The sequence below is a fragment of the Nocardia sp. NPDC057353 genome (assembly GCF_042667085.1).
Classification (GTDB): Bacteria; Actinomycetota; Actinomycetes; order Mycobacteriales; family Mycobacteriaceae; genus Nocardia.
Genome location: NZ_JBHVAK010000011.1, coordinates 1 through 55129 on the forward strand (window position 1 = coordinate 1; position 55129 = coordinate 55129).

At 71.7% G+C, this 55129-nt stretch carries 55 protein-coding genes, 1 tRNA gene and 1 pseudogene (1 of these 57 cut by a window edge); 37 read left to right on the forward strand and 20 right to left on the reverse strand.

Going from position 1 to position 55129, the window contains the following annotated elements; all coding sequences use genetic code 11:
• Positions 1-28: 28 nt before the first annotated feature.
• Complete coding sequence (locus ACFUUZ_RS07800; protein ID WP_378693682.1) at positions 29-883, forward strand: acyl-CoA thioesterase domain-containing protein; 855 nt, start codon at positions 29-31, stop codon at positions 881-883.
• Positions 884-887: 4 nt separating this feature from the next.
• Here ACFUUZ_RS07800 and ACFUUZ_RS07805 read toward each other — a convergent pair whose 3' ends face one another.
• Positions 888-1991 (reverse strand): acyl-CoA dehydrogenase family protein, encoded by a 1104-nt coding sequence (locus ACFUUZ_RS07805; protein WP_378693684.1) that lies wholly within the window; start codon positions 1989-1991, stop codon positions 888-890.
• A gap of 25 nt (positions 1992-2016) precedes the next feature.
• Positions 2017-3210: an acyl-CoA dehydrogenase family protein gene (locus ACFUUZ_RS07810; protein WP_378693685.1), complete on the reverse strand. Its 1194-nt coding sequence runs from the start codon at positions 3208-3210 to the stop codon at positions 2017-2019.
• Positions 3211-3376: 166 nt separating this feature from the next.
• On the opposite strand from ACFUUZ_RS07810, the gene ACFUUZ_RS07815 reads away from it, so the two are divergent.
• The 12 genes from ACFUUZ_RS07815 (at position 3377) to ACFUUZ_RS07870 (ending at position 15078) form a co-directional block, all read left to right on the forward strand.
• Positions 3377-3565 carry a ferredoxin gene (locus tag ACFUUZ_RS07815; protein WP_378693687.1) on the forward strand — a complete coding sequence of 63 codons (189 nt, stop codon included), beginning with the start codon at positions 3377-3379 and terminating at the stop codon, positions 3563-3565.
• A gap of 43 nt (positions 3566-3608) precedes the next feature.
• A complete protein-coding gene (locus ACFUUZ_RS07820) occupies positions 3609-4514 on the forward strand; it encodes a 3-oxoacyl-ACP reductase (protein WP_378693689.1) in 906 nt (301 codons plus the stop codon).
• Positions 4515-4765: 251 nt separating this feature from the next.
• Positions 4766-5530, forward strand: coding sequence for an MlaE family ABC transporter permease (locus ACFUUZ_RS07825; RefSeq protein ID WP_378693691.1), 765 nt, complete (start codon positions 4766-4768; stop codon positions 5528-5530).
• 4 nt (positions 5531-5534) lie between these two features.
• Entirely contained in the window at positions 5535-6386 is an 852-nt protein-coding gene (locus ACFUUZ_RS07830; RefSeq protein WP_378693693.1) for an MlaE family ABC transporter permease, read from the forward strand.
• Between the two features lie 92 nt (positions 6387-6478).
• Positions 6479-7612: an MCE family protein gene (locus ACFUUZ_RS07835; protein WP_378693920.1), complete on the forward strand. Its 1134-nt coding sequence runs from the start codon at positions 6479-6481 to the stop codon at positions 7610-7612.
• Complete coding sequence (locus tag ACFUUZ_RS07840) at positions 7609-8640, forward strand: MCE family protein (RefSeq protein ID WP_378693695.1); 1032 nt, start codon at positions 7609-7611, stop codon at positions 8638-8640. Before ACFUUZ_RS07835 ends, ACFUUZ_RS07840 begins: the two co-directional genes overlap by 4 nt.
• Positions 8637-9701 carry an MCE family protein gene (locus ACFUUZ_RS07845; protein ID WP_378693697.1) on the forward strand — a complete coding sequence of 355 codons (1065 nt, stop codon included), beginning with the start codon at positions 8637-8639 and terminating at the stop codon, positions 9699-9701. The genes ACFUUZ_RS07840 and ACFUUZ_RS07845 overlap by 4 nt, the downstream gene beginning before the upstream one ends.
• Complete coding sequence (locus ACFUUZ_RS07850; RefSeq protein WP_378693698.1) at positions 9698-10972, forward strand: MCE family protein; 1275 nt, start codon at positions 9698-9700, stop codon at positions 10970-10972. Before ACFUUZ_RS07845 ends, ACFUUZ_RS07850 begins: the two co-directional genes overlap by 4 nt.
• The gene (locus ACFUUZ_RS07855) at positions 10969-12195 is read left to right on the forward strand and encodes an MCE family protein (protein WP_378693700.1); all 1227 of its coding nucleotides are present in this window, start codon (positions 10969-10971) and stop codon (positions 12193-12195) included. Before ACFUUZ_RS07850 ends, ACFUUZ_RS07855 begins: the two co-directional genes overlap by 4 nt.
• The gene (locus tag ACFUUZ_RS07860) at positions 12192-13598 is read left to right on the forward strand and encodes an MCE family protein (RefSeq protein WP_378693702.1); all 1407 of its coding nucleotides are present in this window, start codon (positions 12192-12194) and stop codon (positions 13596-13598) included. Before ACFUUZ_RS07855 ends, ACFUUZ_RS07860 begins: the two co-directional genes overlap by 4 nt.
• 299 nt (positions 13599-13897) lie before the next feature.
• Positions 13898-14593, forward strand: a complete 696-nt coding sequence (locus ACFUUZ_RS07865; RefSeq protein WP_378693704.1) for a hypothetical protein — start codon at positions 13898-13900, stop codon at positions 14591-14593.
• A complete protein-coding gene (locus ACFUUZ_RS07870) occupies positions 14590-15078 on the forward strand; it encodes a h domain protein (RefSeq protein WP_378693706.1) in 489 nt (162 codons plus the stop codon). The genes ACFUUZ_RS07865 and ACFUUZ_RS07870 overlap by 4 nt, the downstream gene beginning before the upstream one ends.
• Here the strand turns inward: ACFUUZ_RS07870 and ACFUUZ_RS07875 are convergent.
• From ACFUUZ_RS07875 to ACFUUZ_RS07890, 4 genes are all read right to left on the reverse strand, one after another.
• On the reverse strand, positions 15065-16453 hold the full coding sequence (locus tag ACFUUZ_RS07875; RefSeq protein ID WP_378693922.1) for a sensor histidine kinase: 1389 nt from the start codon (positions 16451-16453) through the stop codon (positions 15065-15067). The genes ACFUUZ_RS07870 and ACFUUZ_RS07875 overlap by 14 nt on opposite strands.
• Before the next feature lie 59 nt (positions 16454-16512).
• Positions 16513-17235 (reverse strand): response regulator transcription factor, encoded by a 723-nt coding sequence (locus tag ACFUUZ_RS07880; RefSeq protein ID WP_378693707.1) that lies wholly within the window; start codon positions 17233-17235, stop codon positions 16513-16515.
• A gap of 69 nt (positions 17236-17304) precedes the next feature.
• Positions 17305-18888, reverse strand: coding sequence for a trehalose-6-phosphate synthase (locus tag ACFUUZ_RS07885; protein ID WP_378693924.1), 1584 nt, complete (start codon positions 18886-18888; stop codon positions 17305-17307).
• A 122-nt stretch (positions 18889-19010) separates the two neighbouring features.
• Positions 19011-19181, reverse strand: a complete 171-nt coding sequence (locus tag ACFUUZ_RS07890) for a hypothetical protein (RefSeq protein WP_378693709.1) — start codon at positions 19179-19181, stop codon at positions 19011-19013.
• A 216-nt stretch (positions 19182-19397) separates the two neighbouring features.
• Here ACFUUZ_RS07890 and ACFUUZ_RS07895 point away from each other — a divergent pair, with 216 nt between their 5' ends.
• The 3 genes from ACFUUZ_RS07895 to ACFUUZ_RS07905 all read left to right on the forward strand — a co-directional run bounded on the left by ACFUUZ_RS07895 (position 19398) and on the right by ACFUUZ_RS07905 (position 20764).
• Positions 19398-20231: an alpha/beta fold hydrolase gene (locus tag ACFUUZ_RS07895; protein WP_378693711.1), complete on the forward strand. Its 834-nt coding sequence runs from the start codon at positions 19398-19400 to the stop codon at positions 20229-20231.
• A gap of 115 nt (positions 20232-20346) precedes the next feature.
• Complete coding sequence (locus ACFUUZ_RS07900; protein WP_011207082.1) at positions 20347-20589, forward strand: MbtH family protein; 243 nt, start codon at positions 20347-20349, stop codon at positions 20587-20589.
• 103 nt (positions 20590-20692) lie between these two features.
• Positions 20693-20764, forward strand: a tRNA-Thr gene (locus ACFUUZ_RS07905).
• A 6-nt stretch (positions 20765-20770) separates the two neighbouring features.
• Here ACFUUZ_RS07905 and ACFUUZ_RS07910 read toward each other — a convergent pair.
• The 3 genes from ACFUUZ_RS07910 to ACFUUZ_RS07920 form a co-directional block, all read right to left on the reverse strand.
• Complete coding sequence (locus tag ACFUUZ_RS07910; protein WP_378693714.1) at positions 20771-20947, reverse strand: VOC family protein; 177 nt, start codon at positions 20945-20947, stop codon at positions 20771-20773.
• 118 nt (positions 20948-21065) lie between these two features.
• Complete coding sequence (locus tag ACFUUZ_RS07915; RefSeq protein ID WP_378693715.1) at positions 21066-21350, reverse strand: hypothetical protein; 285 nt, start codon at positions 21348-21350, stop codon at positions 21066-21068.
• A 41-nt stretch (positions 21351-21391) separates the two neighbouring features.
• Positions 21392-22003, reverse strand: a complete 612-nt coding sequence (locus ACFUUZ_RS07920; RefSeq protein ID WP_378693717.1) for a TetR/AcrR family transcriptional regulator — start codon at positions 22001-22003, stop codon at positions 21392-21394.
• 98 nt (positions 22004-22101) lie between these two features.
• On the opposite strand from ACFUUZ_RS07920, the gene ACFUUZ_RS07925 reads away from it, so the two are divergent.
• Genes ACFUUZ_RS07925 through ACFUUZ_RS07940 form a run of 4 tightly spaced genes read left to right on the forward strand, consistent with a single transcriptional unit; the run spans position 22102 to position 26345 of the window.
• Positions 22102-22995, forward strand: coding sequence for a metal-dependent hydrolase (locus ACFUUZ_RS07925; protein WP_378693719.1), 894 nt, complete (start codon positions 22102-22104; stop codon positions 22993-22995).
• Positions 22992-24017 carry a PDR/VanB family oxidoreductase gene (locus ACFUUZ_RS07930; RefSeq protein WP_378693721.1) on the forward strand — a complete coding sequence of 342 codons (1026 nt, stop codon included), beginning with the start codon at positions 22992-22994 and terminating at the stop codon, positions 24015-24017. Before ACFUUZ_RS07925 ends, ACFUUZ_RS07930 begins: the two co-directional genes overlap by 4 nt.
• A gap of 10 nt (positions 24018-24027) precedes the next feature.
• A complete protein-coding gene (locus ACFUUZ_RS07935; protein ID WP_378693724.1) occupies positions 24028-25479 on the forward strand; it encodes a flavin-containing monooxygenase in 1452 nt (483 codons plus the stop codon).
• Positions 25476-26345 carry a short-chain dehydrogenase/reductase gene (locus ACFUUZ_RS07940; protein ID WP_378693726.1) on the forward strand — a complete coding sequence of 290 codons (870 nt, stop codon included), beginning with the start codon at positions 25476-25478 and terminating at the stop codon, positions 26343-26345. The genes ACFUUZ_RS07935 and ACFUUZ_RS07940 overlap by 4 nt, the downstream gene beginning before the upstream one ends.
• Positions 26346-26348: 3 nt before the next feature.
• Here the strand turns inward: ACFUUZ_RS07940 and ACFUUZ_RS07945 are convergent, their stop codons facing one another.
• Together ACFUUZ_RS07945 and ACFUUZ_RS07950 are read right to left on the reverse strand one after the other, a co-directional pair.
• Positions 26349-26774: an HIT family protein gene (locus ACFUUZ_RS07945; protein WP_378693728.1), complete on the reverse strand. Its 426-nt coding sequence runs from the start codon at positions 26772-26774 to the stop codon at positions 26349-26351.
• A gap of 13 nt (positions 26775-26787) precedes the next feature.
• Positions 26788-27165, reverse strand: coding sequence for a PH domain-containing protein (locus ACFUUZ_RS07950; protein ID WP_378693730.1), 378 nt, complete (start codon positions 27163-27165; stop codon positions 26788-26790).
• Between the two features lie 105 nt (positions 27166-27270).
• Here ACFUUZ_RS07950 and purD point away from each other — a divergent pair, with 105 nt between their 5' ends.
• Positions 27271-28545, forward strand: coding sequence for a phosphoribosylamine--glycine ligase (gene purD, locus ACFUUZ_RS07955; RefSeq protein ID WP_378693732.1), 1275 nt, complete (start codon positions 27271-27273; stop codon positions 28543-28545).
• On the opposite strand, the gene ACFUUZ_RS07960 is transcribed toward purD, so the two are convergent.
• Positions 28532-29860, reverse strand: a complete 1329-nt coding sequence (locus tag ACFUUZ_RS07960; RefSeq protein ID WP_378693734.1) for a M23 family metallopeptidase — start codon at positions 29858-29860, stop codon at positions 28532-28534. The genes purD and ACFUUZ_RS07960 overlap by 14 nt on opposite strands.
• 53 nt (positions 29861-29913) lie before the next feature.
• Here ACFUUZ_RS07960 and ACFUUZ_RS07965 point away from each other — a divergent pair, with 53 nt between their 5' ends.
• The 4 genes from ACFUUZ_RS07965 (at position 29914) to ACFUUZ_RS07980 (ending at position 33875) form a co-directional block, all read left to right on the forward strand.
• On the forward strand, positions 29914-31077 hold the full coding sequence (locus ACFUUZ_RS07965; RefSeq protein ID WP_378693736.1) for a pyridoxal phosphate-dependent aminotransferase: 1164 nt from the start codon (positions 29914-29916) through the stop codon (positions 31075-31077).
• A 159-nt stretch (positions 31078-31236) separates the two neighbouring features.
• A complete protein-coding gene (locus ACFUUZ_RS07970) occupies positions 31237-31875 on the forward strand; it encodes a TetR/AcrR family transcriptional regulator (protein ID WP_378693738.1) in 639 nt (212 codons plus the stop codon).
• Positions 31876-31881: 6 nt separating this feature from the next.
• Positions 31882-33345, forward strand: coding sequence for an adenylosuccinate lyase (purB, locus tag ACFUUZ_RS07975; RefSeq protein ID WP_378693740.1), 1464 nt, complete (start codon positions 31882-31884; stop codon positions 33343-33345).
• 104 nt (positions 33346-33449) lie between these two features.
• A complete protein-coding gene (locus ACFUUZ_RS07980) occupies positions 33450-33875 on the forward strand; it encodes an HIT family protein (RefSeq protein WP_378693742.1) in 426 nt (141 codons plus the stop codon).
• Here the strand turns inward: ACFUUZ_RS07980 and ACFUUZ_RS07985 are convergent.
• Entirely contained in the window at positions 33872-34921 is a 1050-nt protein-coding gene (locus tag ACFUUZ_RS07985) for a DUF2330 domain-containing protein (protein WP_378693744.1), read from the reverse strand. The two genes, ACFUUZ_RS07980 and ACFUUZ_RS07985, sit on opposite strands and share 4 nt — an antisense overlap.
• Before the next feature lie 113 nt (positions 34922-35034).
• Between ACFUUZ_RS07985 and ACFUUZ_RS07990 the strand changes: the two genes are divergently transcribed.
• Together ACFUUZ_RS07990 and ACFUUZ_RS07995 are read left to right on the forward strand one after the other, a co-directional pair.
• Positions 35035-37191 (forward strand): S9 family peptidase, encoded by a 2157-nt coding sequence (locus ACFUUZ_RS07990; RefSeq protein WP_378693746.1) that lies wholly within the window; start codon positions 35035-35037, stop codon positions 37189-37191.
• A 60-nt stretch (positions 37192-37251) separates the two neighbouring features.
• Positions 37252-37956, forward strand: a complete 705-nt coding sequence (locus ACFUUZ_RS07995; protein ID WP_378693748.1) for a DUF2334 domain-containing protein — start codon at positions 37252-37254, stop codon at positions 37954-37956.
• A gap of 579 nt (positions 37957-38535) precedes the next feature.
• Here ACFUUZ_RS07995 and ACFUUZ_RS08000 read toward each other — a convergent pair.
• The gene (locus ACFUUZ_RS08000; protein ID WP_378693750.1) at positions 38536-39186 is read right to left on the reverse strand and encodes an MBL fold metallo-hydrolase; all 651 of its coding nucleotides are present in this window, start codon (positions 39184-39186) and stop codon (positions 38536-38538) included.
• Positions 39187-39313: 127 nt separating this feature from the next.
• Between ACFUUZ_RS08000 and purS the strand changes: the two genes are divergently transcribed.
• The 4 genes from purS to ACFUUZ_RS08020 all read left to right on the forward strand — a co-directional run bounded on the left by purS (position 39314) and on the right by ACFUUZ_RS08020 (position 42361).
• Positions 39314-39550, forward strand: coding sequence for a phosphoribosylformylglycinamidine synthase subunit PurS (gene purS / locus ACFUUZ_RS08005; protein ID WP_378693752.1), 237 nt, complete (start codon positions 39314-39316; stop codon positions 39548-39550).
• The gene (purQ, locus tag ACFUUZ_RS08010; RefSeq protein WP_378693754.1) at positions 39547-40224 is read left to right on the forward strand and encodes a phosphoribosylformylglycinamidine synthase subunit PurQ; all 678 of its coding nucleotides are present in this window, start codon (positions 39547-39549) and stop codon (positions 40222-40224) included. Before purS ends, purQ begins: the two co-directional genes overlap by 4 nt.
• A gap of 271 nt (positions 40225-40495) precedes the next feature.
• Positions 40496-40918, forward strand: a complete 423-nt coding sequence (locus tag ACFUUZ_RS08015; protein ID WP_233021127.1) for a MarR family winged helix-turn-helix transcriptional regulator — start codon at positions 40496-40498, stop codon at positions 40916-40918.
• A 147-nt stretch (positions 40919-41065) separates the two neighbouring features.
• Complete coding sequence (locus ACFUUZ_RS08020) at positions 41066-42361, forward strand: M18 family aminopeptidase (protein WP_378693756.1); 1296 nt, start codon at positions 41066-41068, stop codon at positions 42359-42361.
• Here ACFUUZ_RS08020 and ACFUUZ_RS08025 read toward each other — a convergent pair.
• Positions 42319-43542 carry a glycosyltransferase 87 family protein gene (locus ACFUUZ_RS08025; protein WP_378693758.1) on the reverse strand — a complete coding sequence of 408 codons (1224 nt, stop codon included), beginning with the start codon at positions 43540-43542 and terminating at the stop codon, positions 42319-42321. The two genes, ACFUUZ_RS08020 and ACFUUZ_RS08025, sit on opposite strands and share 43 nt — an antisense overlap.
• Before the next feature lie 102 nt (positions 43543-43644).
• On the opposite strand from ACFUUZ_RS08025, the gene purL reads away from it, so the two are divergent.
• Positions 43645-45936, forward strand: a complete 2292-nt coding sequence (purL, locus tag ACFUUZ_RS08030) for a phosphoribosylformylglycinamidine synthase subunit PurL (protein WP_378693760.1) — start codon at positions 43645-43647, stop codon at positions 45934-45936.
• 6 nt (positions 45937-45942) lie between these two features.
• On the opposite strand, the pseudogene ACFUUZ_RS08035 reads toward purL, so the two are convergent.
• Positions 45943-46152 (reverse strand): annotated as a pseudogene (locus tag ACFUUZ_RS08035) (YiaA/YiaB family inner membrane protein); the annotation flags it as partial.
• 238 nt (positions 46153-46390) lie between these two features.
• Here ACFUUZ_RS08035 and ACFUUZ_RS08040 point away from each other — a divergent pair.
• From ACFUUZ_RS08040 to ACFUUZ_RS08050, 3 genes are all read left to right on the forward strand, one after another.
• Complete coding sequence (locus ACFUUZ_RS08040) at positions 46391-48130, forward strand: alpha/beta hydrolase (RefSeq protein ID WP_378693762.1); 1740 nt, start codon at positions 46391-46393, stop codon at positions 48128-48130.
• A gap of 113 nt (positions 48131-48243) precedes the next feature.
• Positions 48244-48789, forward strand: a complete 546-nt coding sequence (locus ACFUUZ_RS08045; RefSeq protein ID WP_378693764.1) for a CPBP family intramembrane glutamic endopeptidase — start codon at positions 48244-48246, stop codon at positions 48787-48789.
• A 9-nt stretch (positions 48790-48798) separates the two neighbouring features.
• A complete protein-coding gene (locus ACFUUZ_RS08050) occupies positions 48799-49185 on the forward strand; it encodes a sterol carrier family protein (RefSeq protein WP_378693766.1) in 387 nt (128 codons plus the stop codon).
• A gap of 1 nt (position 49186) precedes the next feature.
• On the opposite strand, the gene ACFUUZ_RS08055 is transcribed toward ACFUUZ_RS08050, so the two are convergent.
• The gene (locus tag ACFUUZ_RS08055; RefSeq protein ID WP_378693926.1) at positions 49187-50458 is read right to left on the reverse strand and encodes a YhgE/Pip domain-containing protein; all 1272 of its coding nucleotides are present in this window, start codon (positions 50456-50458) and stop codon (positions 49187-49189) included.
• Positions 50459-50723: 265 nt separating this feature from the next.
• On the opposite strand from ACFUUZ_RS08055, the gene purF reads away from it, so the two are divergent.
• Both purF and purM read left to right on the forward strand, forming a co-directional pair.
• Complete coding sequence (gene purF / locus ACFUUZ_RS08060; RefSeq protein ID WP_378693768.1) at positions 50724-52370, forward strand: amidophosphoribosyltransferase; 1647 nt, start codon at positions 50724-50726, stop codon at positions 52368-52370.
• A gap of 123 nt (positions 52371-52493) precedes the next feature.
• Positions 52494-53573, forward strand: a complete 1080-nt coding sequence (gene purM, locus ACFUUZ_RS08065; protein WP_378693770.1) for a phosphoribosylformylglycinamidine cyclo-ligase — start codon at positions 52494-52496, stop codon at positions 53571-53573.
• Positions 53574-53718: 145 nt separating this feature from the next.
• On the opposite strand, the gene ACFUUZ_RS08070 is transcribed toward purM, so the two are convergent.
• From ACFUUZ_RS08070 to ACFUUZ_RS08080, 3 genes are all read right to left on the reverse strand, one after another.
• A complete protein-coding gene (locus ACFUUZ_RS08070; RefSeq protein WP_378693772.1) occupies positions 53719-53946 on the reverse strand; it encodes a DUF3073 domain-containing protein in 228 nt (75 codons plus the stop codon).
• Positions 53947-54121: 175 nt separating this feature from the next.
• Positions 54122-55075, reverse strand: a complete 954-nt coding sequence (locus ACFUUZ_RS08075; RefSeq protein WP_378693774.1) for an asparaginase — start codon at positions 55073-55075, stop codon at positions 54122-54124.
• A protein-coding gene (locus ACFUUZ_RS08080) for an MOSC domain-containing protein (RefSeq protein WP_378693776.1) crosses the window boundary here: on the reverse strand, positions 55072-55129 show its end. Its footprint extends 686 nt past the window's final position; only the last 58 of its 744 coding nucleotides appear in the window; its start codon lies off the right edge, out of view — the gene reads right to left on this strand; its stop codon occupies positions 55072-55074. Before ACFUUZ_RS08080 ends, ACFUUZ_RS08075 begins: the two co-directional genes overlap by 4 nt.

Consider the following 55129-nt stretch of genomic DNA (forward strand, 5'->3'; position numbering starts at 1 on the left):
GGCCCGTCGTCTGTGTGTGGAGGGTGAGATGAGTCTTCCGTGGGCGTTCTTCGAGCGCACCGCCGAGCAGGGGTTCACGCCGCTGGCCATGGCGGCCAGCGCGTGGTCGCCGGACATGGTGAACGGGCCCGCGCTCTGCGGGCTGCTCGCCGAGTGTCTGGACCGGGAGTACGGCTCGCCGGAGTTCGTGCCCGCCCGGCTCACCGTCGACCTCTTCCGCCCGACCCTGCGCAAGCCGCTCGAGGTCGCGACCGAGGCGGCGCGCACCGGGCGGCGGATCGTGGTCGCCGACGCCGAGCTGCGGCAGGACGGGAACGTCGTCGCCAGGGCGAGCGCGGTCTTCCTGCGCCGCTCCGAGCAGCCGCCGGGCGCGCTCTGGACCCGCGCCGAGCAGCCCGCGCCGCCGCCCGCCGCGCTGCGCTCCGGGACCGCGACGCACATCTGGGGCAGCGACGCGCACCCCGCCGGGTGGAGCTCGCAGCTCGGCGACCACCAGAACGACAGCCGCAAGCGCTGCTGGCAGGAGCCGGTCCCGGTGCTGCTCGACGAGCCCACCGGGCCGTTCGCGGCCGCCGCGGTGATCGGCGAGTCCACCAGCCTCATGACGAACTGGGGGAGCGAAGGGGTCGGGTTCATCAACGGTGACCTGACGCTCGCGCTCGCCCGCCTGCCGCGCGGGACCTCGCTCGGGGTCGAGGCGGACAATCACATCGCGGTCGATGGAGTCTCGGTCGGCACCGCCACGCTCTTCGACGCCGACGGCGTCTTCGGCAGCTGCATCGTCACCGCCGTCGCCAACCCCGCCGCGCAGGTCGACTTCTCCCGCGACAACGAGGCCGTCGACGCCCGGCGCCGGGCCGCCGCCGAGCGCAGGGGAGCGTGATCTCCTAGACCGGGGCGATGTCCGCTCGGTCGGCGTAGAGCGCGCCGATGGCGCGGAGGTGGTCGGTGGCGCCGCCGAGGGCGAACTCGTTGTGCTTGGCGGCGATGAAGTAGCTCTGCACGATGTGGTCGCGGTCGATGCCGACGCCGCCGTGCACGTGCACCACGGTGTGCGCGACGCGGTGCCCGGCCTCGGCGGCCCAGAACTTGGCGGTGTGCACCGCGCCTGCCGCGTCCAGCCCCTCGGCGAGCTGCCAGGCCGCCTGGGTGACGGCGAGGCGCAGCCCCTGGACGTCGATGTAGGCGTCGGCGAGGCGCTGCGCGACGGCCTGGAAGCTGCCGACCGGCTTGCCGAACTGCTCGCGCTCGCGGGCGTACCCGGCGACCAGCTCCAGCGCCCGCTCCAGGGTGCCGAGCTGCAGCGCGGAGAGCCCCAGCCAGGCGCGCAGCCGCAGCCAGTCGAGCACCTGAGCGCCGTTCTCGACGGTCCCGACCAGCTCGGCGGGGGCGTCGGCCAGCGCGACCAGGTACTCGGGGCTGCGGTCGACCACCAGCTGCTCGGTGACGGTGACGCCGGGCCCGGCGGGGTCGACCAGCGCGACGGCGACCGCATCGCCGACGGCCACCGGCACCAGGATCCGCTCGGCCTGCGCCGCGAACGGCACCGTGATCAGCTCGCCGGTGACCGTCAGCGCGTCGCCGTCGGCGACCCCGGTGGCCGCGGGAACGCCACCCCAGTTCCGCTCCTCGGCCAGCGCGACGGTGAGCAGCGCCCGCCCGGCCAGCTCGCGCTGCGCCTCGGTGCCGAACTCGGCGAGCGCACCGGCCCCGAGCACCGCGGACCACAGGTAGGGCACCGCCGCCACGTGCTTGCCGAGCTCGCGCAGCACCGCGGTCTGCTCCAGCACGCCGAAGCCGTTGCCGCCCGCCGCCTCGGGCAGCGTCGCCGCCGGGACCCCGGCCTCGGTCAGCGCCGCCCAGAGCGGCTCGTCGAAGCGGACGGCGGCGGTGTCGAGCTCGCGCAGCCGGTCGGAGGTGACGAGCTTGCCGCACACCTCCGCGGTGAGCTTGCCCAGGTCCTGCTGCGCCTCGGTGGGGGTGAAATCCATGGTTTATCGACCTCTTCGGTGAAGTTCAGCGGGCGGCCGCGGGCTGGCGCAGCGCGGTCATGGCGATGATGTCGCGCTGGATCTCGTTGGTTCCGCCGCCGAAGGTGAGGATGAGCGCGGCCCGGTGCATCCGCTCCAGCCGCCCGCGCAGCACCGCGCCGGGGGAGTCCTGGCGCAGGTACGCCTGCGGGCCGAGCACCTCCATGAGCAGCCGGTACGCCTCGGTGGAGAGCTCGGTGCCGTACACCTTGCAGGCGGAGGCGTCCCACGGCCGCGGCGCGGCGTCGCCACCGGCGTCGGCCCGGCTGGAGATCTCCCAGTTCAGCAGCTTGAGGTGCTCGACCTTGGCGTGCACCCTGGCCAGGTTGAGCTGCACCCACTCCTGGTCGATCACCCGGCTGCCGTCCCGCGCCGTGGTCTCGCGCGCCCACTCGACGGTCTGCCGCAGCGCGAGCTGCAGCGCCGCGGCGGAGGTCAGCGCGACCCGCTCGTGGTTGAGCTGGTTGGTGACCAGCGACCAGCCGCCGTTCTCCGCGCCGACCAGGGAGGTCACCGGAACGCGGACGTCCTGGTAGTAGGTGGCGCTGGTGTCCGGGCCCGCCATGGTGTGCACCGGCGTCCAGGAGAAGCCCTCCGCGGTCGTCGGCACGATGAGCATCGAGATGCCCTTGTGCTTGCGGGCAGTCGGGTCGGTGCGCACGGCCAGCCAGATGTAGTCGGCGTAGGCGATCAGGCTGGTCCACATCTTCTGGCCGTTGATCACGTAGTCGTCGCCGTCGCGCACCGCGCTGGTGCGCAGCGAGGCCAGGTCGGTGCCTGCCCCCGGCTCGGAGTAGCCGATGGCGAAGTGCAGCTCGCCCGCGGCGATCTTGGGCAGGAAGAACTTCTTCTGCTCGTCGGTGCCGTAGTGCATGATCGTCGGCGCGACCGAGTTGATGGTCAGGAAGGGCACCGGTGCGCCCGCGATGGCGGCCTCGTCGGTGAAGATGAGCTGGTCCAGGATCGGCCGGTTCTGGCCGCCGAACTCCTCCGGCCAGCCGAGCGCGAGCCAGCCGTCCCTGCCCATCTCGGCGACGACCTCGCGGTAGACATTGCCCTGGCCGTACTCGCCGGTCTGCGCGCTCAGCGCCGCCCGGCGCTCGGGGGTGATCAGCTTCGCGAAGTAGGCGCGGAGCTCGGCGCGGAGTTGTTCCTGTTGCGGCGTGTACGCGATGCGCATCGGCAGAACCTCATACTCGGATCGGTCGAGGAGAGCCACTCGAGGGGCTTCGACGGGAATGGATTGTCCCGATCATTGCATATCGGCTGAAACATGTTCCAGTATTGGTCTACGACCCGGATCGGATCCGGCGCGTCGGCCTGCAGCCCCGGCAGAGGAGAACTCGATGAAGATCAATTTGGATACCGACCAGTGTGAAGCCAACGGTGTCTGCGTCGGAATCGCCCCCGACGTGTTCGAACTCGACGACGACGACTACCTGCACATCCACGGCGACGAGGTGGCCGATGGCGACCGGGCCGCCGTGCAGGAGGCGGTGGCGCAGTGCCCCAAGGCCGCGCTGCGGCTGTCGTGAGAATTGCTTGCGGTGAACTGGAACACGTTCTAAAGTCGGCGCCGTGAGCGAAGCAGAACCGATCCTGGCGGGGCGAGTTGCCATCGTGACCGGCGCGGGCGCCGGGCTCGGCAGGGCCGAGGCACTGGCCCTCGCCGCCGCGGGCGCTTCGGTCGTGGTCAACGACCTGAGCGAGAACGAGGCGGTCGCCGAGACGCTGGATGCCATCCGGGCGCTCGGCGTGAAGGCCGAGTTCGTGGCGGGCAGCATCGCCGAGCGGGACACCGCCGACGCGCTGATCGCCATTGCCGACGAGGCATTCGGCGGGCTGGACATCGTGGTCAACAATGCGGGGATCACCCGGGACCGCATGCTGTTCAACATGTCCGACGAGGAGTGGGACGCGGTGCTCGCGGTGCACCTGCGCGGGCACTTCCTGCTCACCCGCAACGCGGGCGCCTACTGGCGCGGCAAGTCCAAGGCGGCGGGCGCTCCGGTCTACGGCCGGATCGTGAACACCTCCTCCGAGGCCGGGCTGCTCGGCCCGGAGGGGCAGGCGAACTACGCCGCCGCCAAGGCGGGCATCACCGCGCTGACGCTCTCGGCATCGCGCGGCTTCGCCCGATTCGGGGTGCGCGCCAACGCCATCTGTCCGCGCGCCCGCACCGCCATGACCGCGGCGGTCTTCAGCGACGCGCCCGCCGACGGCGTGGATCCGCTGGCGCCGGAGCACGTGGCCCGGCTGGTGACCTACCTGGCCTCGCCCGCCGCGGAAGCGGTGAGCGGGCAGGTCTTCGTGGTGTACGGCCCGATGGTTGCGCTCATGGCGGCGCCCGAGGTCGAGCAGCGCTTCGACGCGGACGGCGCGGAGTGGTCCGACGCCGGACTGGCCGAGACACTCGGCGCCTACTTCGCCGACCGGCCTGCGGGGCGTACCTTCTCCGCCAAGTCACTGAACGACCTGGGCTGATAGCCGTACCTACATCGAACCGCGATCTGATCGGCCGTCCAGGACTGTTGATCGTCGCGGCCACGCAGGGTAGACATGGGGTTGCGCTGTGGGGTGCCTCACAGACACCTGTCCAACTCTGAATAGACACTCGTTACAATTCCAGTCCGGAAATAGAAGGAAATCAGCACTTCAAAGTGCTTAAATCCACATTATTCCGGGGTGAACATGTTCTAATCATGCGAAGCAGGGTCGAGCAAGGAGGATCGCCGATGAACCCCGTCCTTGCTGTGCCCCTCAGGGCCGTCGGGGGATTCTTCGAACTCACCGCGGACGTCGGGCGCGCAATGTTCCGCCGCCCGTTCCAGGCGCGCGAGTTCATCGACCAGTCCTGGTTCATCGCCAGGGTGTCGCTGGTGCCGACGCTGCTGGTCGCCATCCCGTTCACGGTGCTGGTCAGCTTCACGCTGAACATCCTGCTGCGCGAGATCGGCGCCGCCGACCTGAGTGGGGCCGGGGCCGCTTTCGGCTCGGTGACCCAGGTCGGGCCGATCGTCACGGTGCTCATCGTGGCGGGCGCGGGCGCCACCGCGATCTGCGCCGACCTCGGCGCCCGCACCATCCGCGAGGAGATCGACGCCATGCGGGTGCTCGGCATCGATCCGATTCAGCGCCTTGTGGTTCCGCGCGTGCTGGCCTCGATGTTCGTGGCGCTCATGCTGAACAGCCTGGTCTGCACGATCGGCATCGCGGGCGGCTTCCTCTTCTCGGTCTTCCTGCAGGACGTGAACCCCGGCGCCTTCGTCAACGGGATCACGCTCCTCACCCACCTGCCTGAGCTGATCATCTCGGAGATCAAGGCCGGGCTCTTCGGGCTGATCGCCGGGCTGGTCGCCTGCTACCTCGGGCTGAACGTCAAGGGCGGGCCGAAGAGCGTGGGCGACGCGGTGAATCAGACGGTGGTCTTCGCCTTCATGGCGCTGTTCGTGGTGAACGTGGTCGTGACCGCCGCAGGCATCAAGTTCACGGTGCGGTGACGCCATGGCCTTCGTGATCCAGTCCCGCTTCCCCCGCGCGGTCCGCAGGCTGCGCCGCAGCTCGGATTCGCTCGACGCGATCGGCAAGCAGGCCGTCTTCTACATGCAGGCGCTCGCCTCGGTGCCGCGCGCACTGGTGCACTACCGCACCGAGACCATCCGGCTGATCGCCGAGATCAGCATGGGCACCGGCGCGCTCGCGGTGATCGGCGGCACGGTGGTGATCGTCGGGTTCCTGACGCTCTTCGCGGGCGGCACCATCGCGGTGCAGGGTTACAGCTCGCTCGGCAATATCGGCGTCGAGGCGCTGACCGGCTTCTTCGCCGCCTTCATCAATGTGCGGATCGCGGCGCCGGTGATCTCCGGCATCGGCCTGGCCGCCACCATCGGGGCGGGCTCGACCGCGCAGCTCGGCGCCATGCGGGTGGCCGAGGAGATCGACGCGCTGGAATCCATGGCGATCCGGCCGGTGCCGTACCTGATCGGCACCAGGGTGCTGGCCGGGATGATCGCGATCATCCCGCTCTACGCGCTCGCGGTGATCGCCTCCTTCGTGGCCAGCCGCTTCGCCACCGTGGTCATCTACGGGCAGTCGGCGGGCGTCTACGACCACTACTTCTCCACGTTCCTGATCCCCAGCGACATTCTGTGGTCCTTCGCGCAGGCCATCTTCATGGCGCTCGCGATCATGCTGATCCACACCTACTACGGCTATACCGCGGCGGGCGGCCCGGTCGGCGTCGGCATCGCGGTCGGCAATGCCGTGCGCACCTCGCTGGTCGCGGTGGTCTCGGTGACGCTGCTGATCTCGCTGGCGATCTACGGAACCTCCGGCAACTTCCATCTCTCGGGGTGACGCGGACCATGACGACGCAGCAACGCGCGGCCGGGACGGGCCGTGGCGCCCGGTTCCGGGAGCGGTTCGGGCTCAAACTGGCCGGGCTGGCGATGGTGCTTGTGCTGGTGGCGGTGGCCGCGGTGGCGCTGACCATGTTCGTGGGCGGGTTCACCCCGGTCGCGGCGGTCACCGTCGAGGCGCCGCGCAGCGGGCTCGTGCTCGACCCGGACGCCAAGGTGCGGGTGCGCGGGGTGGAGATCGGCCGGGTCACCGGCGTCGACACCACCGGCGATGACGCCAGGATCGCGCTGGCGCTCGACCCGGACCAGCTGCACCTGGTGCCGTCGAACGCCCGCGTCGACATCCGCTCGACCACCGTCTTCGGTGCCAAGTACATCAACTTCGTGATCCCGGACGACCCGTCCAGCACCCCGCTGCGGGCGGGCGCGACGGTCTCCGCGGAGTCGGTGACGGTCGAGTTCGACACCATCTTCCAGCACCTCTCCCAGGTGCTGAACGACCTGCAGCCGGAGAAGCTGAACGCCACGCTGGCCGCGGTCGGCTCGGCGCTGGACGGCCGCGGCGAGGAGCTCGGCGAGCTGCTCAGCACCAGCGACGCCTACCTGCGCGAGATGAACCCGTACCTGCCGACGCTGCAGCGCGACCTCGACGCCACCGGCCAGGTCACGAACATCTACGCCGACGCCGCCCCCGACCTGCTCCGCACGATCGACAACCTGACCGTCACCAGCGGCACCATCGTCGAGCGGCAGCAGGACTTCGACGGGCTGCTGCTGAACCTGATCGGCATGGCCGACACCACCGGCGCGGTGCTGCGCGAGAACGAGACCCAGGTGATCACCGCCCTCGACCTGCTCGCACCGACCACCGGCCTGCTGAACGAGTACGCACCCGCGCTGTACTGCCTGGTCAACGGCTTGGCCACCGCGCTGCCGCTGGGCGAGGCGGTCTTCGGCGGCGGCCAGGAGGGAGTCGCGCTGAACACCAACTTCATGTACGGCGCCGAGCCGTACACCTACCCGCGCGACCTGCCCAAGGTGAACGCCACCGGTGGCCCGAGCTGCCGCGGCATCTCCGACCGCTACCCGGGCATGCACTCGGACTACACCGTCACCGACACCAGCGAGGGCTCGCCGTACACCCCGAGCACCACGCTCAGGCTGAACGGCCCCAAGGTGTTCGAGATCCTCTTCGCGGGGATGCCGGGGGTGGGACAGCCGTGAAACGCAGCAATGCCACCGCGATCAAACTCGGCATCTTCACCGTGGTGATGACGCTGATCTTCGCCGGGCTGGTCGTGGTCTTCAGCCAGATGCGGTTCTCCCGGGAGGACGGCTACCACGCCGTCTTCACCAGCTCGTCCGGCATGCTGCCGGGCGCCAAGGTGCGGATCGCAGGCGTCCCGGTCGGCTCGGTGACCTCGGTGGAGGTCGGCGACGACCACCGCGCGCACGTCGAGTTCGACGTCGACCGCCGGTTCCCGCTCTTCACCGGGACCAGGGCCGCCATCCGGTACGAGAACCTGGTCGGCGACCGCTACCTGGAGCTGCTGGAGGGGCCGGGCGCGGCCGAGGAGCTGCCGCCGGGCGGCACCATCCCGCTGGAGCGCACCGCCCCCGCGCTCGACCTGGACATGCTGCTCGGCGGCTTCAAGCCGCTGCTCCGCGGGCTGGACCCGGGCCAGGTGAACGACCTGACCAACGCGCTGCTGCAGATCTTCCAGGGCCAGGGCGGCACGCTGGTCTCGCTGCTGAACAGCGGCGGCTCGTTCTCCCGCACCCTGGCCGACCGGGACGCCCTGATCGGCAGCGTGATCACCAACCTGAACACCGTGCTCGCCACCATCGATGAGCGCGGCGACCAGTTCGAGACCACCATCGCCGAGCTGCAGCGGCTGGTCAGCGGGCTGGCCGCGGACCGCGACCCGATCGGCGCCGCGCTGCCCAGGATCGCGGGCGCCACCGGCGACCTCACCGACCTGCTCGCCCAGGCCCGCCCCGACCTGCGCGCCACCATCGCGCAGACCGACCGGCTGGCGACCAATCTGAACGCGGGCGAGGACACCGTGCAGTGGGTGCTGGACAAGCTGCCGGAGACCTACCGCAAGCTCATCCGGATCGGCTCCTACGGCTCCTTCCTGCAGCTCTACGTCTGCGAGACGAACATCGTGATGGACGGCCCGGACGGGCAGCCGATCCAGGTCAACCTGCCCGGTCCGCAGTCGAGTGGAAGGTGCGCTGACACCGAATGAGCGACCAGCGTTCCCCCACCATGACCATCGGCATCGTCGGCCTCGTACTCGCGGTCGCCGTCGCCCTGTCGGCGCTGCAGTTCGACCGGCTGCCCTTCATCCGCTCCGGCGCCACCTACACCGCCTTCTTCGGCGATGCGGGCGGGCTGGTCCCCGGCGACCCGGTGCAGGTGGCCGGGGTGCGGTCGGGCCGGGTCGAGGACGTGCGGCTGGACGGCGCCAAGGTGCTCGTCACCTTCAGCCTGAACGAGACGATCGTGCTCGGCGAGAAGACCGGCGCGGCGATCAAGACCAACACCGTGCTCGGCCGCAAGTCGCTCGAGGTGGTGCCGGACGGGCCGGGCACGCTGCGCGCCACCGATACCATCCCGCTGGAGCGGACCAACTCGCCGTACTCGCTGAACGAGGCGCTCGGCGACCTGGCGGGCACCGTGCAGGGGCTGGACATGCAGCGGGTGGACGAGACGCTGGACGCGCTCTCGGTCAGCTTCGCCGACACCCCAGCCCCGCTGCGCTCCGCGCTGGACGGCATCACCGCGCTCTCGCGCAGCATCAACACCCGCGACCAGGCGCTCACCGACCTGCTGGCCAGGGCGCAGCGGGTCACCGAGATCCTGGCCGAGCGCGGCACCCAGATCAACGCGCTGCTGCTGGACGGCAACGAGCTCCTCGGCGAGCTGGACCGCAGGCGCGCCGCGCTCAGCCAGCTCATCGTCTACGTGAACGGCCTGGCCGAGCAGCTGCGCGGGGTGATCGCCGACAACGAGGCCCAGCTGAACCCGGCGCTGCAGAAGCTGGACCAGGTGCTCGACCTGCTGACCAGGAACCGGGAGAACATCTCGCTGGCGCTGGACCGGCTCGGCCCGTTCTCCGCCGCGCTCGGCGAGCAGGTCGGCAGCGGCCCGTACTTCCAGGCGTACGTGGTGAACGCGACCAGCACCGGGCTGCAGATCCTGGTCGACTCGCTGGTCTGGCCGCAGCACCTGCCCGACTCGCTGCGCCAGTACCTCGCCGACCCACCGCCCTCGATCGGGCCCGCCGTTCAGGAGCCGCCGCGATGACCGTGCGGAACACCGTCAGCAGAATCCCGCGCCGGAGCCTCGCCATCGGGGCCGCGGTGCTGGTCGTCGCGTTGCTCGCGGTCGCAGGGTACTTCGGCCTGCGCAATATCGGCACCACGACGGTGACCGCCGAGTTCCCCTCCACCGCCGGGCTCTACGAGGGCGACGACATCCGAATCCTCGGGGTCAAGGTCGGGCGGATCGACGACATCGAGCCCGGCGACGACAAGGTCGCGGTGACCATGACGCTGAACCGCGGCGTCGACGTCCCGGCCGACGCGCGCGCCGTGCTCATCGCCCCCTCGCTGGTCTCCGCGCGCTTCATCCAGCTCGCCCCCGCCTACACCGGCGGCGCGAAGCTGGCCGACGGCGCCACCATCGGCATGGAGCGCACCGCGGTCCCGGTCGAGTGGGACGACATCAAGACCGAGCTCTCCAACCTGGCGACCGCGCTCGGCCCGGTCGGCGACGACGAGCAGGGCTCCTTCGGCCGCTTCGTGAACGTGGCCGCGGACAACCTGGACGGCAACGGCGACCGCTTCCGGGACACCCTGCGCGAACTCTCCGCCACCCTGACCACGCTCTCCGACGGCCGCACCGACCTCTTCGGCACCATTCGCAACCTGCAGAAGTTCGTCGAGGTGCTGAGCGCGAGCAACGAGCAGATCGTGCAGTTCGGCGGCAGGCTGGCCTCGGTCTCCTCGGTGCTGGCCGGGGTATCGGCCGAGCTCGGCGCCGGGCTGGACAACCTGGACCTCGCCATCGCGGACGTCAGCCGCTTCCTGAACGACAGCGGCACCCAGCTCACCGACAGCGTGCAGAAGCTGGCCCAGGCCACCCAGATCCTCGCCGACAAGCGGCCGGAGCTGGAGCAGGCGCTGCACTCCGGCCCCACCGCGCTGGTGAACTTCTACCAGCTCTACAAGCCCGCCCAGGGCACGCTGACCGGCGCCATCGCGCTCGCCAACCCGGGCAACCCGATGAGCTTCCTCTGCGGCTCGGTGCGCGCGCTGGAGAAGAACCAGTCCGACCGCAGCGCCGACCTCTGCAACGAGTTCCTCGCCCCGGTCATCCAGTCGCTCGGCATGAACTACCTGCCGATCATGACCAACCCGGCGACCGGCGTCACCGCCTTCCCGGACCAGCTCGTCTACAGCCCGCCGAGCCTGGCCGCCGAGGGGCCGCGGGATCAGCCGCCCGCGCCCGCGCAGGCACCGATCTCGGTGCCGCAGGGGCTGGCCGGGCTCGCCATTCCGGGAGGTGGGCGATGAACCGCCGATGTCTAGCCGTGCTCGCCACGGCCGCCGCCGTCGCGCTCGGCACCACCGGCTGCGAGTGGGACGGGCTGAACTCGCTGCCCATGCCCGGCGCCGAGGGCACCGACGCGGGCGCCTACGAGGTGCGCATCCAGATGCCGAATGTCACCACGCTGACCCGCAACTCGCCGGTCCGGGTGAACGACGTGACGGTCGGGACCGTCGCCGACATCGACGTCGAGGGGTGGCACGCGCTGGTCACCGTCTCGCTGGAGCAGGGCGTCCGGCTGCCTGCCAACGCCACCGCCGCCATCGGCCAGACCAGCCTGCTCGGCAGCAACCACGTCGAGCTGGCGCCGCCGAAGAACGTCGCCCCCGAGGGCGAGCTGCGCGACGGCGACACCATCCCACTGGACCGGGCCTCGGTGTACCCGACCACCGAGCAGGTGCTCTCCTCGCTCTCGGTGGTGCTCAACGGCGGCGGCATCTCCCAGCTGGAGAACATCACCCGCGAGCTGAACACCGCGCTCACCGGCCGCGAGGACGACGTCCGCGACCTGATCGTCCAGCTCAACGACCTCACCATCGGCCTGAACGGGCAGACCCAGAGCATCATCGACGCCATGGGCGGGCTGGACCGGCTCGGCGGGCAGCTGGTGGCGCAGCGCGACGTGCTCGCCGCCGCCATCACCGACATCCACCCCGCGCTCACCGTGCTCGCCGACCGGCAGGCCGAGATCACCAGGGCGATCACCGCGCTCGGCGAACTCAGCGACGTCACCGAGCGGATCATCGACGCCAGCGGCGACGACCTGAAGGCCAACCTCGCCGCGCTGCACCCGGTGCTGCAGACGCTCGCCGACACCGGGCACAACCTCACCGAGTCGCTCAAGATCATCGCGACCTTCCCGTTCCCGATGAAGAACCTGGACCGGGCGATCAAGGGCGACTACCTCAACCTCTTCATGACGCTCGACCTGCGTGCCGCGCGGCTGGACTCGAACTGGCTCACCGGCACCCCGCTCGGCGGCCGGTTCGGCGGGATCGAGGGCGTGCTCGGCACCATCGCGCCGGAGACCGCGAGCCAGCCGGGCAACCCCGCGCTCGGCCCGCTCGCCACCCCCGAGCAGGCGCCGGGCCCGAGCCCGACCATTCCCGGGCTGCCGCCGATCCCGGGGCTGCCCGCCATTCCCGGCCTCACCGTGCCGCTGCCCGGAGCAGGAGGTGCCGGGCAATGACGCTCACCCGCTTCGTCCGCATCCAGCTGGTCATCTTCGCGATCCTGACCGCGGTCGGGCTGATCATCATGGGCGGCACCTACGTCGGTGTGCCCGCCATGCTCGGCATCGGCCGCTACCAGGTCACCGTGGAGCTCGCCGCCACCGGCGGGCTCTACCCGAACGCCAATGTCGCCTACCGCGGCACCAATGTCGGGAAGGTCGAGGAGGTGAAGCTGACGCCCGCCGGGGTGGACGCCGTCATCTCCATCGACAGCGACCACAAGATCCCCGAGGACGTGGACGCCTGGGTGCGCAGCGTCTCCGCCATCGGCGAGCAGTACGTCGACCTCATCCCGGCCGAGAACCGCAGCGGCGACGGCGATCTGCGCGACGGCGACGTCATCCCGGTGGAGCGCACGAAGCTGCCGCAGGATGTCGGGTCGCTGCTCGACCAGACCGACCGGCTGCTCTCCAGCGTCGCCGACACCAGGCTGCGCCAGGTGATCGACGAGGCGTTCCGCGCCTTCAACGGCGCCGGGCCCGACCTGCAGCGCTTCATCGACTCGGCCGCGCTGCTGGTGCAGGAGGCGCAGGACAGCGTCGAGCCGACCAAGCAGCTGCTGGACCAGATCGGCCCCCTGCTCGACACCCAGGTGCAGTCGGACGCCAATATCCGCAGCTGGACCGCCGACCTCGCCACCGTCACCGACCAGCTGCGGGCGCACGACCCCGCGCTGCGCAATATCCTGAGCCAGGGCCCCGGCGCGATGCAGCAGGTCAGCGACCTGTTCGCGACGCTGCGGCCGACGCTGCCGCTGCTGCTCGCCAACCTGGTGAGCGTCGGGCAGGTCGGCACCATCTACCACGCCGGGCTGGAGCAGATCCTGGTCGTCTACCCGCCGCTGGTGGCGGCGCTGCTCACCGCGGTGCGCGGGCCGCTGGAGTACGGCGCGATGGTCGACTTCATGGTGACCGTCAACGACCCGCCGCCGTGCACCACCGGCTTCCTGCCCCCCGAGCAGCGGCGCGACCCCACCCTGCTCGACATCCCGGACACCCCGTCCGGGCTGTACTGCAAGGTGCCGCAGGACGCGGCCGAGGCGGTGCGCGGGATCAGGAACACGCCCTGCGCGGAGTTCCCGGACCGGCGCGCCCCCACCCCGGAGCTCTGCCGCACCGGCGACTACACCCCGCTCGGCAACAACCCGCCGTTCGGGCCGCCGCAGCCGGTCGCGCCCGCCGGGTACACCGGTGGCGGCGACGCCCCGACGGTCACCCCAGCCTCGGCCAGGGCCTACGACCCCGGGTCGGGGGTCTACCTGGGCCCCGACGGGCGTTCGTATCGGCAAGCCGACGTGGTCGACGGGTCGGGCACGGTACCGTCGAGCTGGCAGGCGATGCTGGAGGAGCAGCAACGATGAGCGAGATCAACGACGACAAGCCGCGTGCTCGTCGCCGGGCCATGCGCTCGGCGGGGCCGCCGCCCGCCGACGGCGGGGATATGTCGGGTGCCGCACCCGAAGGTGCCGGTTCCGCTGACGCGGTAGGGTCCGGCTCCGCCGCGGAGGTGAGTTCGCCCGCCGTCGACGCGGCGGCCAAGCCGGCTGCGGCTGCGTCCGATCCTGCGCCCGCGAAGGCACCTGCGGCCGCGTCGGGCACCGCGCCCGCCGAGGCGAAGTCCGCGGCTGCGACGGAAGCCGCGCCCGCCGAGGCGAAGCCTGTGGCTGGGGCTGAGAGCGCTTCCTCGGAGGCGAAGTCCGCCGGCGGGTCGAAGATCGCGCCGGTCGAGGCGAAGTCCGCGGCTGCGTCCGCCACCGCTGCGGAGTCCCCGCTCTCGGAGGCGAAGCCGAAGGCGGCGCCCGCGGCGGCGAAGGTCGCGCTCGACAAGGAGGGCGACGAGCTGCCCGCCGAGGAGCAGGCGGAGTCGGGGCGCTCGTGGAAGCGCGTCGCACTCTCCGCCGCCGCGGCGGTCGCCGCCATCGCCATCGTGGTGAGCGCGGTCCTCTCCACCCTCGCGGTCCGCGCCGACGACGCCAGGGACGAGCGCCGCAACGAGTACCTGCAAACCGCCCGCCAGACGGTCCTGAACCTGACCACGATCCGCGCCGACTCCGCCAAGGAGGACATCGACCGGATCCTCTCGGTGGCCTCCGGCGACTTCAAGACCGAGTTCGACGGCCGCGTCGACCCCTTCACCGACATCGTGCAGCAGGCCAAGGTCGTCTCCACCGGCGACATCGTCGAAGCCGCCCTCGAGCGCGACGACGAGAACTCCGCCCAGGTCCTGGTCGCCGCCAAGCAGACCCTGACCAACGCGGGCCAGGCCGAGCCGCAGACCCGCTACTACCGGTTCCGCGTCACCGTCACCCGCGGCGACGAGGGCCTCACCGCGTCGAAAGTGGAGTTCGTGGCATGAAGCTATCGCGAACCAAGATCCTCGCCGGTGCAGCGGCCGTCCTGCTGCTCGCCGCCGCCGTCCTGGCGGGCGTGAACGGCTACCGCCTGTGGGACGACAACCGCACCGAACAGGCCCGCACCGACGCCACCAGCACCGCGAGCCGCACCGTCGCCGCCATGTTCAGCTACGACTTCAACACCGTCGACACCGAGCTGCCCAAAGCCGCCGACAACCTCACCCCCGACTTCCGCGCCGACTACCTCACCCTGATCCAGGACGCCATCGCCCCCGGCGCCAAGGAGAAGCAGCTCAGCGTGCAGGCCGACACCCAGGCCGCAGGCATCGTCTCCGCCGACGCGAACAACGCCGTGGTCATGCTCTTCCTGAACCAGATCACCACCAGCAAGGACAGCCCCGACGGCACCACCAGCGGCAGCCGCGTCTCGGTCGAGCTGAACCGCGACGGCGACCGCTGGCTGGTCGCCGCCGTCACCCCGGTGTGACCTCCCGTGGCAGCCGCACGGTGAACGTGGTGCCCTGCCCCGGCGCACTCGCCACCCGCACCGCACCCCCGTGCGCCGTCACCAGCGCCCGCACGATCGACAGCCCGAGCCCGGTCCCGCCGCTGGCCCTGGCCCGCGAGGTGTCGGTGCGGTAGAAGCGCTCGAAGATCCGCTCCGCCTCCTCGGCTGGCAGCCCCGGCCCGGTGTCGGCCACCTCCAGCACGACCTCGTCCGCCGCGGGGGTGAGCCGCACGGTGACCGCGGTGCCCGCCGGGGTGTGCACGACGGCGTTGCTCAGCAGGTTGCTCAGCACCTGCCGCAGCCGGGTGTCGTCCCCGAGCACCTCCAGCGTCCCGGTGCCCGGCCGCACCTCCAGCTCGATGGTGTGCCCCGCCCCCGCGAGCACCCGCGCGCTGTGCACGGCATCGCTGGCCAGCGCGAGCAGGTCGACCGGCGCCAGGTCGAGCGGGCGGTCGGCGTCCATCCGAGCCAGCATGAGCAGGTCCTCGACCAGCAGCCCCATCCGCTGCGCCTCGCGCTCGATCCGGTCCATGAAGAGCGCGGGGTCGCTCGTCGCCCCCTGCCGGAACAGCTCGGCGAAGCCGCGGATGGTGGTGAGCGGGGTGCGCAGCTCGTGGCTTGCGTCGGCGACGAAGCGGCGCATCCGCTCCTCGGAGTGCCGCGCCGCCTCCTCGGACGCCGTGCGCGCCTCGAACGCGCGCTGGATCTGCGCCAGCATGCCGTTCAGCGAGCGCGAGAGCCTGCCCACCTCGGTCCTCGTGCTCTGCTGCGGCACCCGGCGGTGCAGGTCGCCCGCGGCGATGGCGGCGGCGGTGCGCTCGACGACGCGCAGCGGCCGCAGACTCCGGTTGATCACGAAGTACGCGGCGACCGCGAGCGCGACCAGCACCAGCACCCCGACCACCACCAGCAGCATGACCAGCTGGTCAACGGTGTCCCGGTTCTGGGTGAGCGGCGCGGCCACCGTGGTGGCGCCGTCGGGGGTGCGCAGGCTCAGCACCCGCCACTGCACATCGGGGTTGTCGGTGGAGTCGACGGTGACCGGCCGCCCGATCGGCGGCTCCGGCAGCGCGGGGGTGGCGTCGACGTTGAACGGGCGCAGTACCAGCCGCCCCGGGTCGTCGGGGCGCTCCACTTCGACGAAGAACGGGCTCGGCGGCTGCCTGCCGTCCGCGGGCAGCGGCCCGACCAGCCGGTCCGGCCTGGCCCACGACAGCGCGGCCTCGCGCAGCTGCTGGTCGGTGCGGTTCAGCAGCGAGCGCTCCAGCGCGGAGGTGACCAGCATGCCGGAGGCGATCAGCCCGGCGGCGCAGAGCAGCACCAGCGCCAACACCAGCCCGACGCGCAGCGGGATCGCCGACAGCCTGGCACCGAGCGCACCCCGGGCCTTCGCCACCGGTGCGGCGACCCGGTTCACCGCCCCGACCGGGCGCGCTGCGGTTCGCGCATCACATACCCCACCCCGCGCAGCGTGTGGATCAGCCGCTCACTGCCGGTGTCCACCTTCTTCCGCAGGTACGACACGTAGGTCTCGACCACCCCGACCTCGCCGCCGAAGTCGTAGCGCCACACGTGGTCCAGGATCCGCGGCTTCGAGAGCACCGTGCCCGCGTTGACCATGAAGTAGCGCAGCAGGGTGAACTCGGTGGGGGAGAGCGCGACCGGCTCGCCCGCCTTCCACACCTCGTGCGTGTCGTCGTCGAGCTCGATATCGGCGAAGCGCAGCCGCGAGCTCTCCTTCGGCGGCTCGCCGTGGCCGGTCCGGCGCAGCACGACGCGCAGCCGGGCCACCACCTCCTCCAGCGAGAACGGCTTGGTGATGTAGTCGTCGGCGCCGAGCGTGAGCCCGGCGACCTTGTCCTGCACCTCGTCGCGCGCGGTCAGGAAGAGCACCGGCGCGTCGATGCCGTCGGCCCTGAGCCTGCGGAGCAGTCCGAAACCGTCCATGCCCGGCATCATGACGTCGACGATCAGCGCCTGCGGCCGGAAGCTGCGGGCGCGGTCGAGCGCCTGCGCGCCGTCCGCGGCCGTCGCCACCGCGAAGCCCTGGAAGCGCAGGCTCACCGCCAGCAACTCCACGATCATGGGCTCGTCGTCCACGACGAGCACCCGCGCTTCGGCCGGTTCACCAGTCATGGACACCATCGTCGGACACCGTCCTCCGAACTGCCTGGACCTTTCCTGTGAAGTCGCTGTGCGGGCCGCTCAGTCCTCCGGGTCGCGGTCCACCTCGTCGTCCTCGTCGTCCACGCTGACCAGCGCGCTGCCCGCCACCTGGTCCTGCGCGAGCGCCTCGAGGAAGGCCCTGGCCCAGCGGTCGACGTCGTGCGCGAGTACCTGCCTGCGCAGCGCCCGCATCCGGCGGCGCCTGGTGTCCCGGTCGTCGTCCACCGCGGCGACGATGGCGTCCTTCACGCTGTCCAGGTCGTGCGGGTTGCACAGGTAGGACTGACGCAGCTCGGCCGCCGCGCCGGTGAACTCGCTGAGCACCAGCGTGCCGTTCAGCCCGCTGTGGCAGGCCACGTACTCCTTGGCCACCAGGTTCATGCCGTCGCGCAGCGGCGTCACCAGCATGACGTCGGCCGCGACGAAGAAGGCCAGCAGCTCGTCGCGCGGGATCGGCCGGTGCAGGTAGTGCACCACCGGGTAGCCGACCCTGGCGAACTCGCCGTTGATCCGGCCCACTTGGCGCTCGATGTCGCCGCGCATCTGGATGTAGCTGTCCACCCGCTCCCGGCTCGGCGTGGCGAGCTGCACCATGACCGTGTGCGTCGGGTCCACCCGGCCGTCGACCAGCAGCTCCTCCAGCGCGTTCAGCCGGATGTCGATGCCCTTGGTGTAATCCAGCCGGTCGACGCCGAGCAGGATGGTCTTCGGGCTGCCCAGCTCGGCCCGGATCTTGGCGGCCCGCTCGCGCACCGACCGGCGCCGGGAGAGCTCGTCCAGCTCGGCGGAGTTGATCGAGATCGGGAAGGCGCCGACCCGGACCGTCCGGAACCCGACCTGCACCACGCCGAGCTTGGAGCGCACGCCGATAGTGCCGCGCGAGGTGGGCTGCCCGGCGAGCCTGCGGGCCAGGTAGAGGAAGTTCTGCGCGCCGCCGGGCAGGTGGAAGCCGATCAGGTCGGCGCCGAGCAGCCCCTCCACGATCTCGGTGCGCCACGGCATCTGCATGAACAGCTCGACCGGCGGGAACGGGATGTGCAGGAAGAAGCCGATGGTCAGGTCCGGCCGGAGCATGCGCAGCATCTTCGGCACCAGCTGCAGCTGGTAGTCCTGCACCCAGACGGTCGCGTTCTCCGCCGCGACCTTGGCCGTCGCCTCCGCGAACCGGCGGTTGACCTCGACGTACGCGGCCCACCACGCCCGGTCGTACACCGGGCGGACGATGACGTCGTGGTAGAGCGGCCACAGCGTGGCGTTGGAGAAGCCCTCGTAGTAGTCGGCGACCTCGTCGGCGGAGAGCGGCACCGGGTGCAGCTCGAGGCCGTCCTCGATGATCGGGTCGAGCTCCACGTCCGGGATGCCCGCCCAGCCGACCCAGGCGCCCTTGTTGCTGCGCAGCACCGGCTCCAGCGCGGTGACCAGCCCGCCGGGGCTGCGCTTCCAGCGGCGGGTGCCGTCGGGCAGCCGCTCCAGGTCCACCGGCAACCGGTTGGCGACCACCACGAAGCCGGAGCCGCTGCCCTGCTCGGGCGCGTAGTCGGCGGCGGAGCCCGCGCGGCCGGATGGCTCCGGCCCTGACCCGGGCGAGACGGTGTCGGAGTCGTCGGACTGGTGGTCGTTCATGTGATCCACTCACGCATCCTTTGCGCGTCGAGGCCGCTGACGAGCGTCTGCCGCTGTGTGCTGTTGTGTCGTGTCGGTCCGGCCGGTCGACGGCGCCCTCGGCGTCGACCGCACCGGCGGGGCTACTCGGCGCGGACGCTCGGGCCGATGCCGAGCATCGACAGCAGCATCCGGCACTCGTCGGCGTCCGCGGCGTATGCCGCGACCACCCGCTGCGCCTGACGCGCGGTCTCGTCGGCCAATGGCTCGAGATCGTCGTCCGCGATGTCGTTCGCGCTGCCCTTCGCGGCCATCTGTCAGTCCTCCCGGCTAATACGCTGGTCTCTGCGAATAGTCAATGATATCCGGCGCCGGTGAGCGGGTACCCCGCGCCCGCGCTCCGCATGCCCCCCGGGCAGTACTAGTGCACACCCCCCGAGTTGTCCACAGCCCGGCCGGTGCCGTGCACACCGCCGCCCCGCTCCCTATACCGTGGACCACGAAGCACTCCCACGAAAGGACCGACGACGATGCCGCTGGCGACGGTGAACGGAATTTCGCTCAACTACCAGGTCAAGGGCGACCGCACCAGGGGCACCGAGGTCAAGGGCTCCGCGCCGCTGGTCGTCATGATCATGGGCACCGGCAGCCCCGGCCGGGTCTGGGAGCTGCACCAGGTGCCCGCCCTTGTCGCCGCGGGCTACCGCGTCTGCACCTTCGACAACCGCGGCATCGCCCCGTCCTCCGAGTCCGCGTCCGGCATCACCATCGAGCAGTTGGTCGCCGACACCGCCGGGCTGATCGAGCTGCTGGACGAGGGCCCCGCCCTCGTCGTCGGCACCTCCATGGGCGCCAGGGTCGCCCAGGAGCTGGCCCTCGCCCGCCCGGAGCTGGTCCGCAAGGCCGTGTTCATGGCGGGCCACGGCAGGCTCGACCAGTTCCAGAAGACGCTCTCGGCGGGCGAGCACGAGCTCGACGCGGGCGGCATCCGGCTCCCGGCCAAGTACGAGGCCGCGCTCACCGCCGTCATGAACCTCTCGCCCGCCACCATGGCCGACACCAACGCCGCCCGCGACTGGCTCGACCTCTTCGAGTTCACCGGCGGCCCGGTCACCCCCGGCATCAGGGCGCAGCGCAAGATGGACCACGACTTCGACCGGGTGCAGGCCTACCGGGGCATCACCGTCCCGTGCCTCGCGGTCGGTTTCGCCGACGACCGGATGATCCCGCCCTACCTGTCCCGCGAGGTCGCCGACGTCATCCCGAACGCCCGCTACCAGGAGGTTCCGGACGCCGGGCACTACGGTTACCTGGAGCGCCCGGAAGCGGTGAACAAGATCCTGCTGGATTTCTTCGCTGCCTGAGGTAACGCCCCGGCCGTAACATCCGGCTTGCTAGGGTCGAAACTACGCTCGGGGGCCATCGTGGTCGTTCCCGAGCCCGATCTCTGACCAACGCGCCAGTATCCAGTGAGGTGAAATGAGCACCAACCCCTTCGACGACGAAGACGGCCGCTTCTTCGTTCTGGTCAACGACGAGGAACAGCACTCCCTGTGGCCCGCCTTCGCGGAGGTCCCGGCCGGATGGCGAGTCGTTTTCGGCGAGGACAGCCGCGCCGCGTGCGTCGAGTACGTGGAGAAGAACTGGACCGACATGCGGCCCAAGAGCCTGCGTGACGCGATGGCCGCCGACGACGCGGCCCGCCAGGGCGCCCAGTCCTGACCCTCGTTCCGATACTGCGCCGGGACGATCGAACCCCTCACCGGGTGGCATGAAACGCTCGTGCCACCCGGTGCGGTGCCGTATATGATGGCACCGTTTTTCCGCCTCCTTAGCTCAGTGGTAGAGCACTCGCCTTGTAAGCGAAAGGTCGTCAGTTCAATCCTGACAGGGGGCTCTGTGGCTACTCGAACTGTTCGAAGGTGATTTCGTAGCCGTCCGGGTCGAGGCCGGAGAAGATGCGCGCCCAGACGACGTTCTCCCGCTCGCTGATGATCGGCAACCCTTCCGCCTGCCACAATTCGTAGGCGGCGTCCAGGTCGCGGACGCGGAGGCCGATCTCGAGCTGTTTGGCACCCATCACCCGGATGAGTCTGGCAGAAGGGGTCAGCCGAGGGCGACGGTGAGCGTGGTGGCGGCGAGGACCACGCAGGCGGGTGTCATGACGGCGCGTTCGGCTCGGCTTCGGGAGATGCCGTTCATCGCGGTGCCGAGCACGAAGTACGCGACCGGATCCAGGTCGCGACCTCGACGAACGGCGTCGTGCCGCCGGGGAGCACCCCGGCGCGGCTGAACAGCAGCGCGGCGAAACCCGCGTAGAGCACGATCGACAGCGCGCTGCCGATTCGCAGGTTGGGCGGGAGCACCTCGTGCTGCCCGCCCCAGACGAATCGGCCGACGGGGCGACCGGCGGCGGCGAGCGCCTGGAGCACCGCGATCCCGGCCAGTGTCAGCGCCGCGACGACCGCGGCGACGGTGCTCATCGCGCAGCCTCCGCGACGTACATCGTGATCGTCACTCCAGGTCAGCCCGCGATGATCGGGACCAGGTAGCGGCGGGCGAACTCCTCGAGGTCCGCCTGGGTCGAGAGGTCCCGGCTCCCGTGCGGGGCGAGGATCAGGGAATGCACGATGCGGCAGACGATTTCGGCGCGGGTGACGAGGTCGTCCGGCGAACTCAACAATCCGCGGTCGGCGGCGCGCTGGAGGGCGGCGGCGGTGGCGGCGATGGACATGGCGAAAGTCGTCGCGCCCTCGGAGGTCAGCTTCAGGACCACGCGCTCGGGTTCCAGGGAGAGCATGCGCTGGGCGAGGGGGTTGGTGCGCCAGCGGTCGATGACGGTGACGAAGATGTCGACGACCAGGTCGTCGACGGTGTCGTGGCGCTCGGCGATGTCGGCGATATCGGCCAGGACCGTGCCGACCTCGCGGCTGACGACGGCCTGGACCAGGTCGTCGCGGGAGCCCATGCGGCGGTAGACGGTGACCCGGTCGACCCCGGCTTCCCTGGCGACGTCCTCGATCGTCGTCTTCTTCACGCCGACGGCCTGGAAGCGGGTGAGCGCGGCATCGAGGATCCGTGCTTCGACGGTGTCGGAATCGGCACGGGTCACGGCGTTCTCGAGGGAGGCGGACACCCCTTCGACGCTAGCAGAACCGAACGGTGGTGCAACATTCTCCGTTGAATTGTTGCCGCAACATTGAAATGTACTTTGTTGCACTGTACGGTCGGACCATGGCTGACAACGCTGCTCCCGCGACGACGCGGACGCATGGTGCCGAGGCGCACGCGATCGAGGCCCGCGATGTGCGGTTCGACTTCGATTCGGTTCCACTGCACTACATCCCGGGTGAGGTCCTGGCCACCCACATCGTGAACGTCATGCACCTGGTGCTCCCGGAGGGGGAGCGGGCGATGGCGCAGGCGCTGAGCGAGGCCCTTCCCTACATCCGCGACCCGCGGCTGCGCGAGGAGGTGCAGGGCTTCGTCGGGCAGGAGACGACGCACGCCAACAGCCACGAGGCGGCGCGCAAGCACCTGCAGTCCATCGGGCTGGACGTGGAGTCCTACATCGGCAAGATCGCCTGGCTGGTCGACCGGCTGCTCGGCGACCACGGGCTGGACGGGCGCGCGAAAGAGGAGTGGCTCAAGGAGCGGCTCGGGCTCTTCGCCGGGATGGAGCACTACACCGCGGTGATCGGGGAGTGGCTGCTGAACGCCGACGTGCTGGCCGAGAAGGGGATGCACCCTGCCATGCTGGACCTTGTGCGCTGGCACGGCGCCGAGGAGGTCGAGCACCGCAGCGTGGTCTACGACGCGTACATGTACCTGGACGGCGGGTACGCCCGCAAGGCGCGCACCGCGGTGCTGGCCAGCGCGACGCTGCTGCCGCTCTTCATCGTCTCCACGGCGTACCTGTACCGGAAGGACCCGTCCAAGGACAAGGGCCGGTTCTGGGGGTCGCAGTTCATCGACGCGACGCTGCGCGGCGTGGTGCCGAGCTGGACCGTCTTCTTCTCCGAGCTGCCGCGCTACCTGCGCCCCGGTTTCCACCCGTCGCAGCTCGGGCCGATGGACAAGGCGCTGCGCTACCTGGCGCACTCGCCCGCGGCCAGGGCGCATTCATGACCGCCCCCGGCGCGCTGCGGCTGCTCGGCACCGCGATGGACCTCTACAAGCAGGTGTTCGTCGCGGGCGCGGTGGCACCGCTGCTCTCCAACCCGCAGCCGGTGCGGAACAGCGGTTTCGACCGGGACGTCGTGGTCGAGGCGGTGGAGCAGGTCGCGGTCGACGTGGTCGCGCTGACGCTGCGCGCCCCGGACGGCGGCGTGCTCCCGGCCTGGAAGCCGGGCGCGCACCTGGAGCTCTTCCTGCCGTCGGGCAGGCAGCGCCGCTACTCGCTCTGCGGCAACCCGCGCGACCGCTTCCGCTACCGGATCGCGGTGCGGCGCATCGCCGAGGGCGACGGTGGCTCGCGCGAGGTGCACGAGGTGCTGCGGGCGGGTGCGGCGGTGCGTATTCGTGGCCCGCGCAATGCCTTCGGGTTCGTCGAGGCGCCGTCGTACCTGTTCCTGGCGGGCGGGATCGGGATCACGCCGATCCTGCCCATGGTGCGGGCGGCCGGTGCCCGCGGGCAGCTGATCTACCTGGGCAGCAGCCGGGATCGGATGCCGTTCCTGGACGAGCTGCCCGGGGCCGAGGTCCGGCCGGACGACGAATACGGCCCGCCGGACCTGGCCGAGCTGCTGAAAAAGGCCGAGCCGGGCGCGGCGGTGTACGTCTGCGGGCCGCCCGGCATGCTGGCCGCCGCCCAGCGGCTGGCCTTCGACATCAACCCCACCGGCTCGCTGCACGCGGAGCGGTTCGCCCCGGCACCGGTCGAGGGCGGGCGGGAGTTCGACCTCACGCTGGCGCGCTCCGGCCGTACGGTGCGGGTGGGTGCCACCGAGACCGCGCTGGCCGCGATCCAGCGGGTGGCGCCGCAGGTGCCGTACTCGTGCAGGCAGGGCTTCTGCGGCAGCTGCGAGACCAGGGTGGTGGCCGGTGCCGTCGAGCACCGCGACCGGGTGCCCGCCGCGCTGGCCAGGCCCGACCGAATGCGCCCCTGTGTCTCGCGCGCCGCGGGCGACACCTTGGTGCTCGACTGCTGAGAGGAAACCGATGGAACACAACCACGTGCTGATCGTCGGTGCGGGCTTCGGCGGCATCGGCCTCGCGATCAAGCTGCGCGAGGCGGGCTTCGACGACCTCGCCGTCCTGGAGCGCGCCGCCGAGCTCGGCGGGACCTGGCAGGCCAACACCTACCCGGGTGCCGCCTGCGACGTGCCCTCGCACCTGTACAGCTACTCCTTCGCGCCGAACCCGGACTGGTCGCGCACCTACGGCAGGCAGCCGGAGATCCTGGCCTACCTGCGCCGGGTCGCGGAGCAGCACGACGTGCTGCGGCACATCGAGTTCCGCACCGAGCTGCGGGACGCGCGCTGGGACGAGGAGGCCGCGCTCTGGCGGGTGGAGACCTCGCGCGGGCAGCGCACCGCCGACTTCCTGATCTCCGCGGCGGGCGTCTTCGCCGAGGCCAAGTACCCGAACCTGCCGGGGCTGGAGACCTTCGAGGGCAAGGCCTTCCACTCGCTGCACTGGGACCACGACCACGACCTCACCGGCGAGCGGGTGGCGGTGATCGGCACCGGCGCCTCCGCGGTGCAGTTCGTGCCGGAGATCCAGCCGAAGGTGGCCAAGCTGACGGTGTTCCAGCGCTCGGCGCCGTGGATCGTCCCGCGCATGGACCGCCCGACGCTCGGCGCCGAGCGGCTGCTGCTGCGCAAGGTGCCGCTGGTGCGGCAGGCGATCCGCGCGGGCTGGTACACCGCCATCGAGGGGTTCGGGCTGGTCTCCCTGGTGGACAAGCGGTTCCGGCACCTCTACGAGGCGCTCGGCCGGTTCCAGCTGCGCAGGCAGATCGCCGACCCGGAGCTGCGCGCCAGGGTGACGCCGGACTACATGATCGGCTGCAAGCGCGCCATCTTCTCCGACGCCTACTTCCCGGCGCTCGCCGCGCCGAACGTCGAGGTGGTGACCGCGGGCATCGCCGAGGTGCGGTCGCGCTCGATCCTGCTGCGCGACGGCACCGAGCGACCCATCGACACCATCGTCTACGGCACCGGCTTCACTCCGACGCCCAGCGTGTACAGCAGGTACATCGGCCGGGACGGGCGCAGTATCGCCGAGCTCTACCTGGAGGAGCCGCAGAGCTACCTCGGGATCGCGGTCGCCGGGTTCCCGAACTTCTTCAGCACGCTCGGGCCGTTCGGGGCGGCGGGCAACCAGTCCGCGGTCTTCATGATCGAGTCGCAGATCGGCTACATCGTCGACGCGCTGCGCACCGCGCGGCGCGAGGGCGCGCGCCGGGTGGAGCTGCGGCCCGAGGTGCAGACCGAGTTCCTGGCCGAGATGCGCAAGCGCAGCGCCGACACGGTCTGGCTGACCGGCGGCTGCGACAGCTACTACACCACCGCGGACGGCGCGAACTCCGGGCTCTACCCGAACTGGAGCTTCGAATACCGCCGCCGCACCAGCCGTTTCGACATCGACTCCTACGAGGTGAGCGCATGATCCGCGCACTGTTCCGGGTCACCGAGCCCGATTACCGGGTTCGCGACCGGGTCGTCCTGATCACCGGTGCGGCGCAGGGCATCGGGCGCGAGCTGGCCACGGTGCTGCACCGGCGCGGCGCGGTCGTCGCGCTGGCCGACGTGGACGAGGTCGGGGCCAAGGCCGCGGCCGCCGCGCTCGGCAGCAGGGCCGCCGCCTTCGGCGCCGACGTCACCGACCGGGCGGCCATGGCCGACGTGGTCGAGCGGGTGGTGGAGCGGTTCGGCGGGCTGGATGTGGTGGTCGCGAACGCGGGCATCGTGCCGAAGCCGGCGACGCTGCGCACCATGGACCCGGCGGTCTTCGACACCGTGCTCGGGGTGAACCTGACCGGCGCGTTCAACACCGTCAAGCCCGCGCTGGACGCCATCGTGGCGAGCCGCGGGCACGTGGTGGTCGTTTCCTCCTGCGCGGCCTTCGCGCCGGGCATGGCCGGGTCGCCGTACATGATCAGCAAGGCGGCCGTTGAGCAGCTGGGCCGGGCGCTGCGGGTCGAGCTGGCCGCGCACGGCGCCACCGCGGGCGTCGCCTACTTCGGCATCGTCGAGACCGCCATGACGCACGAGACGCTGGACAACGACGACCTGGGCCGCCGGGTGGAGGCGCTGCTTCCCTGGCCGCTGAACGTCAGGATCAGCGGCGAAGCGGCGGCGCGCGTGATCGCGGACGGCATCGAGCGGCGGGCGCCGCGCACCATCGCGCCCGCGGGCTGGGAGCCGTACGCGCTGTTCCGCGGGGCGATCAACGTGGCGCTGGACGCCAAGCTGACCCGCGACCGCTCGCTGCACTCGCTGCTGCACGCGGTGGAGCAGCGAGTGCGCGGGTAGCGGTCAGTCCGGGACGTTGTCGGAGAAGCCGAGGTCGCGCAGCGCGGCCTTGATCTTCGCCTGCGCCTCGTCCAGCGACTCGGCGCTCGGGCTCGGGTCGGCGCCGGAGATGTCGAAGTTGCCCATCTCGTAGGCCGGGAAGACGTGCACGTGCAGGTGCGGCACCTCCAGCCCGGCGATCAGCAGGCCCGCGCGCGGCGCGTCGAACGCCGCGCGCACGGCCTTGCCGACGGTCTGCGCGACCCCGGTGAGCCGGGCGAAGACGTCGGCCTCGACGTCCTGCCACTGGTCGATCTCCTTGCGCGGCACCACCAGGACGTGGCCCTGGGTGACCGGCGCGATGGTCAGGAAACCGACGAACTCGTCGTCCTCCCAGACGAAGCGTCCCGGCAGGTCGCCCGCGATGATCGCGCTGAATACGGAAGCCATGTCCGCAGCGTAGTCAGACCCCGACGAAGTGCGACAGGACGCCCTGCACCTCGTAGATGTCGACCTGGCGGTTGAACTTCTTCTGCAGCGGCTCGTGCGCGCCGGAGATCCAGATCACCAGTTCGGCGTCGAGATCGAAGGTGCCCGCGGTCTCCACGGCGAAGTGCGTGATCGAGCGGTACGGCACGCTGTGGTAGCTCACCTTGCGGCCGGAGAGCCCCTGCTTGTCGACCAGGATCAGCCTGCGGTTGGTGAAGAGCATGGCGTCCCGCACCAGGATGTAGGCCGAGTAGATCTGCTCGCCGTTGCCGAGCAGCCGCCCGTACTCCTGTTGTGCGCGCGCGGGATCCACGCTGCCCGCGTTGCCCATGATTCCGTCGATCAAGCCCATCGGATCTCCCCGTCCCGGTCGTACCGCGGCGCGGTGGCGCCGCCCCTCCACTATGCCTGCGCAGCCGCGGCGGGCAGGACACCTTCGTCCTCTACTCTGTTGCGCGTGCGCGCACTCGTCATCGGTTCCGGAGCCCGTGAACACGCCCTCGTCCTCGCCCTGCGCCGGGACCCCTCGGTGACGGCGGTCGTCGCCGCGCCAGGCAACGCGGGCATCGCCCAGCACGCCGAGCTGCGGCCGGTCGACCCGACATCCGGGGAGGCGGTCGCGGCGCTGGCCCGCGAGGTCGGCGCCGACCTGGTGGTGATCGGCCCCGAGGTGCCGCTGGTACTCGGCGTCGCCGACGCGGTGCGGGCGGCCGGGATCGCCTGCTTCGGCCCATCGGCCGCGGCCGCGCGGATCGAGGGCTCCAAGGCCTTCGCCAAGGACGTCATGGCAGCCGCGGGGGTGCGCACCGCGCACAGCGAGGTGGTGGACAACCCCGCCGACCTGGACGCCGCGCTGGACCGCTTCGGCCCCACCTGGGTGGTCAAGGACGACGGGCTGGCCGCGGGCAAGGGCGTCGTGGTGACGCCGGAGCGCTCCGCCGCCCGCGACCACGCCGCCGAGCTGCTGGAGCAGGGGCACCCGGTGCTGCTCGAGTCGTTCCTGGACGGGCCGGAGGTATCGCTGTTCTGCCTGGTCGACGGGGAGACGGTGGTGCCGCTGCTGCCCGCGCAGGACCACAAGCGGGTCGGCGACGGGGACAGCGGGCCGAACACCGGCGGCATGGGCGCCTACACCCCGCTGCCCTGGCTGCCCGAGGCCGCGGTGGCGGAGATCGTGCGCGACGTGGTCGAGCCGGTCGCCGCCGAGCTGGTCCGCCGGGACGCGAGCTTCTCCGGGCTGCTCTACGCGGGGCTCGCGATGGGCGCGGCGGGCCCGGCGGTGGTCGAGTTCAACTGCCGCTTCGGCGATCCGGAGACGCAGGCGGTGCTGGCGCTGCTGGACAGCCCGCTCGGCGAGCTGCTGCACGCGACGGCGACCGGCCGGCTGGCGGAGGTGCCCGCGCCGCGCTGGGCCGACGGCGCCGCGGTGACCGTTGTGGTCGCCGCCGAGAACTACCCGGCGCGGCCGCGGCTCGGCGATGTGATCACCGGCGCCGGTGACTCCGCCGCGGGCGAGGCCGCCGTGCTGCACGCCGGGACCGCGCTGCGCGACGGCGCGCTGGTCTCGGCGGGCGGGCGGGTGCTGAGCGTGGTCGGCACCGGCGCCGACCTGGCCGGTGCGCGGGCGCAGGCGTACGCGCGGATCGGCTCGATCAAGCTGCCGGGCAGCCACTACCGCTCGGATATCGGGCTGGCGGCGGTGCAGGACCGGATCTCGCTCAGTTCAAGCTGAGGCCGCGCAGCGCGAACCAGCGCTGCGGGTCGACGTGCTGCCCGCCCTCGATCACCTCGAAGTGCAGGTGCGGGCCGGTGGAGTCGCCGCGGTTGCCGATGCGGGCGATCTGCATGCCCGCTGGCACCCGCTCGCCGACCGAGACGAAGAAGTCGTACATGTGGCCGTAGACGGAGATGGTGCCGTCGTCGTGCCGGATTCGCACCCAGAGGCCGAAGCCCTGGGCCGGGCCCGCGTCGATGACGGTGCCGTTGGCGACGGCGTAGATCGGGGAGCCGATTGGGCCCGCGATGTCGATGCCCTGGTGCATGGTGCCCCAGCGAGAGCCGAAGCCGCTGGTGAAGAGGCCGCGGGCGGGCAGGACGATGCCGCCGGGGCCGGGGATGACCGAGCCGGGGGTGCTGCCGGGGACCGGGGCGACGCCGGTGGTGAGCCAGGGGACCGGCTCGCCCGCGGCGGCCGCGGCGGCCTCGGCGCGGGCGCGCTCCAGGGTGGCGCGGGCGGCGGCGGCGACCACCGCCTGTTCGCGTAGGCGTTCGCCGTTGGCGATGGCGTCGAGCAGCCTGCGGACCGAGGGGGTTGTGGTCTGGACCTGCGGGGGGTGGGCGAAGGCGACGCGCTGGTACTCGCCCGCGGCGAGCGGGCGGTTCACGATGGCGCCGGGGTTCGCGGTGTCGCTCGCGGCGAAGGCGACGACCACGAGGAGCCCCGCGATCAGGTAGCGATTGTTCTTGGCGTGGGTGAGCAGCTCGTCCCTGGTGGGGCGGCGGTGCCAGAGTTCGCGCGGGGTGGGTGCCTCGCGGAGGGTGGCGGCGGCGTCGTGCCGCAAGGTTTCCAGGGTGGACCAGCCCGCCCACGCGCGCGGGTCGCGGGCGCGGAGCCCGGACGGGCGGGGGGCCGTTCCGGTCTCGTCGGGATCCGCAAGGTCGTCACCCGCGGCGTCGTCGGCAGGCTTCGCAGCGTCGGGCCCGTCACCGTGCTCCGCCGCTCCGGCCCGGCCGTGGTCTGCCGCGCCGGAGTTGTCGCGCTCGTCCGCGCTGATCTGCCCGCGCTCCGCTTCATCGGTCGCGCCGCGCTCGTCCGCGTCGGTCGCGCCGTGCTCCGCCGCGTCGCGGGCCGGGCGCGCCTCGTCCGCGCCCGAGTCGCCGCGGACGGCGCCGCTCGCGTCGCCGTTGTCGGCCGGATCCCCGGCACCGTTCCCCGCCGACTCCGGCTTTCCGCGCCGCCACCGCGCCCGCCAGTCCGACGGGACGATCACGGTTCCCCCGGTGCCCCCGGCGCGGTCGAGGCGGGGGCGGCGCGCCTCATCGTCCATTGCGCCGACCATAACCCCGGCTACCGACCGACGGGTGCTCTACCGTCGGTCGGGTGTCCATGCAATCGCGCCGGTCGACCATCCCCCCTTTCTACGTCATGGACGTGTGGAAGGCAGCCGCCGCGCGCGCCCGCAGCCACGGGGACGTGCTGGTCCTGGCCGCGGGGCAGCCGTCGACCCCGGCCCCGGCGCCGGTCCTGCGCGCCACCCGCGCCGCGCTCGACGCCGAGCTGCTCGGCTACACCGAGACCTTCGGCATCCTGCCGCTGCGCACCGCCATCGCCGAGCACCACACCGCCACCTACGGCTACCCCGTCGACCCGGACGACGTCGTGGTCACCACCGGCTCCTCCGGCGCCTTCACCCTGCTCTTCCTGGCCGCCTTCGACCAGGGCGACACCGTGGTGGTGGCCCGCCCCGGCTACCCCGCCTACCGCAACACCCTCACCGCGCTCGGCTGCCGGGTGCTGGAGCTGGACTGCGGCGAGCAGACCAGGTTCCAGCCGACCGTCGCCATGCTGGAGGCGCTGCCGACCCCGCCCGCCGGGCTGGTCGTCGCCAGCCCGGCCAACCCCACCGGCACCATGATCGACCCGGCCGAGCTGGCCGCGCTCGCCCGCTGGTGCGAAACCAACGGCACCCTGCTGATCTCGGACGAGATCTACCACGGCATCACCTACGCCGACAGCATCGGCGGCACCTCGTCGGCCTGGGAGAGCTCGCGCGAGGCGGTGGTGATCGGCTCGGTGTCGAAGTACTTCTCCATGACCGGCTGGCGGCTCGGCTGGATGCTCGCCCCGGCCGGGCTGCGCCCCGCGCTGCAGCGGCTGGCCTCGAACATGACGGTCTGCCCGCCCGCGATTTCGCAGTACGCGGCGCTGCACGCCTTCGGCGCGGAGGCGAAGCAGGAGCTGGACGGCCACGTGCGGCGCTACGCGGTGAACCGGAAACTGCTGCTCGAGGGGTTGCCGAAGATCGGGATCACCGACCTGGCCCCGGCCGACGGCGCCTTCTACGCCTACGCCGACATCGGCCACCGCACCCGCGACTCGCTCTCCTGGTGCGCCGACGTGCTCGCGCACACCGGCGTCGCGCTGGCGCCCGGCCTCGATTTCGACACCGCCCGCGGCCACCGCACCGTTCGCTTCTCGTTCGCCGGCGCCACCGCCGAGATCGAGGAGGCGCTGGCCCGGCTCGGCCCCTACCTGGCGGGCTGAAACACCGTGTCTCGGCAGCAATGTCCGAAGTAGCTGACTCGCAACAACTTTGCGCAGTACCGCACCGCGGGCGGCGTTATTGGGTAAAAATCGGGTAACTGTGTTCTTCCTCTTTCGATTTCGCACGGATGTATTGATGACGACTGGCACGATGGCACGGTGATAACCGCGACGACCCCGAAAGGCGAACGGCGTCGCCAGGCTCTGGTTGCAGCCGCCGCGGAGCTCCTGCTCGAGGGCGGTTTCGAGGCGGTGCGGCATCGATCGGTCGCAACCCGCGCCGACCTGCCACTGGCATCGACGACGTACTACTTCGAATCGCTCGAAGACCTGATCGCGCGCGCGGTCGAGTTCGCGGGCAATGCCGAAGTGGACGGCATGCGCAGGCGGGTCGGCGAGGTGAGCCACCGCCGCCGGGGCGCCGAGGCGACCGTCGACCTGGTGCTCGACCTGCTGATCGGGCCGGAGGGCACCGACGACGGCGCGCGCGGCAGGCTGATCGCCCGCTACGAGCGCTCGGTCGCCTCCGCCAGGCACCCCGAGCTACGCGGCGTGCAGCTCCGACTACGCCAGCAGCTCGACGAGCTGCTCGCCGACGTGCTGCGCCGCTCCGACCGGGTGGTCAGGCAGGAGCAGCTGCGCAGGCTGGTTGCGGTGGTGGACGGCGCGGTGGTCGCCGCGCTCGGCGAGATGAACCCGGAGCCGCGCCGGGCCGCCCGCGGCGCACTGCTCGAGGTGATCGACATCGTCGCCCCGGCGACGTCCCAGCAGCCCGATCGGCTCCGGTCACTAGACTGACCGGACGTGACCACTGCCGAGACCGCCCCCGCACCCGAGAACACCGCGCCCGGCCGGGTGCCCAACGTGCTCGCGACCCGCTACGCCGGGCCCGAGCTGGTGCGGCTGTGGTCGCCGGAGAACAAGATCGTGCTGGAGCGCAGGCTCTGGCTGGAGGTGCTGCGCGCGCAGTCCGAGCTCGGCGTCGACGTGCCCGCCGAGGTGGTCGCCGACTACGAGCGCGTCATCGACCGGGTCGACCTCGGCTCGATCGCCGCGCGCGAGCGCGTGACCAGGCACGACGTCAAGGCCAGGATCGAGGAGTTCAACGCACTCGCGGGCCACGAGCACGTGCACAAGGGCATGACCAGCCGCGACCTCACCGAGAACGTGGAGCAGCTGCAGCTGCGGCTCTCGCTGGAGCACGTGCACGCGCACGGCGTCGCGGTCGCGGCCCGGCTGGCCGAGCGCGCCGCCGAGTACCGCGCCCTGGTCATGGCCGGGCGCTCGCACAATGTCGCCGCGCAGGCCACCACGCTGGGCAAGCGCTTCGCCTCGGCCGCCGACGAGCTGCTGATCGCGCTCACCCGGCTGCGCGAGCTGATCGACCGCTACCCGCTGCGCGGGATCAAGGGCCCGATGGGCACCGCGCAGGACATGCTCGACCTGCTCGGCGGCGACCCGGAGAAGCTGGCGAGGCTGGAGCGCCAGATCGCCACGCACCTGGGCTTCGGCACCGTGCTCACCAGCGTCGGGCAGGTGTACCCGCGCTCGCTCGACCACGACGTGCTCTCCGCGCTGGTGCAGGTCGGGGCCGCGCCGTCCTCGTTCGCGCACACCGTGCGGCTGATGGCCGGGCACGAGCTGGTCACCGAGGGGTTCCAGCCGGGGCAGGTGGGCAGCTCGGCCATGCCGCACAAGATGAACACGCGCTCCTGCGAGCGGGTGAACGGGCTGCAGGTGGTGCTGCGCGGGTACGCCTCGATGGCGGCCGAGCTGGCGGGCGCGCAGTGGAACGAGGGCGACGTCTTCTGCTCGGTGGTGCGCCGGGTCGCGCTGCCGGACGCCTTCTTCGCCATCGACGGCATGATGGAGACCTTCCTGACCGTGCTCGCCGAGTTCGGCGCCTACCCGGCGGTGGTCTCCCGGGAACTCGACCGCTACCTGCCGTTCCTGGCCACCACCCGGATCCTGATGGCGGCGGTGCGCGCCGGGGTCGGGCGGGAGACGGCGCACGAGGTCATCAAGGAGCACGCGGTCGCGGTGGCGCTGGCCATGCGCGAGCAGGGGCGCGAGCCCGACCTGCTGGACCGGCTCGCCGCCGACGACCGGCTGCCGCTCGACCGCGGTGCGCTGGACGCCGCGCTCGCCGACAAGTCGGCCTTCATCGGCGCCGCCGACGCGCAGACGGGTGCCGTGATCGCCGCGGTCGAGGAGTTGGTGGGGCGCTACCCGGACGCCGCCCGCTACACCCCGGCGCCGATCCTCTGAGCACGGCGCGGCCGCGCTGCGCGCTGCTCGACCGCGCGGTGCTCGCGGTCCGGTGGCGCGCGGTGCGTGCGCGGCGCCGGTTCGCGCTGCGCGATAGTGGTGCCGTGAACCCGTACACGATCTTCGCCGACATCATCGCGGGCCGGGCCCCGGCCAGCGTGGTGTACGACGACCCCGATGTGCTCGCCTTCATGGACATCCGCCCGGTCACCCCCGGGCACCTGCTGGTGGTGCCGAAGGTGGTGGCGCGCAACCTCGCGGAGCTCGACCCGGCGCTCGGCGGCAAGCTGTTCCAGGTGGGGCAGCAGCTCGCGGCGGCGCTGCGGGAGAGCGAGGTCGGGTGCGACGGGGTGAACTTCTTCCTGGCCGACGGGGTGACCGCGGGCCAAGAGGTCTTCCACGTGCACCTGCACGTCATCCCGCGCACCCCCGGCGACGGGTTCGGGCTGCGGGCGAGGGCCACCTCCCCGCCCCGCGCCGACCTGGACTACCTCGCCGGTTCCATCCGCGGGGCGCTGTCCAGGAGCTAGGTCCTGCGGAAGACCCGGATCACCGCGATCACCACCAGCGTCGCGGCCAGCAGCGCGGCGCCGAGGATCACCGGCCCGGCCGGGAAGCCGAGCACCTGCACCTGCTCGGTGCGGGTGATCCGCTCGCGGTGCTCGGCGTCGGAGTCCGCGTCGGCGAAGGTGAAATCGCTGCTGATGCGGGCCGGTTCGGCGATCGAGACGGCGAGCTCGGTGAGGTAGTCGGTGCCGTTCGCGGTCAGCTCGCGGAGCAGCGGGTCGGCGGTCTCGCCGAGCCGCCCGGCGAACTCCACCTCGGTGAACTGGCGCGGGACGTCCGGGTCGGCGCGGCGCACCCGGTGCTCGCCGAGCACGTAGAGCCGCACCGACTGCGGCAGCGTCGCCGCCGACGACATGCGCATGGGGTAGACCGGGGCGGCGGCGTCGAAGGTGAGCCGCACCGGGTCGAGCTCGCCGTCCAGCCCGTCCGCGCCGGTGAGCTTGATGGCCACGAAGGACCACCCCTCCGCCAAGTACGGCGCCAGCGTCTCGACCACTTCGGGGCGCATGCGGTACCCGTTGTCGCGCAGCCAGTTCCGCACGCCGTCGAGGCCGCCGCCCGCGAGCGTGGTCGCCTCCAGCGGGCCCAGCGTCACCTGGTTCAGCACGGTCGGCCCCGCGCCGGGCGCGGCGCCCGAGCTCAGCCCGTCCAGGCCGGCGGAGCCGAAGAAGTCCCGCTCGGTGACGATCTCCGGCGCGGTGTGCCGCTCCAGCTCGGCGAAGGTCTCCGCCGAGCCCGCGCTCACCGTGGCGGGGGCCGGGGTCGGGACGACGAGCGCGGCGCGGTCGCCGTCGGCGCGCAGCGCGAGCTGCATGAGGATGGTCTGCCGCGCGCCGTCCCAGTGCACCAGCGCCACTTCGTTGTTCACCGTGGCGGCCTCGCCGGTCCCCGCGACGGCGCCGCAGGCACAGGCCGCCGCGGGCACGGCCGCGCCGCCGGTCAGCGCGGCGACCGCGATGAGCAGGGCTGCCAGCACACCGGCCGGACGGGGGCGTGCCGCGGGAACCATGCGGTGAGCGTAATGGAGGCCGGGCCCGCGGGATCGGCGAAGCGCAGGCAGGCCGGGCGCGGGTGTCCCGGACGACGACGGCGCGACGACCGCGCGACAGTAGGGTGGTGCGCATGTCTGTCGAGAGTGTGCCGCCCCCCGTCGCGAAGACCGTGCCGACCGAGCGCGTGCAGCACGGCGATGTCGTGATCGACGAGTACGAGTGGCTGCGCGCCAAGGACGACCCCGAGGTGATCGCCTACCTGGAGGCGGAGAACGCCTACACCGAGGCGAACACCGCGCACCTGGCCGAGCTGCGCACCGCCATCTTCGACGAGATCAAGGGCCGCACCCAGGAGACCGACCTCTCGGTCCCGACCCGGCTCGGCCAGTACTGGTACTACTCGCGCAGCTTCGAGGGCAAGCAGTACGGCGTGCACTGCCGCTGCCCAGTCGACCCGGCGGCCGAGGGGCTCGACGCCTGGACCCCGCCGGAGCTGGAGGTCGGCAGCGAGATCCAGGGCGAGCAGGTGCTGCTGGACAGCAATGTGCTGGCCGAGGGCCACGACTTCTTCGCGCTCGGCGCCTTCTCGGTGAGCAACGACGGCACCCTACTCGCCTACTCCACCGACACCGTCGGCGACGAGCGCTACCTGCTGCGCTTCCTCGACCTGCGCACCGGCGAGCAGCTCGGCGACGAGATCCCGGGCACCGCGCCCGGCGCCACCTGGTCGCTGGACGGCACGCACGTCTTCTACCAGACCGTCGACGACTCCTGGCGCCCCGACACCGTCTGGCGGCACCGGCTCGGCACCGCCGCCGCGGACGACGCCAAGGTCTTCCACGAGCCGGACGAGCGGTACTGGGTGAGCATCGGCACCACCCGCTCGGAGAAGTACCTGCTGATCTGGGTCGCCTCCAAGATCACCAGCGAGGGCTGGATGCTGGAGTCGGCCGACCCGGAGGGCGAGTTCCGGGTGATCCTGCCGCGCCGCGAGGGCGTGGAGTACAGCGTCGAGCACGCCGTGGTCGCGGGCGAGGACCGCTTCCTGGTGCTGCACAACGACGTGGTGGACGGCGTCAAGGCGGAGAACTTCGTGCTCGCCGAGGCGCCGGTCGCCGACCCCGCCGCGCTCACCCTGCTCATCGAGCACCGCGACGACGTCCGGTTGGAGGACGTCGACGCCTTCGCCGACCACCTGGTCCTCGGCTACCGCCGCGAGGCGCTGAGCAGGCTCGCGGTCTGGCCGCTCACCGCCGACGGCTACGGCGAGCGCCGCGAACTCGAGATCGACCTGCCGCTCTTCGCGGTCGGGCTCGGCGCCAACCCGGAGTGGGAGCAGCCGACGCTGCGCATCGGCCTCACCTCGTTCACCACCCCGACCCGGGTCTACGACTACGCCCCCGACACCGGCGAGCTGCTGCTGCGCAAGGAGCAGCCGGTGCTCGGCGGGTACGACCCCGAGCGCTACGAGCAGAGCCGGGACTGGGCGGTCGCCGAGGACGGAACCCGCATCCCGATCTCGCTGGTCTGGCGAAAGGACGCGGTCCCCGCCGGCGCCGCGGCGCCGCTGCTGCTCTACGGCTACGGCTCCTACGAGGCCAGCATCGACCCCGGCTTCTCGGTCTCCCGGCTCTCGCTGCTCGACCGTGGCATGGTCTTCGCGGTGGCGCACGTGCGCGGCGGCGGCGAGATGGGCCGGCTCTGGTACGAGAACGGCAAGACGCTGCGGAAGAAGAACACCTTCACCGATTTCGTCGCCGCCGCCCGGCACCTCATCGATACCGGCCGCACCAGCCCGGATCGGTTGATCGCGGACGGCGGCAGCGCGGGCGGGCTGCTGGTCGGCGCGGTCGCCAACCTGGCGCCTGAGCTCTTCGCGGGCATCCTCGCCAACGTCCCCTTCGTCGACCCGCTGACCTCGATCCTCGACCCCTCGCTCCCGCTCACGGTGATCGAGTGGGACGAGTGGGGCAACCCGCTCGCCGACCCCGAGGTCTACGCCTACATGAAGTCCTACTCGCCGTACGAGAACGTCGAGGCCAAGGCGTACCCGGCGATTCTCGCCATCACCAGCCTGAACGACACCAGGGTGCTGTACGTGGAGCCCGCCAAGTGGGTGGCGCGGCTGCGCGCGGTCGCCACCGGCGACGCCCCGCTGCTGCTCAAGACCGAGATGAGCGCGGGCCACGGCGGGGTCAGCGGGCGCTACGAGAAGTGGAAGGAAGTCGCCTTCGAGTACGCCTGGGTGCTGGACACCGTCGGGCTCGGCAAGGTCGCGCCTGCATAGTTGGTCTCGGCGTCATCCCGGCTGCACGCCGCGGACATGTCGCCCTGCCATCGTTTCGGTATGACTGCCGAGCTGATCGTCTCCGTTTCCGGAATCCGGGACACCACCCGGGACGCCGCGATCGAGTTCGCGGGCGAGATGGACGACCGCGGGATCCCGCTGTCGCTGCTCGTCGCGCCGCGGCTCAAGGGCGGGTACAAGCTCACCGCGGACCCGGCCACGCTGGCCTGGCTGCGCGGGCGGCGCAGCGGCGGCGACGCGATCGTGCTGCACGGCTACGACCAGGCCGCGACCAAGCGCAGGCGGGCCGAGTTCGCGGCGCTGCCGAGGCACGAGGCGCGGCTGCGGTTGATGGCGGCCGACCGGGTGATGGAGCGGGTCGGGCTGCGCACCCGGCTCTTCGCCGCGCCGCGCTGGAGCGCCTCGACCGGTGCCGTCGACGCGCTGCCCGACGTCGGGTTCCGGCTGGCGCTCGGGCTGACCTCGATGGTCGACCTGGAGCGGAACATGGCGCAGCGGGCCAGGGTGTACGGGATCGGGGAGGGGTTCCGCACCGAGCCGTGGTGGTGCCGGGCGCTGGTGCTCGGGGCGGCCAAGACCGCCAAGCGGGGCGGGGTGGTGCGGCTGGCGATCTCCGGGGCGCAGCTGGGGCGCTCCGGGCCGCGGCAGGCGGTGCTGGACGCTGTCGACCTGGCGCTCTACCACGGGGCGGTGGGGCAGGTGTACCGGTGGGAGCCGTACGGCGTCGCGACACGCGCAGCGTGACCGACTGATCGGTCCGTTTCGCGGTCTTCTTGCGAACGCCGAGTATGTCGAGCCCCCTGAACGGCGGGCGGATTCGAACTCGCGTCCGGTGTTCCCGGGTGATCCAGCGATACCGGATCGATGTGTCCGGATCGCTCCGCATCGCCGTCCGGCAAATCATCGGAACGACACCGGCAACCCGGCTTCCCGCTGATTTCTATTGTTTCGGTCGGGTTTTCCCTATTGGGTTGTAGAAGTCTCGGGTGTCGAAAAGAAATCCGAAAAATTCTTTGCCCGAGGGTGTTTGCAAAGCCGCGGATCGGTGCAATTCTGCTAGTGAGGTATCCGGAAGCAAGAAACTGACAGAAAGGGAAGCACGATGCTCGAGACCCTGCTCGAACTGATCACGACCCTGCTGGACACCCTGAGCGCGAGCGCGCCGGAGATCTAGAACCGCGCTGACCAGCCGCCCCGCCCCGAGCCGGTACTCGGCGCGGGGCGGCTCCATGTCTGCCCCGAGGAATTGGCGGCGCAATTACCGATGCACGTGCAATTCGCTTTTTGTCCAGTGGCCGCCGAATTGCGTAGGTGTGCCGCTGATCAATGGGGGAACTCCCTGCTGTCCTCGTGCTCGACGAGCGAGAACTCCGTCCCCTCCGGCCCCATTTCGGTGAGCCGCCCGAAGTAGATCCCCCGCGCCTCCGGCGCCACGATCCCGTAGTGGATCGGCACCGCGACCCGCGGCCGCACCGCGCGCAGATAATCCACCGCCTCGCTGATCCGCATCCACGGCGCCGCCGCCGGGATCGCCAGCACCCCGACCGGGCTCGGCGGCACCCAGAGCGAATCGCCGGGGTGCACCAGCTGCGCGGGCTCGGTGGGGGTGCCGAGTTGGTAGACGGTGTTGTCGATCACCGGGAGCTCGGGGTGGATCACCGCGTGCCTGCCCCCGCCGCCGGTGACGGTGACCCCGCCGACGGTGAGCACCTGCCCGGCGTGCACCGCCTCCCACGGCTCCGGCCGCAGCTCGGCGGTCTGCGGGTCGGAGAGCAGCCGGGCGCTGGGGTTGGCGTCGAGGAGCGCGCCGATCCGGTCGCCGTCGATGTGGTCGGGGTGCTGGTGGGTGACGGCGATGGCGTCGAGCCCGGTGATGCCCTCGAAACCGTGCGCGAAGGTGCCTGGATCGAAGAGCACCTTCGTGCCGTGCAGCTCGACGAGGAGGCAGGAGTGTCCGAAGTGAGCTATGCGCATGCGGCGATGCTAGTCGCCGGTGACCGGGCGTGACCGGCTGTGATCTCGCACCCCCTCTCGGGTCGCCCGCGCCCGCCGCGACTACGCTGTGCCGGTAAACCCCCGAACTCTCCCGAGGAGAAAACGCGTGGCACGAGTCGTGGTCGAGGTGATGCCGAAGGCCGAGATCCTGGATCCGCAGGGTCAGGCCATCGTCGGTGCGCTTCCCCGCCTGGGATTCGCCGGAGTCGCCGATGTGCGGCAGGGCAAGCGCTTCGAGCTCGAGGTCGAGGACTCGGTGAGCGACGCCGAGCTCGAGCAGATCGCCGAATCGCTGCTCGCCAACACCGTCATCGAGGAGTGGAAGGTCGTCCGGCTGTCATGAGCGCGCGCATCGGGGTCATCACCTTTCCCGGCACGCTCGACGACGTCGACGCGGCCCGCGCGGTCCGGCTCTCCGGCGCCGAGGCGGTGAACCTGTGGCACGCCGATGCCGACCTGAAACAGGTCGACGCGGTGATCGTGCCCGGCGGCTTCTCCTACGGCGACTACCTGCGCGCGGGCGCCATCGCCCGGTTCGCCCCGGTGATGGGCGAGGTCGTCCGCGCCGCGGCCAACGGCCTCCCGGTGCTCGGCATCTGCAACGGCTTCCAGGTGCTGTGCGAGGCCGGGCTGCTGCCCGGCGCGCTCACCCGCAACGACGGGCTGCACTTCGTCTGCCGCGACGAGTGGCTGACCGTCGAGTCCACCGCCACCGCGTGGACCACCCGGTTCGAGCCGGGCGCGCAGCTGCTGATCCCGCTCAAGTCCGGCGAGGGTCGGTTCCAGGCCTCGCCCGAGGTGCTGGACCAGCTGGAGGGCGAGGGCCGGGTGGTCTTCCGCTACTCCGGCGACAACCCGAACGGCTCGCAGCGCGGCATCGCCGGGATCTCCTCGGCGAACGGCAGGGTGGTCGGGCTCATGCCGCACCCGGAGCACGCGACCGAGGCGCTCACCGGCCCCAGCGACGACGGGCTCGGGCTCTTCCTCTCGGTCCTCGACTCGCTCGTGGCGGCCTGACCCGCGACGACCTCCGTCACCGGCCCGGATCGCGCTCCCGCGCGGCCCGGGCCGGTGGCGTTTCCGCGGGGCCCCGAGTGCGCACCGAATCCTCTCGGTGAAATTTGCATTTCGAGTATTGGAAGTCGAATTGAACTGGCGCAGCCGACTTTTCGGACATCGGCGCGCTGTCCGACGCACGGCGGACACCACTCGCTCACGCGAATTTTCCGGGTTCGGTAGTCTTCCCCTCGTTCCAATTCTCGAGGCAGTCAGGACAATTGTGGAAACCATGGTGGGCGGTAATTCCACGCTGCATGGCGCGTTGCGTTCCGCGGAGCGGAGCTGGGTGCGTCACCTCGACGACGCTTTGTACGCGCGCCAGCTTTCCCCGGACCAGTGGTCGATGCTGTCGAATCTCTCCGTCGACGGCCGCACCACGATGAGCGAATTGGCGGCGAAGTCGCAGCTGCCGCCCTCGTCGGCGACGCGGCACGCCGATGCGCTGGCCGAACGGGGGCTGATCTTCCGAGTGGCGGCGGAGGACGACCGGCGGCGCATCCTGATCGGGCTCAGCAAGCTGGGCGCCGAGCTGGTCGCGGCGGTGCGCGCCGAGGAGTATCGGGCCGAGCAGCAACTCCGTTCCCGGATCGGGGCGCGGCGATATGCGGAACTACTCCGTTTGCTGGATCTGGTGGCGCAGACCGTCGGTTGATTCATCCGACGAAATGCGCGCGACATTTCGCCGGAATTGTGACGGAAGTGTGCGAATGGTGCGGAAGTGATTTCGTGTCGTCAATAGGACTTGACGGCGCCGCACCTGGGCCGGTGCGGGACGCGCGCGCTGCCTAGGATCGCGGGCATGCCCGTCGTCAGCACCACCGCCACCGCCACCGGCCTGTGCGCCTTCATCGACGCCTCGCCCTCGCCGTTCCACGTCTGCCACACCGTGAGCCGGGAGCTGGCGGCGAACGGCTTCCGCGCGCTGCGCGAATCCGACCCGTGGGCGGCGGGCGAGCCGGGCCGGTACTACGTGATCCGGGGCGGTTCGCTGGTGGCGTGGAGCACCGAGGGCATTGCCCCCGGCACCGGGTTCCGGGTGGTCGGCGCGCACACCGACAGCCCCAACCTGCGCGTCAAGCAGCACCCCGACCTGCTCTCGGCGGGCTGGCAGCTGGTCGGGCTGGAGCCGTACGGCGGGGCCTGGCTGAACTCCTGGCTCGACCGCGACCTCGGCATCTCCGGGCGGCTCACGCTGCGCGACCACGACGGCGGCGGGCTGCGCGAGCAGCTGGTGCGGATCGACGAGCCGATCCTGCGGGTGCCGCAGCTGGCCATCCACCTCTCCGAGGAGCGCCGCGGGGTCACGCTCGACCCGCAGCGGCACGTCAACGGGGTCTGGGGCGTCGGCGCCGAGCCCGCCTCGTTCGTCGGGTACGTGGCCGAGCAGGCCGGGGTGCTCGCCGACGACGTGCTCGGCTGGGAGCTCATGACGCACGACCTCGCGCCGAGCACCCTGGTCGGCCGGGAGCGCGACCTGGTGAGCGCGCCCCGGCTGGACAACCAGGCCACCTGCTACGCCGGGCTGGCCGCCTTCCTCGCCGCGCTGGCCGAGCCGGGCGCGGCGCTGCCTGTCCTCGCGCTCTTCGACCACGAGGAGGTCGGCAGCCAGTCCGAGCGCGGCGCGCAGTCCGACCTGCTGCCCGCGGTGCTGGAGCGGATCGTGCTCGCCACGGGCGGCGGCCGCGCGGAGTACCTGGCGACGCTGGCGGGCTCGCTGGTCGCCTCCGGCGACATGGCGCACGCCACGCACCCCAACTACCCGGACCGGCACGAGCCCGCGCACCGGATCGCGGTGAACGGCGGGCCGGTGCTCAAGGTGAACCAGAACCTGCGCTACGCCACCGACGCCGTCGGCACCGGCGCCTTCGCGCTGGCCTGCGCCGAGGCCGGGGTCCCGCTGCAGCGCTACGTGCACCGCGCCGACCTGCCCTGCGGCTCCACTATCGGCCCGATCACCGCGGCCCGCACCGGCATCGGCACGGTCGACGTCGGCGCCCCGCAGCTGGCCATGCACTCGGCGCGCGAGTTCATGGGCGCCGCCGACGTGCCCGCCTACGCCGCCGCGCTCGCGGCCTTTCTCACCCCGGCGGCCTGACCCGCGACCACCCCGGCGACCAGGATCAGGAAGGTCACCCAGACGTAGCTGCTGCCGATGACCTGCTGCCACCAGGCCCACTCCAGCTCGCGGTCCTTGGCATGCGGCAGCAGCCACTGCGGCCCGACCAGGAAGAGCAGCGCGAGCGCGCCGGTGCCGAGCAGTAGCGGCCGCGAGCGGTTGCCCTCGGCGATCGCGACGCCGAGCAGCAGCAGCGCGGGCGCGGCCCAGACCCAGTGGTGCGACCAGGAGACCGGCGAGACCAGCAGCAGCGCGGCGGCGTTCACCAGCAGCGCGGCGACCGGGCGGTCCGCGGCGAGCAGCCGGTGCATCCAGAGCGCGGCCAGCGCCACCGCGACCGCGCCGAGCCCGAGCCAGAGCGCGGTGGCGGCGCCGTCGGGCACGCCGAGCCGGAAGGCGAGCCCCTTGAGCGACTGGTTGCCCGCGAAGTAGGGCGGGCCGATCCGATCGGTGTTGGCCAGCGTCTCCGACCAGTACTGCACCGAATCCTTCGGGAAGAACAGGAAACCGACGCCGACCGCGGCGGCCGCCGAGACCACCAGCGTCCCCGCCGCCTTCCAGTCCCGGCGCAGCAGGAAGAAGAGCAGGTAGCCGGCCGGGATGAGCTTCACCGAGACCGCGATGCCGATCAGCATGCCGCGCGGCCAGAAGGTCTTCGGCGCCAGGCAGTCCAGCGCCACCGCGGCCATCAGCACCAGGTTGATCTGGCCGAAGCCGAAGGTCTGGCGCACCGGCTCCAGCATCTGTGCCAGCGCCACCGCGGCGATCACCGCGGCCAGCACGGTGACCCGGTCCAGCTCAGGGCGCAGCCGGATCAGCACCAGCCACAGCGTGATCGCCAGGCTGGCGATCGAGGAGAGCAGCACCACGATCTCGGCCACCCCGAGCGGTACCAGCGCCAGCGGGGCGAAGAACAGCGCGGCCAGCGGGGGGTAGGTGAAGGGGAGCGCGAGGTCGCCGATCGGCGGCATCGGGCCGTACAGCTCGCCGCCGTCCAGCCAGACCCGCGGGCCGTTGCGGTAGACCTGCAGATCGATGTAGTGGTCCCACCAGTGCAGCAGCAGCGAGACCGTCGCCGAGGCCGCGAACAGGGCGATCGCGAGGAGCAGCCACCCGCGCTGCCTGCTGGCCGAATCGGCGACCCCCGATCGATCGTTCACGCGGCACAGGGTAGCGGGTGCGATTCCCGGTTCGGACCACGGCTAAACTCGCAGTCGATTCCTCGCATCGCGAACTCGGCCCGAAAGGACCCTGGTACTCCCGTGACTTCGCAGGTCGACACCGTCAGCGCAGCCGCAGCAACCCCGGACACCGCGCAGCCCTACACCGAACTCGGGCTCAAGGACGACGAGTACGCCCGCATCAGGGAGATCCTCGGCAGGCGCCCCACCGACGCGGAACTCGCCATGTACTCGGTGATGTGGAGCGAGCACTGCTCGTACAAGTCCTCCAAGGTGCACCTGCGCTACTTCGGCCAGACCACCACCGACGAGATGCGCGCCTCCATGCTGGCGGGCATCGGCGAGAACGCGGGCGTCGTCGACATCGGCGACGGCTGGGCGGTCACCTTCAAGGTGGAGAGCCACAACCACCCCTCCTACGTGGAGCCCTACCAGGGCGCGGCCACCGGCGTCGGCGGCATCGTGCGCGACATCATGGCCATGGGCGCGCGCCCGATCGCGGTGATGGACCAGCTGCGCTTCGGCGCCGCGGACGCCGCGGACACCAGGCGCGTGGTGGACGGCGTCGTGCGCGGGGTCGGCGGCTACGGCAACTCGCTCGGGCTGCCGAATGTCGGCGGCGAGACCGTCTTCGACGCCTCGTACCAGGGCAATCCGCTGGTGAATGCGCTCTGCGCGGGCGTCATGCGGGTGGAGGACCTGCACCTGGCCTTCGCCTCCGGCACCGGGAACAAGATCATTCTGTTCGGCGCGCGCACCGGGCTGGACGGCATCGGCGGCGTCTCGGTGCTCGCCTCGGACACCTTCTCCGGCGACGAGTCCGGCGCGGGCCGCAAGAAGCTGCCGAGCGTGCAGGTCGGCGACCCGTTCACCGAGAAGGTGCTCATCGAGTGCTGCCTCGAGCTGTACTCGGCGAAGCTGGTGGTCGGCATCCAGGACCTCGGCGGCGCCGGGCTGGCCTGCGCCACCTCGGAACTCGCGGCGGCGGGCGACGGCGGCATGCGGGTCGAGCTGGACCGGGTGCCGCTGCGCGCGGCCGACATGACCCCGGCCGAGGTGCTCTCCAGCGAGTCCCAGGAGCGCATGTGCGCGGTGGTGACCCCGGAGAACGTGGACGCCTTCATGGCCGTCTGCCGCAAGTGGGACGTGCTGGCCACGGTGATCGGCGAGGTCACCGACGGCGACCGGCTCATCGTCACGTGGCACGGCGAGACCGTGGTCGACGTCCCGCCGCGCACCGTCGCGCACGAGGGCCCGGTCTACGAGCGCCCGGTCGCGCGCCCGGACTACCAGGACGCGCTGATCGCCGACGGCACCGACCGGCTGGCCCGGCCAGGCACCCCGGACGAGCTGCGCGCCACCCTGCTCACCCTGCTGGCCAGCCCGCAGCTGTGCAGCCGCCGGTGGATCACCGAGCAGTACGACCGCTACGTGCGCGGCAACACCGTGCTCGCCGAGCACGCCGACGCGGGCGTCATCCGGATCGACGAGACCAGCGGCCGCGGCATCGCGCTCGCCACCGACGCCTCCGGCCGCTACACCAAGCTCGACCCGTACACCGGCGCGCAGCTGGCGCTGGCCGAGGCGTTCCGCAACGTGGCCGCCACCGGCGCCACCCCGAAGGCCGTCACCAACTGCCTGAACTTCGGCTCGCCCGAGGACCCCGGCGTCATGTGGCAGTTCCAGCAGGCCGTGCGCGGGCTCGCGGACGGCTGCGTCGCGCTCGGCATCCCGGTGACCGGCGGCAATGTCAGCTTCTACAACCAGACCGGGCAGGACGCCATCCTGCCGACCCCGGTGGTCGGCGTGCTCGGCGTCATCGACGACGTGCACCGGCGCATCCCCACCGGGCTCGGCACCGAGCCGGGGGAGACGCTGATCCTGCTCGGCGAGACCCGCGACGAGTTCGACGGCTCGATCTGGTCCCAGGTCGTGCACGACCACCTGGGCGGGGTCCCGCCGCAGGTCGACTTCGCGCGCGAGCAGCTGCTGGCCGAGGTGCTCACCGCGGGCTCGCGGGACGGCATGATCAGCGCCGCGCACGACCTCTCCGAGGGCGGGCTGATCCAGACCGTCGTCGAGGCCGCGCTGGCGGGCGAGACCGGCTGCCGAGTGCTGCTGCCGGAGGGCGCCGACCCGTTCGTCACGCTCTTCTCCGAGTCCGCGGGCCGGGTGCTGGTCGCCGTTCCGCGCTCCGAGGAGACCCGGTTCAGCAAGATGTGCGAGGCCCGCGGGCTGCCCGCGGTGCGCATCGGCGTGGTGGACCAGGGCTCCGACTCGGTGGAGGTGCAGGGGCAGTTCTCGGTGCCGCTCACCGAGCTGCGGGCGGCCTTCGAGGGCACCCTGCCCCGGCTCTTCGGCGCCCTGGCCTGATCAGGCCGCTTCCTGCCGATCCCGGACCACCTTGGCGAGGGTGAAGGAGCTGGTCACCAGGAACAGCACCGACATCGCCAGGAAGCCGCGCTGCCACACGTCCAGCGGTAGGTAGAGGATGCCGACGCCCGCCCCGATCAAGCTGACGCCGAACGCGATCGCTGCCTGCGCCACGTAGGCCGAGGTCGTCTTCGACTGTGCGGTGGGAGTGCTCATGGGAATCGAGTCTCCGGCGCGGGCGGGCCCGGCACCTGCGTGCAACTACTCGAGCGGCCCCGAGTAGTTGCCTGCGGGCGGGCCCGGCGGGCGCCGGAGCACCGGACCGCGCCGGGGTGTGACGCGTTCGCCGCGAGCCGCCACCGGAGGATGTCCGCGCTGCCCGCCATACTGGTCCGGTGACTTCCGCCCAGTCCCCCGCGGCCGTCGCCGCGGCGCCGGTCGGCTGAGGCGCGCCGTGCTGGAGGCCACCCCGCGCCTCACCCGCCTGCGCAGGCGGGTGTTGATCGTCATCCGGCACCTGGAGATCATCATCGATCTCAACTACGCCGGGCTGGTGGTGGCGACGCTCTTCTTCGCGCTCTCGGTGACGCCGTCGCTGGTGCCGCGGGACTGGCTGTTCCAGGGGTTGGTCTCGGGGATCAACGCCGCGCTGGGGTACGGGGTCGGGTGTGTGCTGGAGTGGCTCTTCCGGCTCTGGATACTGCCGCGACTACGCGGGCGGGTGCCGGAGCCACCCACCTGGGTCCGGTACGCAGTGAAGTCCGCGGTGCTGGTCACGGCGGCGCTCGGCGCGGGCTTCATGTTGGTGCAGTCGGCGCGCTGGCAGCGCGAGATCAGCGCGCTCATGGGCTCGGTCGGCACCGAGACCCCGGCGTACCTGCGGACCGGGCTGCTCAGCGTCGCGGTCGGGGTGGCGGTGGTCGCCGTCTACCGGACCGTGCGCGCCGTCGTCGTCGTGCTGGCCCGCCAGCTGAACCGCTGGGTCCGGGTGCCGCGCGAGCTGGCGCCCGCCGCCGGGCTGCTGGTCCTGGTGATCGCGGTGGTCACGATCTTCAACGGCGTCGCCAGCCGGGCCTTCTTCGCGGTGGCGAACGAGGCGTTCAAGGTGCGCAACGACGACACCTCCAGCTACGCCGTGCAGCCGGTGCTGCCGGAGCGCTCCGGCAGCCCGGACTCGCTGGCCGAGTGGGACACCCTCGGCTTCGAGGGGCGCTGGTTCGTCTCGCACGGGCCGAGCCGGAGCCGGATCGCCGCCGTCACCGGGCGGCAGGCGATGGAGCCGATCCGCGCCTACGTCGGGCTGGAGTCGCGGGCGGGCGACCGGACCGGGGCCGAGCTCGCCGTCGCCGAGCTGGAGCGCACCGGCGCCTTCGAGCGCAGGGTGCTGGTGCTGGTGACCACGACCGGCACCGGCTGGGTGAACTCGACGGCCGCGGGCGCCATCGAGTACATGTACGGCGGGGACAGCGCCATCGTCGCCACCCAGTACTCGTACCTGCCCAGCGTGCTCTCCTTCCTGGCCGACCGGAGCAAGGCGGCGGGCGCCGGGCGCGACCTCTTCGACGCGGTGTACGAGCGCTGGTCGGAGCTGCCGCGCGAGGCGCGGCCGAAGTTGCTGGTCTACGGCGAGAGCCTGGGGTCGCAGGGGTCGGAGGAGGCCTTCGACGGGCTGGCCGACCTGCGCGCGCAGGTGGACGGGGCGCTCTGGGTGGGGCCGCCGAACTCGAACCGGCTGTGGAAGCAGTTCGTCACCCGGCGCGATCCCGGGTCGCGGGAGGTGCAGCCGGTGTACGCGGACGGGCTCGTGGTCCGGTTCGCGGCCGAGCGGGCCGACCTGGCCAGGCCGGACACCGAGTGGCGGACCCCGAGGATCGCCTACCTGCAGCACGCCTCCGACCCCATCGTCTGGTGGTCGACCGACCTGATCTTCTCGCAGCCGGACTGGCTCTCCGAGCCGCGCGGCTCGGACGTCTCCACCCAGATGCGCTGGTACCCCTTCGTCACCTTCTGGCAGGTCGCCGCCGATCTCACCAATGCGCAGGGCGTCACCGACGGGCACGGGCACCGCTACGGGGACCTGGTGATCGACGGCTGGGCCGCCGTCGCCGCCCCGCCGGGGTGGAATGCGGAGCTCGCCGAGGACGTGCGGATCCAATTGGAAGCGGCCGAAGAGTTCGAGCGGGCCACCAAGTGAGCGGCACCGCGCGAACCGGAAAGTATCGCGGAGCCGCGCTGATCGGCGGCCGAGCCCGGCCGCGTTCGCTCCCGGATACCGGGCGGGTATTGGCCGCCGCGGCGGTACCGCTGATGTGGCACAACGCGGTGTTGCCGCGGTTGGCGCTCGGGATTCGCGGGCGGACGGCTGCCAATGTCGCCTTCGCGACGGGCTACGCGCGGGTCTTCGCGGGGGAGCCGCGGTGGGGTGCGGCGAGCGGATGGCGGCTCGGGCTCGCCGCAGCCGCTGCGGTGCTCGCAGGTTACGGCGCCGCGCTGGCCGTTCCGCCCGCGAGGAAGGCGCTGGCCGCCGCTCCGGACCGAGCGCCTGGGGTCTCCGTCGCGGAGTGGATCGGCGTGCACATCCCGCTCGGCACCGTCTACAGCGAGGAGCTGATCTTCCGGGGCACCCTCGACGACATCGCGGGCACCCCGCTGACCGCCCTCGCCTTCGGCCTCTGGCACCTCCGCCCGGCCCGCGCCGCGGGCGACCCGGTCCTGCCCACCGTCGCCGCCACCGCCGCGGCGGGGCTCGTCTTCGGCGCACTCCGCAGGAAAAGTGGCAGCGCGACGGCCCCGGCCCTGCTGCACTACGCGCTCAACGCGGGCGGCGCCGTCGCGCCCCGCCTCGCCCGGTAACCTCGCGACGTGCCAGGACGCTCCACCGTCGACCCGAACGAGCTGCGCGCCGCCACCGCGGCGGTGCACGCGTGGCTGCTCGACGAGGAAGCGCAGCCCCCGGCCCGCGCCCGGCTCGGCGCCGCCGTCCGCGCTACCGCCCGCACGCTGGCCCAGGCCGCGCCGGGGCACTCGGTCGAGGTCAGGGTGCCGCCCTTCGTCGCGGTGCAGTGCATCGAGGGCCCAAGGCACACCCGCGGCACCCCGCCCAATGTGGTCGAGACCGACCCGCGCACCTGGCTCCTGCTCGCCACCGGCCTGCTCACCTTCGCCGCCGCGGCCGAATCCGGCGCGGTCACCGCCTCCGGCAACCGGGCCGCCGAGGTGGCGCACTGGCTGCCGGTCATCCGGCTCTGACTCAGCCCCGGTCCAGCACGTTCTTCCGGTGCAGCCCCTTGCGGTCGTAGAACCGGGTCACCACCGCGCCGAAGACCAACCCGATGGTGAGCCCCAGGATGGTCATCCACACCCCGCGGGTGAGCCCGGCGGGCCCGCTGGCGTCGAAGTACAGGATCGAGCGGATCGCCAGGAACACCTGGTGCATCGGCTCGAAGGTGGCCAGCCAGGCGAAGTACGGCGGCGTCGCCTCGATCGGCACCGTCCCGCCGGAGGAGGGCAGCCCGAGCACGACGAACAGGATCAGGTTGGCCAGCAGCCCGGCCGAGCCGATCGCCGCCAGCATGGAGATGCCGGTGATGCCGACCGCCGCGATCGCCAGCCAGCTGTAGAGGAAGAGCGCGAGGCCGTGGCTCAGCGGCAGCCCGAGCAGGTGCGAGGTGAGCAGGAAGACCCCGGAGACGATGGCCGCGGCGCCCACCATCACGCCCCACTTGAGCAGCACGGTCCGGAACCGGGAGATCGGGGTCGGCGGGTAGTGCACATACCAGGGGCCGTACTCGGTGGGCACGAAGCCGAGCTGGGCATCGACCATGGTGTGGATGACCATGGCGCCGACCACGCCCGCGAGCAGCAGGAGCAGCGCGTAGAAGAACGCGGTGAGCCCCTGGCCGGTGCCGTTCGGCAGCGGGTGGTACTGCTGCACCAGCACGTCGATCGGCTCGCGCAGCGCCACCCTGGCGGCCCCGCTCAGCTCGGTCGCGGGCGCGCCGGGCGGGCTCGCCGCCAGCTGCGCCTCCACCTGCTCGGTGAGCTGTTGCCCGACCTGCTCGTTCACCCTGGCCAGCATCTCGTCGGCGATCCGCAGCACCACCTGGGTGCTGTAGGCGCCCGCGCGTGGGTTGGTCTGCACGGTCACGATCGGCTGCTGGATGTCGCCGGGGACCACGCTGCCGATACCGAGGATGCCGATCGATTTGCTGAAGTCGCTGGGGATGACGACGGCGCCGTACACCTGGCCGGTCTGCAGCAGCCGCTCGGCCTCGCTGATCCCGACGACGTGCAGCTCGACCTTGTCGGCGGGGATCGCGGCGAGCACCCCGTCGGTCACCTGGTTCCCGAAGTTCACCTGCCGCTGCCCGCCGCCGGTGTCGAGCACGTCGCCGAGGTCCTGGTTCACCAGGGCGATCGGGAAGTCGTGCAGGTTCTCCTCCGGGTCGGCGACGTAGCCGAGGTACATCACGCCGAGCAGCGCCGTGAGCAACGTGAGTACCACCACAGGGGCGCCGGTCATCCTGGCCCAGCCGAGCAGGTTCCGCGGCGTGCTGCCCCGGCTCGCGCCGACACTGACCGAATCGGCCGAATTGCCTGTTCGGGCGGGGTCTTCCGGCGTACCGGGCTGGTCAGGCGTGGTCACCGCAGCACGGTAACAGGTGTAACCGGCCGTCCCCCGGTGATCGTGCCGGGGCACACAGCGCGCCGCCGACCGGGGCTGGTCACCACCGGGGTTGGCCGTAGAATAGCGGTCGCCCCCAGCCCGCCCGAACAGGGAGCGAACGGTGACCAACGCCGACTTTCCGGTCGACAGCGATCTATCCACCCCTATCCCGGTCGCGCCGCTCGGCGTCGCCGCTGATCAGGACGAGAACGAGCCGCGCGAGGAATGTGGCGTGTTCGGTGTCTGGGCACCGAGCGAGGACGTCGCGAAGCTGAGCTACTACGGCCTCTACGCCCTGCAGCACCGGGGGCAGGAGGCGGCCGGGATTGCCGTCTCGGACGGGCAGCAGATCCTGGTCTTCAAGGATCTCGGCCTGGTCAGCCAGGTCTTCGACGAGCAGACGCTGGCCGCCATGCCGGGCCACGTCGCCATCGGGCACTGCCGGTACTCCACCACCGGCTCCACCACCTGGGAGAACGCGCAGCCGATCTTCCGCACCACCGCCGTCGGCTCCGGGCTCGCGCTCGGGCACAACGGCAACCTGGTCAACACCGCCGAGCTGAACGAGCGCGCCAGGGCGCAGGGGCTGATCGGCCGCCGCCCGGCGGGCGACAGCAAGCCCGCGCCGATCGCCGCCACCTCCGACTCGGACGTGATGACGGCGCTGCTCGCGCACGCCGCCGCCGACTCCAGCATCGAGCAGGCCGCCATGGAGCTGCTGCCGACGCTGCGCGGCGCCTTCTGCCTGACCTTCATGGACGAGCACACCCTCTACGCCGCCCGCGACCCGCACGGCGTGCGCCCGCTGGTGCTCGGCAGGCTGGAGCGCGGCTGGGTGGTCGCCAGCGAGACCGCCGCACTGGACATCGTCGGCGCCGCCTTCGTCCGCGAGATCGAGCCGGGCGAGCTGCTCGCCATCGACGCCGACGGCGTGCGCTCCATGCGCTTCGCCGCGCCTGAGCCCAAGGGCTGCGTTTTCGAGTACGTCTACCTGGCCAGGCCGGACTCCACCATCGCGGGCCGCTCGGTGCACTCCACCCGGGTCGACATCGGCCGCAGGCTGGCGAAGGAGCACCCGGTCGAGGCCGACCTGGTGATCCCGGTGCCGGAGTCGGGCACGCCGGCCGCGGTCGGCTACGCGCAGGGCTCCGGGGTGCCGTACGGCCAGGGGCTGATGAAGAACGCCTACGTCGGCCGCACCTTCATCCAGCCCAGCCAGACCATCCGCCAGCTCGGCATCCGGCTCAAGCTGAACCCGCTGCGCGAGGTGATCCGCGGTAAGCGGCTGATCGTGGTGGACGACTCCATCGTCCGCGGCAACACCCAGCGCGCGCTCATCCGCATGCTGCGCGAGGCGGGGGCGCTGGAGATCCACGTGCGGATCGCCTCGCCGCCGGTCAAGTGGCCGTGCTTCTACGGCATCGACTTCGCCTCCAGGGCCGAGCTCATCGCCAACGGCGCCGGGCTGCCGGACGGCGCCGAAGGCGCCACCGACCCCGGCTCCGAGGTCTTCCGCGACATGGTCGAGGGGGTGCGCCGCTCGATCGGCGCCGACACCCTCGGCTACATCTCGCTGGACGGCATGATCGCCGCCACCGAGCAGCCGCGCAGCAGGCTCTGCAGCGCCTGCTTCGACGGCGACTACCCGATCCCGCTGCCGCACGAGGCCGCCATCGGCAAGAACCTGCTGGAGGGCATGCTGAGCGGACAGCCGGAGGCCGCGCTGCTCCGGGAGAACGCGAACGCGAGCGCGCTGAGCAGGCCCTGACCGACCGGTCGGGCGGTGCGCCGGTGACGGACCGGGGTGCGGTACCGCTGCGTGCCCGTTATTCCGCTCCGGTAGCGTGAGCTGGCATCTATCCGCCGATTCGGTTTGGAGCTCTTCCCGAAAATGACTGAACAGACCCCCAGTGGTAACGGTGCTTCGTATGCCGCGGCCGGTGTGGACATCGAAGCCGGTGACCGCGCCGTCGAATTGTTCGGGCCATTGGCGAAGAAGGCGAGCCGCCCCGAGGTGCAGGGCGGGCTCGGTGGCTTCGCCGGGTTGTTCGCGCTGAAGGGCGGGTACAAAGAGCCGCTGTTGGCCGCCTCGACGGACGGCGTCGGCACCAAGCTGGCGGTCGCGCAGGCGCTGGACAAGCACGACACCGTCGGGCTGGACCTGGTCGCCATGGTCGTCGACGACCTGGTGGTCTGCGGTGCCGAGCCGCTGTTCCTGCAGGACTACATCGCGGTCGGCAAGGTCGTCCCGGAGCGCGTCGCCGAGCTGGTCTCCGGTATCGCCGACGGCTGCGTGAAGGCGGGCTGCGCGCTGCTCGGCGGCGAGACCGCGGAGCACCCCGGCCTGATGGACCCGGACGACTACGACCTCTCCGCGACCGGCGTCGGCGTGGTCGAGGCGGACGCGGTGCTCGGCCCCGAGCGGGTGCGCTCCGGCGACGTGGTGATCGCCATGGGCGCGTCGGGGCTGCACTCCAACGGCTACAGCCTGGCCCGCAAGGTGCTGCTGGAGATCGACCGGATGAGCCTGACCGGGCATGTCGAGGAGTTCGGCCGGACGCTCGGCGAGGAGTTGCTGGAGCCGACCCGGATCTACGCCAAGGACTGCCTCGCGCTGGTCGCCGAGACCGATGTGCGCACCTTCGCGCACGTCACCGGCGGCGGGCTCGCGGCCAACCTGGGCCGGGTGCTGCCGCAGGGCATGGTGGCCGAGCTGGACCGCGGCTCCTGGACGCCCGCGCCGGTCTTCAAGATGATCGCGCAGCGCGGCCGGGTGGAGCGGCCGGAGATGGAGAAGACGTTCAACATGGGCGTCGGCATGGTCGCGGTGGTCGCCCCCGAGGATGTGGACCGGGCGCTGGCCGTGCTCACCGCGCGGCACATCGACTGCTGGACACTGGGTTCGGTGAGCCGCAGCAAGGATGCCGACGCGCCGCGGGCGGTGCTGGTCGGCGAGCACCCGCGCTTCTAGATCCTGACCGAATCGGTCGGAGAACGGCGTGGCCCGCATCCTGGGATGCGGGCCAACCGGTGCGAGCCACCGAAATGGCACCGTGACCCTGCCCGAACGCGGTTAAGGGGGAGGCCCGTCGGCCTCCCCCTTCGCGTCGGTACGGTCAGCGGCGCCAGTCGTCGTAGTCGTCGTCCTCGCTGTTCCAGCGGGACAAGGATTCGTCCGCGTCGTGCTCATCGGACAGCACGCCACCACCGTTGGGTCGGTGGTGATGCAGATCGGTGCCGTTCGAGAGCTCTCGCTGAAGGCTCGCGAAGTCGGTCGATGGCGAGCTGTACTTCAGCTCGCGTGCGACCTTGGTCTGCTTTGCCTTAGCCCGGCCACGGCCCATGGCTGACCCCCTCGCGTCAATGCGGGGCGGCCTGGGGTTTGTTGGCGGCCCCGTTCGAATTAATACTCTTCCTGACAGACACTTTAGCGTGTGTCAGGCCGCCGCGCTCCCACGAGTCGGCGAAGATTCCCGCGCCGCCCGCCGTTTGCCCCGCCGTCGCCGCGGCCGCCGTCGGCTAGAGCACTCCGGGGACCGCGCGGACGACGCCGACCCTGGCGCCGCCGCCGAGAATCGGCGGGGCCGCCAGCTCCGCGAGCCGATCGGTCCAGGCCACGCCGAGACGGCGCAGAATCGCCAGCGTCAGCGGCATCCGCGCCCGTTCGGCGCCGTCGTCGACCTTGTAGGCGAAGGCCCGGCCGTCCGGGAGCGCGCCCGCGTGCACGCCGTCCGCGCCGATCTTGCAGACCAGGCCGGGGACCTCGGACATCAGGAGCAGGTCGGGGGCATTGGTGCCGGAAATCACTCGCGGATGGGCGCGAATCGCCTCCGCGACGCGCCGTTCCGGGGTAGCCGGGGCGGCGGTGACCAGCGTGGCGAAGGCACGGGCCAGGTTCGCCAGCGCGACCGGGACGATCGGCACCCCGCAGCCGTCGATGCCGAGGTCGGTCTCGGGCTCGCCGGTGACGTCGGCGATGGTCTCGGCGACCGCCCGCTGCAGCGGGTGCGCCGCGTCCGAGTAACCGCTGGTCGGCCAGGAGTTGACGGCGCAGGTGGCGAGCATGGCCGCGTGTTTGCCGGAGCAGTTCATCAGGATCCTGGCCGGTTCGTCGCCCGCGGCCAGCAGCCGGGCGCGGGGGAGTTCGCCGAGCGGGAGGTCGGGCGGGCACGCCAGGTCGTCCTCGGTGAAGCCGTTCCGGTCCAGCAGGCGGCGGACGGCCGCGACGTGGTCCGGTTCGCCGTGGTGGGAGGCGATGGCTATCGCGAGTTCGGCGTCGTCGGCCGGGGTGAAGCCGCTGCGCAGCAGGGCGAGCGCCTGCAGCGGCTTGTTGGTCGAGCGCGGGTAGATGGGGCCGTGCACCGCGCCGAGCTCCAGCTCGATCTCGCCGTCCGGCCCGAGCAGCACCGCCGACCCGCGGTGCACGCACTCGCGGAACCCGGACCGCACCACCTCCACCAACTCGACACTCACGCGGTGTCCTCCTGCGGGATGAGCGAGGGCCCTCCGTGGCTACGCTCCGCTCCC

Excerpts from the sequence above, each read along its gene's own strand:
- ACFUUZ_RS07850 (WP_378693698.1), top strand. The coding sequence starts at position 9,698 with ATGACCGTGCGGAACACCGTCAGCAGAATCCCGCGCCGGAGCCTCGCC.
- ACFUUZ_RS07855 (WP_378693700.1), top strand. The coding sequence starts at position 10,969 with ATGAACCGCCGATGTCTAGCCGTGCTCGCCACGGCCGCCGCCGTCGCG.
- ACFUUZ_RS07805 (WP_378693684.1), bottom strand. The coding sequence starts at position 1,991 with ATGGATTTCACCCCCACCGAGGCGCAGCAGGACCTGGGCAAGCTCACC.
- ACFUUZ_RS07925 (WP_378693719.1), top strand. The coding sequence starts at position 22,102 with ATGGCTGACAACGCTGCTCCCGCGACGACGCGGACGCATGGTGCCGAG.
- ACFUUZ_RS07870 (WP_378693706.1), top strand. The coding sequence starts at position 14,590 with ATGAAGCTATCGCGAACCAAGATCCTCGCCGGTGCAGCGGCCGTCCTG.
- ACFUUZ_RS08020 (WP_378693756.1), top strand. The coding sequence starts at position 41,066 with ATGCCCGTCGTCAGCACCACCGCCACCGCCACCGGCCTGTGCGCCTTC.
- ACFUUZ_RS07995 (WP_378693748.1), top strand. The coding sequence starts at position 37,252 with ATGACTGCCGAGCTGATCGTCTCCGTTTCCGGAATCCGGGACACCACC.
- ACFUUZ_RS07940 (WP_378693726.1), top strand. The coding sequence starts at position 25,476 with ATGATCCGCGCACTGTTCCGGGTCACCGAGCCCGATTACCGGGTTCGC.
- ACFUUZ_RS07890 (WP_378693709.1), bottom strand. The coding sequence starts at position 19,181 with ATGGCCGCGAAGGGCAGCGCGAACGACATCGCGGACGACGATCTCGAG.
- ACFUUZ_RS07900 (WP_011207082.1), top strand. The coding sequence starts at position 20,347 with ATGAGCACCAACCCCTTCGACGACGAAGACGGCCGCTTCTTCGTTCTG.
- ACFUUZ_RS07985 (WP_378693744.1), bottom strand. The coding sequence starts at position 34,921 with ATGGTTCCCGCGGCACGCCCCCGTCCGGCCGGTGTGCTGGCAGCCCTG.
- ACFUUZ_RS07930 (WP_378693721.1), top strand. The coding sequence starts at position 22,992 with ATGACCGCCCCCGGCGCGCTGCGGCTGCTCGGCACCGCGATGGACCTC.
- ACFUUZ_RS08070 (WP_378693772.1), bottom strand. The coding sequence starts at position 53,946 with ATGGGCCGTGGCCGGGCTAAGGCAAAGCAGACCAAGGTCGCACGCGAG.
- ACFUUZ_RS07825 (WP_378693691.1), top strand. The coding sequence starts at position 4,766 with ATGAACCCCGTCCTTGCTGTGCCCCTCAGGGCCGTCGGGGGATTCTTC.
- ACFUUZ_RS07915 (WP_378693715.1), bottom strand. The coding sequence starts at position 21,350 with ATGAGCACCGTCGCCGCGGTCGTCGCGGCGCTGACACTGGCCGGGATC.
- ACFUUZ_RS07880 (WP_378693707.1), bottom strand. The coding sequence starts at position 17,235 with ATGACTGGTGAACCGGCCGAAGCGCGGGTGCTCGTCGTGGACGACGAG.
- ACFUUZ_RS07835 (WP_378693920.1), top strand. The coding sequence starts at position 6,479 with ATGGTGCTTGTGCTGGTGGCGGTGGCCGCGGTGGCGCTGACCATGTTC.
- purQ (WP_378693754.1), top strand. The coding sequence starts at position 39,547 with ATGAGCGCGCGCATCGGGGTCATCACCTTTCCCGGCACGCTCGACGAC.
- ACFUUZ_RS08045 (WP_378693764.1), top strand. The coding sequence starts at position 48,244 with ATGTGGCACAACGCGGTGTTGCCGCGGTTGGCGCTCGGGATTCGCGGG.
- ACFUUZ_RS07885 (WP_378693924.1), bottom strand. The coding sequence starts at position 18,888 with ATGAACGACCACCAGTCCGACGACTCCGACACCGTCTCGCCCGGGTCA.
- ACFUUZ_RS07910 (WP_378693714.1), bottom strand. The coding sequence starts at position 20,947 with ATGGGTGCCAAACAGCTCGAGATCGGCCTCCGCGTCCGCGACCTGGAC.
- ACFUUZ_RS07800 (WP_378693682.1), top strand. The coding sequence starts at position 29 with ATGAGTCTTCCGTGGGCGTTCTTCGAGCGCACCGCCGAGCAGGGGTTC.
- ACFUUZ_RS07990 (WP_378693746.1), top strand. The coding sequence starts at position 35,035 with ATGTCTGTCGAGAGTGTGCCGCCCCCCGTCGCGAAGACCGTGCCGACC.
- ACFUUZ_RS07815 (WP_378693687.1), top strand. The coding sequence starts at position 3,377 with ATGAAGATCAATTTGGATACCGACCAGTGTGAAGCCAACGGTGTCTGC.
- ACFUUZ_RS07945 (WP_378693728.1), bottom strand. The coding sequence starts at position 26,774 with ATGGCTTCCGTATTCAGCGCGATCATCGCGGGCGACCTGCCGGGACGC.
- ACFUUZ_RS07860 (WP_378693702.1), top strand. The coding sequence starts at position 12,192 with ATGACGCTCACCCGCTTCGTCCGCATCCAGCTGGTCATCTTCGCGATC.
- ACFUUZ_RS07935 (WP_378693724.1), top strand. The coding sequence starts at position 24,028 with ATGGAACACAACCACGTGCTGATCGTCGGTGCGGGCTTCGGCGGCATC.
- ACFUUZ_RS07895 (WP_378693711.1), top strand. The coding sequence starts at position 19,398 with ATGCCGCTGGCGACGGTGAACGGAATTTCGCTCAACTACCAGGTCAAG.
- ACFUUZ_RS07830 (WP_378693693.1), top strand. The coding sequence starts at position 5,535 with ATGGCCTTCGTGATCCAGTCCCGCTTCCCCCGCGCGGTCCGCAGGCTG.
- ACFUUZ_RS07810 (WP_378693685.1), bottom strand. The coding sequence starts at position 3,210 with ATGCGCATCGCGTACACGCCGCAACAGGAACAACTCCGCGCCGAGCTC.
- ACFUUZ_RS08015 (WP_233021127.1), top strand. The coding sequence starts at position 40,496 with ATGGTGGGCGGTAATTCCACGCTGCATGGCGCGTTGCGTTCCGCGGAG.
- ACFUUZ_RS07960 (WP_378693734.1), bottom strand. The coding sequence starts at position 29,860 with ATGGACGATGAGGCGCGCCGCCCCCGCCTCGACCGCGCCGGGGGCACC.
- purM (WP_378693770.1), top strand. The coding sequence starts at position 52,494 with ATGACTGAACAGACCCCCAGTGGTAACGGTGCTTCGTATGCCGCGGCC.
- ACFUUZ_RS07950 (WP_378693730.1), bottom strand. The coding sequence starts at position 27,165 with ATGGGCTTGATCGACGGAATCATGGGCAACGCGGGCAGCGTGGATCCC.
- ACFUUZ_RS08055 (WP_378693926.1), bottom strand. The coding sequence starts at position 50,458 with ATGACCGGCGCCCCTGTGGTGGTACTCACGTTGCTCACGGCGCTGCTC.
- ACFUUZ_RS08000 (WP_378693750.1), bottom strand. The coding sequence starts at position 39,186 with ATGCGCATAGCTCACTTCGGACACTCCTGCCTCCTCGTCGAGCTGCAC.
- ACFUUZ_RS07845 (WP_378693697.1), top strand. The coding sequence starts at position 8,637 with ATGAGCGACCAGCGTTCCCCCACCATGACCATCGGCATCGTCGGCCTC.